The organism is Acidobacteriota bacterium, assembly GCA_016184105.1.
Taxonomy (GTDB): domain Bacteria; phylum Acidobacteriota; class Vicinamibacteria; order Vicinamibacterales; family 2-12-FULL-66-21; genus JACPDI01.
Genome location: JACPDI010000037.1, coordinates 1 through 57,671 on the forward strand (window position 1 = coordinate 1; position 57,671 = coordinate 57,671).

Annotated in this window: 45 protein-coding genes, 1 tRNA gene and 1 pseudogene (1 of these 47 running past the window's edge); 29 read left to right on the top strand and 18 right to left on the bottom strand. The window is 66.9% G+C overall.

Annotated features, from left to right (window positions below; all coding sequences use genetic code 11):
* Nucleotides 1-551 (top strand): sigma-54-dependent Fis family transcriptional regulator (locus HYU53_13385; protein MBI2222186.1); only part of this gene is annotated, 551 nt, incomplete at its 5' end.
* Nucleotides 552-654: 103 nt separating this feature from the next.
* Here the strand turns inward: HYU53_13385 and HYU53_13390 are convergent.
* The 3 genes from HYU53_13390 to HYU53_13400 all read right to left on the bottom strand — a co-directional run bounded on the left by HYU53_13390 (nucleotide 655) and on the right by HYU53_13400 (nucleotide 3,602).
* Nucleotides 655-1,317: a hypothetical protein gene (locus HYU53_13390; GenBank protein MBI2222187.1), complete on the bottom strand. Its 663-nt coding sequence runs from the start codon at nucleotides 1,315-1,317 to the stop codon at nucleotides 655-657.
* A gap of 115 nt (nucleotides 1,318-1,432) precedes the next feature.
* Nucleotides 1,433-2,374, bottom strand: coding sequence for a hypothetical protein (locus tag HYU53_13395; protein ID MBI2222188.1), 942 nt, complete (start codon nucleotides 2,372-2,374; stop codon nucleotides 1,433-1,435).
* A 22-nt stretch (nucleotides 2,375-2,396) separates the two neighbouring features.
* On the bottom strand, nucleotides 2,397-3,602 hold the full coding sequence (locus HYU53_13400; protein ID MBI2222189.1) for a hypothetical protein: 1,206 nt from the start codon (nucleotides 3,600-3,602) through the stop codon (nucleotides 2,397-2,399).
* Nucleotides 3,603-4,423: 821 nt separating this feature from the next.
* Here HYU53_13400 and HYU53_13405 point away from each other — a divergent pair.
* The 4 genes from HYU53_13405 (at nucleotide 4,424) to HYU53_13420 (ending at nucleotide 8,079) form a co-directional block, all read left to right on the top strand.
* Nucleotides 4,424-4,503, top strand: a tRNA-Asp gene (locus HYU53_13405).
* A 510-nt stretch (nucleotides 4,504-5,013) separates the two neighbouring features.
* Nucleotides 5,014-6,246: a hypothetical protein gene (locus tag HYU53_13410; protein MBI2222190.1), complete on the top strand. Its 1,233-nt coding sequence runs from the start codon at nucleotides 5,014-5,016 to the stop codon at nucleotides 6,244-6,246.
* 43 nt (nucleotides 6,247-6,289) lie between these two features.
* Nucleotides 6,290-7,111, top strand: coding sequence for a hypothetical protein (locus HYU53_13415; GenBank protein ID MBI2222191.1), 822 nt, complete (start codon nucleotides 6,290-6,292; stop codon nucleotides 7,109-7,111).
* 407 nt (nucleotides 7,112-7,518) lie between these two features.
* Nucleotides 7,519-8,079, top strand: coding sequence for an OmpA family protein (locus tag HYU53_13420; protein ID MBI2222192.1), 561 nt, complete (start codon nucleotides 7,519-7,521; stop codon nucleotides 8,077-8,079).
* A gap of 286 nt (nucleotides 8,080-8,365) precedes the next feature.
* Here HYU53_13420 and HYU53_13425 read toward each other — a convergent pair whose 3' ends face one another.
* Entirely contained in the window at nucleotides 8,366-8,848 is a 483-nt protein-coding gene (locus HYU53_13425; GenBank protein MBI2222193.1) for a hypothetical protein, read from the bottom strand.
* 83 nt (nucleotides 8,849-8,931) lie between these two features.
* Between HYU53_13425 and HYU53_13430 the strand changes: the two genes are divergently transcribed.
* The 15 genes and pseudogenes from HYU53_13430 to HYU53_13500 all read left to right on the top strand — a co-directional run bounded on the left by HYU53_13430 (nucleotide 8,932) and on the right by HYU53_13500 (nucleotide 23,647).
* A complete protein-coding gene (locus tag HYU53_13430; GenBank protein ID MBI2222194.1) occupies nucleotides 8,932-10,113 on the top strand; it encodes a patatin-like phospholipase family protein in 1,182 nt (393 codons plus the stop codon).
* A gap of 326 nt (nucleotides 10,114-10,439) precedes the next feature.
* Complete coding sequence (locus tag HYU53_13435; GenBank protein ID MBI2222195.1) at nucleotides 10,440-13,130, top strand: glucosidase; 2,691 nt, start codon at nucleotides 10,440-10,442, stop codon at nucleotides 13,128-13,130.
* Complete coding sequence (locus HYU53_13440; GenBank protein MBI2222196.1) at nucleotides 13,127-13,306, top strand: hypothetical protein; 180 nt, start codon at nucleotides 13,127-13,129, stop codon at nucleotides 13,304-13,306. The genes HYU53_13435 and HYU53_13440 overlap by 4 nt, the downstream gene beginning before the upstream one ends.
* A 74-nt stretch (nucleotides 13,307-13,380) precedes the next feature.
* Complete coding sequence (gene gnd, locus HYU53_13445; protein MBI2222197.1) at nucleotides 13,381-14,364, top strand: decarboxylating 6-phosphogluconate dehydrogenase; 984 nt, start codon at nucleotides 13,381-13,383, stop codon at nucleotides 14,362-14,364.
* A complete protein-coding gene (locus HYU53_13450) occupies nucleotides 14,361-15,950 on the top strand; it encodes a glucose-6-phosphate dehydrogenase (protein MBI2222198.1) in 1,590 nt (529 codons plus the stop codon). The genes gnd and HYU53_13450 overlap by 4 nt, the downstream gene beginning before the upstream one ends.
* Before the next feature lie 335 nt (nucleotides 15,951-16,285).
* Entirely contained in the window at nucleotides 16,286-16,816 is a 531-nt protein-coding gene (locus HYU53_13455) for a DUF4142 domain-containing protein (protein MBI2222199.1), read from the top strand.
* 8 nt (nucleotides 16,817-16,824) lie between these two features.
* On the top strand, nucleotides 16,825-17,148 hold the full coding sequence (locus tag HYU53_13460; GenBank protein ID MBI2222200.1) for a cupredoxin family copper-binding protein: 324 nt from the start codon (nucleotides 16,825-16,827) through the stop codon (nucleotides 17,146-17,148).
* Between the two features lie 79 nt (nucleotides 17,149-17,227).
* A pseudogene (locus HYU53_13465) lies at nucleotides 17,228-17,721 on the top strand (c-type cytochrome).
* A gap of 109 nt (nucleotides 17,722-17,830) precedes the next feature.
* The gene (locus tag HYU53_13470; protein ID MBI2222201.1) at nucleotides 17,831-18,250 is read left to right on the top strand and encodes a nucleotidyl transferase AbiEii/AbiGii toxin family protein; all 420 of its coding nucleotides are present in this window, start codon (nucleotides 17,831-17,833) and stop codon (nucleotides 18,248-18,250) included.
* Nucleotides 18,247-18,642, top strand: a complete 396-nt coding sequence (locus tag HYU53_13475; GenBank protein ID MBI2222202.1) for a type IV toxin-antitoxin system AbiEi family antitoxin domain-containing protein — start codon at nucleotides 18,247-18,249, stop codon at nucleotides 18,640-18,642. Before HYU53_13470 ends, HYU53_13475 begins: the two co-directional genes overlap by 4 nt.
* Before the next feature lie 413 nt (nucleotides 18,643-19,055).
* A complete protein-coding gene (locus HYU53_13480; GenBank protein MBI2222203.1) occupies nucleotides 19,056-19,583 on the top strand; it encodes a metal-dependent transcriptional regulator in 528 nt (175 codons plus the stop codon).
* 16 nt (nucleotides 19,584-19,599) lie between these two features.
* Entirely contained in the window at nucleotides 19,600-20,055 is a 456-nt protein-coding gene (locus tag HYU53_13485) for a ferritin-like domain-containing protein (protein ID MBI2222204.1), read from the top strand.
* 160 nt (nucleotides 20,056-20,215) lie between these two features.
* Entirely contained in the window at nucleotides 20,216-22,957 is a 2,742-nt protein-coding gene (locus HYU53_13490) for a TonB-dependent receptor (protein ID MBI2222205.1), read from the top strand.
* A gap of 95 nt (nucleotides 22,958-23,052) precedes the next feature.
* Entirely contained in the window at nucleotides 23,053-23,289 is a 237-nt protein-coding gene (locus HYU53_13495) for a type II toxin-antitoxin system VapB family antitoxin (protein MBI2222206.1), read from the top strand.
* Entirely contained in the window at nucleotides 23,270-23,647 is a 378-nt protein-coding gene (locus HYU53_13500; GenBank protein ID MBI2222207.1) for a PIN domain-containing protein, read from the top strand. The genes HYU53_13495 and HYU53_13500 overlap by 20 nt, the downstream gene beginning before the upstream one ends.
* Nucleotides 23,648-23,679: 32 nt before the next feature.
* Here HYU53_13500 and HYU53_13505 read toward each other — a convergent pair whose 3' ends face one another.
* The 3 genes from HYU53_13505 to HYU53_13515 are packed head-to-tail and all read right to left on the bottom strand — an operon-like array spanning nucleotide 23,680 to nucleotide 26,851.
* The gene (locus tag HYU53_13505) at nucleotides 23,680-24,720 is read right to left on the bottom strand and encodes a Gfo/Idh/MocA family oxidoreductase (protein ID MBI2222208.1); all 1,041 of its coding nucleotides are present in this window, start codon (nucleotides 24,718-24,720) and stop codon (nucleotides 23,680-23,682) included.
* A 2-nt stretch (nucleotides 24,721-24,722) separates the two neighbouring features.
* The gene (locus HYU53_13510; GenBank protein ID MBI2222209.1) at nucleotides 24,723-25,604 is read right to left on the bottom strand and encodes a fumarylacetoacetate hydrolase family protein; all 882 of its coding nucleotides are present in this window, start codon (nucleotides 25,602-25,604) and stop codon (nucleotides 24,723-24,725) included.
* Nucleotides 25,601-26,851 (bottom strand): DegT/DnrJ/EryC1/StrS family aminotransferase, encoded by a 1,251-nt coding sequence (locus HYU53_13515; protein MBI2222210.1) that lies wholly within the window; start codon nucleotides 26,849-26,851, stop codon nucleotides 25,601-25,603. Before HYU53_13515 ends, HYU53_13510 begins: the two co-directional genes overlap by 4 nt.
* Nucleotides 26,852-27,093: 242 nt before the next feature.
* On the opposite strand from HYU53_13515, the gene HYU53_13520 reads away from it, so the two are divergent.
* The 8 genes from HYU53_13520 to HYU53_13555 all read left to right on the top strand — a co-directional run bounded on the left by HYU53_13520 (nucleotide 27,094) and on the right by HYU53_13555 (nucleotide 41,666).
* Nucleotides 27,094-30,498 (top strand): TonB-dependent receptor, encoded by a 3,405-nt coding sequence (locus HYU53_13520; GenBank protein MBI2222211.1) that lies wholly within the window; start codon nucleotides 27,094-27,096, stop codon nucleotides 30,496-30,498.
* 36 nt (nucleotides 30,499-30,534) lie between these two features.
* Entirely contained in the window at nucleotides 30,535-30,681 is a 147-nt protein-coding gene (locus tag HYU53_13525) for a hypothetical protein (GenBank protein MBI2222212.1), read from the top strand.
* 3 nt (nucleotides 30,682-30,684) lie between these two features.
* Nucleotides 30,685-33,477, top strand: coding sequence for a heparinase II/III family protein (locus HYU53_13530; GenBank protein MBI2222213.1), 2,793 nt, complete (start codon nucleotides 30,685-30,687; stop codon nucleotides 33,475-33,477).
* Nucleotides 33,474-35,720: a HEAT repeat domain-containing protein gene (locus HYU53_13535; GenBank protein MBI2222214.1), complete on the top strand. Its 2,247-nt coding sequence runs from the start codon at nucleotides 33,474-33,476 to the stop codon at nucleotides 35,718-35,720. Before HYU53_13530 ends, HYU53_13535 begins: the two co-directional genes overlap by 4 nt.
* The gene (locus HYU53_13540; GenBank protein ID MBI2222215.1) at nucleotides 35,717-37,000 is read left to right on the top strand and encodes an amidohydrolase family protein; all 1,284 of its coding nucleotides are present in this window, start codon (nucleotides 35,717-35,719) and stop codon (nucleotides 36,998-37,000) included. Before HYU53_13535 ends, HYU53_13540 begins: the two co-directional genes overlap by 4 nt.
* A 13-nt stretch (nucleotides 37,001-37,013) precedes the next feature.
* On the top strand, nucleotides 37,014-38,219 hold the full coding sequence (locus HYU53_13545; GenBank protein ID MBI2222216.1) for an amidohydrolase family protein: 1,206 nt from the start codon (nucleotides 37,014-37,016) through the stop codon (nucleotides 38,217-38,219).
* A gap of 116 nt (nucleotides 38,220-38,335) precedes the next feature.
* Nucleotides 38,336-39,661: a M20/M25/M40 family metallo-hydrolase gene (locus HYU53_13550; protein MBI2222217.1), complete on the top strand. Its 1,326-nt coding sequence runs from the start codon at nucleotides 38,336-38,338 to the stop codon at nucleotides 39,659-39,661.
* A gap of 22 nt (nucleotides 39,662-39,683) precedes the next feature.
* Nucleotides 39,684-41,666: a CocE/NonD family hydrolase gene (locus HYU53_13555; protein MBI2222218.1), complete on the top strand. Its 1,983-nt coding sequence runs from the start codon at nucleotides 39,684-39,686 to the stop codon at nucleotides 41,664-41,666.
* A gap of 28 nt (nucleotides 41,667-41,694) precedes the next feature.
* On the opposite strand, the gene HYU53_13560 is transcribed toward HYU53_13555, so the two are convergent.
* The 7 genes from HYU53_13560 to HYU53_13590 are packed head-to-tail and all read right to left on the bottom strand — an operon-like array spanning nucleotide 41,695 to nucleotide 48,862.
* Nucleotides 41,695-43,155, bottom strand: a complete 1,461-nt coding sequence (locus tag HYU53_13560; protein ID MBI2222219.1) for an aldehyde dehydrogenase family protein — start codon at nucleotides 43,153-43,155, stop codon at nucleotides 41,695-41,697.
* 9 nt (nucleotides 43,156-43,164) lie between these two features.
* Nucleotides 43,165-44,289 carry a M20 family metallopeptidase gene (locus HYU53_13565; protein MBI2222220.1) on the bottom strand — a complete coding sequence of 375 codons (1,125 nt, stop codon included), beginning with the start codon at nucleotides 44,287-44,289 and terminating at the stop codon, nucleotides 43,165-43,167.
* 21 nt (nucleotides 44,290-44,310) lie between these two features.
* A complete protein-coding gene (locus HYU53_13570; GenBank protein ID MBI2222221.1) occupies nucleotides 44,311-46,086 on the bottom strand; it encodes a hypothetical protein in 1,776 nt (591 codons plus the stop codon).
* Between the two features lie 25 nt (nucleotides 46,087-46,111).
* Nucleotides 46,112-46,276, bottom strand: coding sequence for a hypothetical protein (locus tag HYU53_13575; GenBank protein ID MBI2222222.1), 165 nt, complete (start codon nucleotides 46,274-46,276; stop codon nucleotides 46,112-46,114).
* On the bottom strand, nucleotides 46,273-46,713 hold the full coding sequence (locus HYU53_13580; GenBank protein MBI2222223.1) for a hypothetical protein: 441 nt from the start codon (nucleotides 46,711-46,713) through the stop codon (nucleotides 46,273-46,275). The genes HYU53_13575 and HYU53_13580 overlap by 4 nt, the downstream gene beginning before the upstream one ends.
* A 45-nt stretch (nucleotides 46,714-46,758) precedes the next feature.
* Entirely contained in the window at nucleotides 46,759-48,084 is a 1,326-nt protein-coding gene (locus HYU53_13585) for a hypothetical protein (GenBank protein ID MBI2222224.1), read from the bottom strand.
* Nucleotides 48,077-48,862, bottom strand: coding sequence for an IclR family transcriptional regulator (locus HYU53_13590; protein MBI2222225.1), 786 nt, complete (start codon nucleotides 48,860-48,862; stop codon nucleotides 48,077-48,079). Before HYU53_13590 ends, HYU53_13585 begins: the two co-directional genes overlap by 8 nt.
* Before the next feature lie 199 nt (nucleotides 48,863-49,061).
* Between HYU53_13590 and HYU53_13595 the strand changes: the two genes are divergently transcribed.
* Nucleotides 49,062-52,031, top strand: a complete 2,970-nt coding sequence (locus tag HYU53_13595) for a heparinase II/III family protein (GenBank protein MBI2222226.1) — start codon at nucleotides 49,062-49,064, stop codon at nucleotides 52,029-52,031.
* Here HYU53_13595 and HYU53_13600 read toward each other — a convergent pair.
* The 4 genes from HYU53_13600 to HYU53_13615 form a co-directional block, all read right to left on the bottom strand.
* Nucleotides 51,992-53,326 (bottom strand): amino acid permease, encoded by a 1,335-nt coding sequence (locus HYU53_13600; protein MBI2222227.1) that lies wholly within the window; start codon nucleotides 53,324-53,326, stop codon nucleotides 51,992-51,994. The genes HYU53_13595 and HYU53_13600 overlap by 40 nt on opposite strands.
* A 91-nt stretch (nucleotides 53,327-53,417) precedes the next feature.
* Entirely contained in the window at nucleotides 53,418-54,602 is a 1,185-nt protein-coding gene (locus HYU53_13605; GenBank protein MBI2222228.1) for a sulfatase-like hydrolase/transferase, read from the bottom strand.
* 5 nt (nucleotides 54,603-54,607) lie between these two features.
* Nucleotides 54,608-55,765 carry a DSD1 family PLP-dependent enzyme gene (locus tag HYU53_13610; GenBank protein MBI2222229.1) on the bottom strand — a complete coding sequence of 386 codons (1,158 nt, stop codon included), beginning with the start codon at nucleotides 55,763-55,765 and terminating at the stop codon, nucleotides 54,608-54,610.
* A protein-coding gene (locus HYU53_13615) for a heparinase II/III family protein (protein ID MBI2222230.1) crosses the window boundary here: on the bottom strand, nucleotides 55,762-57,671 show its 3' portion. 814 nt of this gene lie beyond the right edge of the window; 1,910 of the gene's 2,724 nt are visible here — the last part of the coding sequence; the start codon falls outside the window, past its right edge; the stop codon is at nucleotides 55,762-55,764. Before HYU53_13615 ends, HYU53_13610 begins: the two co-directional genes overlap by 4 nt.

Here is a 57,671-nt window from a genome sequence, read left to right on the forward strand (position 1 = left end):
ATGGCGAACTCCGTCGGGTTGGGGATACGCGGAGCAAACGGATCGACGTCCGGGTAGTCGCGGCGACCAACCGTTCCCTCGTCGACGAATGCGGCCGAGGTCGTTTCCGCCGCGATCTGTACTTCAGGCTTGCGGTCGCCAGAACGCCTATCCTCCCGCTGCGTGAACGTCCAGATGACATTGAAGCCCTCATAGAATACTTCTTGCTTCTGGGCCAATCCGAAAGGTCGACGGGCAAGCGAGTCCTTGGGATAAACCGCGCGGCACTCGCCTTACTGAAAAGCCATTCTTGGCCGGGGAACGTTCGTGAGCTCAGAAATGTCATTGCATATGCAGCGTCGATGAGTGATGGAGACGAGATTACCGAAGATGCGGTGGTCTCGGCATTGGCGTGCAAGCCGGGTGTCGAAAAAACACGAGGTGACACCATGGCGAAGCGAACCCTGAGCGCGCTCGCGGAGAATCAATGGAATCGCACCCGTACCGCGAGGCTCCTCGGGATAAATCGGTCGACCCTTTGGCGGCGGCTTCGCAAGTATGGTGTCGAATGAACGCGAACGGCCCTGCGCCTACGTTGCGTCCTGAACCGAACCGCCTGCACCCAGGCAGTGCGCTTGCTGGATTGGCGCAACCGCACCCCGGCAGCGGGCAGCGCTAGCGCGTGCAGCTACCCTTTAATGGACGCAGACTCCCGGCCCAGCCGACCCTCGGGCCATCCAGACTCTCCAGACTCAGTTCTATCCAGCGACCCTCCGATTCTTCGGCGCCGTACGTGATTGACCAGAACAACTGGCCCTTCGTCGCGGCTACGTTGAACACCTCTAATAACGTTCCGTTAGTTACCTCCAGCGAGAACAGCTTCGGCGCCGGGCCCGGAGGTTCACGAGATGGACGCTCAGGAACAGTCGGATCGATCAGGTGCAACAACGCGCGGCTCACAGACGCGGTGGTCAAAGCCTGTCGCTCGAATGCGACCTGACGATTCAGGAAATGGTTACAGTCATCCCAGGCTGCTCTCGACCGCATCGTCACGACGCCGAAGACCTCGCGCCACTCGTACCGCGGATCCAGAGCAATCAGCGTGTCGAGCGCCTGCCTGACGGTCATGCCTCGCAGGTCCACGCTATCGCGCAGCCGCGAGTCCACCGGAGGATCGAGCGCTTCCTCGAATCCCGTCGAGACGCGCGCGACTCTGGAGAGGATCGACATTCGTGACTTGATGACCTCCTCCGGCTTCGACGCATCTTTCGTAACCTCGATGCGCATGGGTGCGGTGATGCGCCGGTCGAGCCCTGCGCCTTGGCCCTTCAGCCCCATCGGCGCCACACTCAGAAGACAGAGGAGTCCAACTGACATTCGAACGACAAAACCCCCTGGCACCTCGCCACCTCCCGACAGTCTCACGGCTGCCACGCCTACTCCCAAGGACCCGTCAACTGCAGTTATTGTAGTGGGCACCAGCAACGGTGGCATCGAGAAGCGTGTACCCCTCACCCGTTGCGTAGAACTGGTATCCGTGAATGACCGTCGAACCGTTGAACTCCGTCAACGCGTTGTTTATCACCGACGTCCGCCGCGTCGGGTCCCCGAAATCGTCGTTATGAAAAGCCGCCTGCGTCATTCCAGACGCGTACAGCTCGTCTTTGAAGAGCGGGCCGAGAATGCACGAGTCCACGTACCAATGCGTATTAAACGGCGGTGGCAGTGGCGCCGGATAGGCGGCCCAGCAGTTCTTCGATTGCCGGGCGTTCCATTTGCACCCGGTGGGCGAGTCATCACGGCTCCAGTCTAATGTATTGTCCGTCCGCGTGAGTTCGACCGGAGCCGGGTCCCACGTGATCGCCCTCGAGAAGCCGTTGCCACTGCAAAGCCGGTCTGGCGGGCAGTAAGTGCACACCGGCGGCGGTTCTTCGGCGGGCAACACCATGCGTTGCAGTCCGACGAGGGTGGTCTCGTCTTCGGCGACAGGTGCCTGCGACAACAGCTGTTCGTAGCGCTGCCACCCGCCTTCGTGCTGGAGCCGCCCCTTGAGCCGCTCCAGATATGCGCGAACGGCCGGGTCGCGAAAGGGATGGCCGTTCAGTGGGAAGGCGCGATATGTGCCAGCCCGCGTGTCCGCCATCACGTAATAGATGAACGCCCCCCTGCGGCCCTCCGCACGGACCCGAATATGTAATCGCTGGCTGTTGTCGGGAAATGTCTCAAGAGCGACCCCAGCCAAGTGAACAGCGCTCCCCGGATCGGGCGCCAGTGACCGGATGACGGCCTGCGATGTCGGCTGCTCCTGAACGGGGGGTGTGGAGTCGGCGGCGCGTGTCGGGCCTACGACAACAGGGGCGCCGACGAGCACGGCTAACAACATGACGCGTAGCATGGTAATCTCCTCCTTCCGCGACTCAAATGCAGGCACAGCGCGCCCGACTGTGCTCGCGCGTTCCTGCGATCAATCGGTGCCGGACATTCTCGAGCGCCCAGTACATGTGAACGGTGAGCACGAAGGATCCGCTCCTCGTGCTGCCATCCGTCGCTCTGGCGGCGAGCCTCCGCACCAGCTCCGCCGAGTCGGTCGGCGTGGGGTGAGCAGGCGAGTATCCCCAGTCGCGAGAATATGGAGAGCCACAGAACCCGATTTGGACCAGATGCGCGAGCAGCGACAGAGAAGACCGGGTTTCCGGCTCGTTCGCGAGTGCGATGTCGACCAGCTCTCCGTGCAGCCGTTGGGCTTCTTGTCCATACCGGACCATGTAAGAGGCGGCCGTCGGATCCTGACTGAATACATCCTGGACCACCACGAGCATGGCCAGAGTGTGGACCCCGTACTCGGTAAGGTAGTTGACGGACGGATCCGTGCGAGCGTGGGAGGCATACGCCAACTGGTTTGCTATGAGTTCTGGAAGCGACTGCAGTCGATCCGACTCGTCACGCCACGTTGTTGTGAAGGGCTTTGGAGCCCGTTGTGGAGCGATTGCCAGGGCCTGTATGTACCAAGACAGGTCGAGGGCGGTCAGGCGTCGAGTCAACTGACGGCGCACGTCCGAGTCGCACCACTCTTCGTCTGTCGCGTGGCCACCTCGAGCGGCGCGCGTTCGATCCGCAAGGGCCGATCGCATGAGCATCGCCGCCAAGCCGTACCCGCTCTTGCGTTGCTCGAATTCGACGACTTCGGTGGGGCCGTCTGTGCACGGCGGGTTGGACCAAGCGCCGGAAACAGTGAGCAGCGCCAAGAGTACCTGCGCCGCATGCCCCTCGTTCGGCCGGACAGGCGGTGCGTCCGAGGCAGGCGGCGCATCGGCGCATACACGACGAGCGAGCTCCCGCCGAGCGAGATTGCCACTGTCGGAGCCGGCGATATCCGCGGCGAGCGCCAGTGCGTGGACGTCGGCGCGCTCCGGCTCCACTCGCATCACCGGCTCGAGCTCCTCGCGCAGACTCCAGATGGCGCTCTCGACACGGTGGAGCAAATCTGATTGTTCAAAGGCGCTCACATCGGCCTGACCGCAATATGGCAGGCACGCGACCGTGAGGGCTGTACTCGCGTTCACGAGCACGGGAAGAAGGCCCACCGAGTGCCCGTGAAGACGCTTAAATCCTGTGATGCGCATGCCGTCGTCGGCTCCTGGGTGCCGGCGACCCAAGAGACAAGTTCGTTTTCTCACGGTAATCCACAAGACGATGCCCCATGGGGCATCCCGCAGCTACGCGGCCAAGTCGGTAAACGCGAGTTGTATCGTTAGCCGTCAATGTGGCGGCTTCGCCCGCACAGAAGGGCAACTCTCGTACCCGTCCTTCACGAACGAACCCGCGCGACGGAAAGCCGAATTCACGTTCGATTCTGACGCTCGACGCGAATCGCGGATTGCGGATTGGTGCGCGACGCATCATAGCGTTGCGCAACAGCTTGTTGCGTCGCGCAACTTGGGCGTCGCCGGATTCCCGAAGGAGGGCCATGCATTCTCGACCATTTCCTCTGACTTGTCCGGTCGCCTGAGCGCGTGGCGTGCACCGTCAGGCGCGCTAGCTGCCACCGGTGATCTGTCTGTGCTTTCGTCTCCCGGTGTAGTCGACGGAGCGTCGAAAGGCGCTCGGCAGCCGTCACTGAGTGCGCCGCGAAGGCGGTTTGCCCGGCCGGGCGCCCCGCTCGAGAAAGCTGGGTCCGCCATCACCGTCATCGGGACGCTCCTTCGCATCGTTGCCGAGCCGCAGCTGGAGGGGAGGCCATTACAGTTCCCGCCCTCCGACCACTCGTAGGTGTTACCGGTGAAGGGACCGATGACGTTCCGGGCGCGCACGAGATTGGCAACGCAGGAGCCATCGTCCGGCCCGCGCCCTCATCTCCTTGCAAGAACTTGCAAGTCTTTCCGGAACACGCGGCTACGAGCGGCCTCGAACTGCCGAGCGGCGTGAGGGCCGACCCCGATTTTCCGGGGTCGGCTGCGTTGGGCTGTCATCGGTGCCGGCCTGTCACGCCGGAGGTCGCGAGTTCGAGTCTCGTCGGCCCCGCCAATTACATCTGGGTCTCAATCGCCCGCAAGTAGCTGAAGGCGGGTGCGGTTACGGCGAGAGATGGCGCCACCGACATTAGGACGTGAGCAACCCCCCGGGGCCGGGGTCCGGTCGCTGCCCGGTCAAAACCGGGGGTTGCTCACGCCCGCATTGGCAGCGCGGACTGCGAGCGCCCGATTGCGGCCGACAAAGAGCGCTGTCCGCTGTGGGCTCGTTGCACCACGAGTAAATCGTTGACAGTGTGGTCGATGCGGCTGCGCGAGCCTTCTTCCGTTCAGGTGGCGGTACACCGAACGGCAAGCAGACGACCGTTCACGACAACGACAACCACCGCCTTTTGTCGCGCCTCGCGGCGTCAGCCGTTTCATGGCCCGAGTCCGCAATCCTGCATGAAGACCGGCTCCGAAACCGACTCGAACGTGCCTCTACCGGACTACCATGGTCGAGTGATGATGGCCCGTGCCGGAGGCCTTCTTGTGGCGGCGAACGGGTCTCACGAGGTGTCGATTCGTGGCGATTGTGGAGGTCCATCCGGAGCGTATTGACGGCCCTTGGGCTGAGGGGTTCGTGCTGGATCGGCACGTCGTTTCAAGCCGTCCGATCGGGTATCTCGGTGAGCACATGCAGTTCGAAACAACGCGCTCGCCGCTTGGCGAACTCGTGTATCAGTTGAAGTATCGAAACGGCAGGCTGAATGACATTATCGAGACTGCCGTCGCTTTCATCACAAAACGGTGGAGCGGCCTTGTCGACTGTGTGGTCCCGCCGCCGCCCTCCTTGCACCGGACGAAGCAGCCGGCTGTGCTCATCGCTGAGGGAGTCGCCACGAGTCTCGGAGTCCCGTCCCTGGCATCCGCGGCGATCAAGACCACGGCGACGCCGCAGATGAAGAACGTCCCGTTGCACGAGCGGGCCCCGCTGCTCTCGGCGGCCATCCAGGCGGGCACCGACGTTTTCGTCGCTGGTTCACGGCAGATCTCGCGGCTTCCCGCCGAGGTAAAGACCCGTCTCGACACGATGGTCGAGAAGGGCTTTCAGATCCTCGTCGGTGACGCGAACGGTGCCGACAAGGCGGTTCAGCGGTATCTTGCCGACAAGTCGTATCCGAACGTCCTCGTGCACTGCATGAAGGACCACTGCCGGAACAATGTCGGGGGCTGGCCCACCCGCCAGCTGGTGGCCCCGCATGGCGCCAGGGGTTTCGAGTACTACTCCATCAAGGACCGTGCGATGGCGGAGGCGGCTGAGTACGGACTCATGCTCTGGGACGGCAAGAGCAAGGGCACAGTCAACAACGTCGTCAACCTGTCCCGCGATCACAAACCGGTGGTTGTGTACGTCGCGCCTACAAAGCAGTTCCGCACCGTCAAGACCTTCGACGATCTTAGAGATCTTCTCGCGCAAGGCGATTCGGACAGCGTGGTACGCAACGCGCCGCCGGGTAACTGTGCTGGCTGGCAGGACCAGCTCGTATATTGCTGCCCCCTGCTCGAAACAACCCGATCCCGCCCTCATGATCAGTCGCCAGGACCTCACGTCGCCGAGTCGGCAAGACAAGAACGCCGGCAACTCTGGCGACCTCGTGAAACACACCGTATACCTCGCGATGCTCGATCACTTGGCGCGAAACCGACAGAAGGCGCACCTCGTCGAAGCCCACGGCGGCAAGGGCGTCTACGTTTCAACCTCCGCATGATTCAACGCCGCGCCGCCTGGCGGCGACCTCATGCGCGGGCGGAATGAGGTAACCTAGCGCATCCCGCCGCATACATTTGGAGGTGTTCGCATGAGACGCCGATTGGCCCGGCCGCTCGCGGCCCTGGGTGCGTGCCTTGGCCTGTTCGCCGTTCCCGCCGTGGGCGTGCTGTCGCAGGCCGGCGACGTGCTTCAGCAGCTCTCGGTCCGCGAGTCCGAGGCCCAGAACAGCTTCTTCGACGCGATCTGGGACGGGTCCCCCTACGTGCCCGGAGGGCAGAACGTGTTCAAGGCGGCGGCCCCCGCCGCCAGGACGGCCATCGTGCGCGCCCTCGGCGCGACGCTGAAGACCTACACGCAGTCGGCGAGGTTCAAGACGCGATACGCCGAATATCTCGAGGCGAATCGCCCGCGGCCAGGCGGCGACCGCGTCAAGACGATGGCCGAGCAGGACGCCGAGGCCGCCAAGGGCATCAAGGAGATGGAAGACAACATCAAGAAGATGCCCCCGGAGATGCAGCAGCAGATGGCGGAGGTCGTCAAGCAGATGAAGGCGCAGCAGGACGAGCTCAAGAAGAACTCCGAGTACCAGGCGATGATGGAGTCGGCGATCACGCAGCAGCAGGCCGAACAGGAGCGCCAGTACCAGGAACGGCTCGCGACGTACAGCGCCGACCATCCGGCCAATCCCGATGTGCTCATCGCGGCGCGCCTGCGGCAGTTTCTCGCGCTGAGCGCCGACGTGAAATTCGACGCGACGCTCGTGAAGCAGGGATCGGTGATGCGGTTCGAGGACCCCGCGCTCGAGCAGAAGCCGGCCGAGTGGAAGCTGTGCTTCCGCGCCGGACGCGAAGCCACGGAGGCGGCCCGAGCGTTCGCCACCGAGTGGCTGAAGGAGCTGCCCGCCCGGTAACGCGCCGCACCCGAGCGGCCGGGTATAATGACGCCGGCCGCTCGGAACTATCCTTCCGTTCTCCCCTCAACGAAGCCGGACTTATGTAGGCGCAAGGGTCCGGTCAGCCCAAGGAGGCTCTCGTGAATTGGCGTGGCTTCGCGCTGTTCGTCTGCTGCCTGTGCGCGTCGGCGCTCACGGCCTTCGCGCAGACCAAGGACGTCAAGAACTTCACAGACCCCGAACTGCTCTCGCGGATACCAAACTACTATCTCTCGACTCCGCGCGCCGTTGACGAGCGGCAGTTCGACGTCCACGCGTTCAGGGTGCAACCGCGTCCGCCGCTCGAACGCGTGGAAGGGCGCGTCCGCCACTATACGTACACGTTCGACCGGGCCGTGACCACCCGCGTCAGCCCTCTCCAGATCATGCGGAACTACCAGGCCGCCGTGGCGAAACTCGGGGGCAAGACCGTCTACGAGGACACCGCTCGCACGACGATGCGGATCGCCAAGGACGGCAAGGACATCTGGATTGAAGTCGCCCCGGTCAACGCCGGCATGAACTACCACCTGTACATCGTCGAGCGGGAAGCGATGAAGCAGGACGTCGTCGGGAATGCCGAGGCGCTCGGAAGCGGTCTGGCGGCGACCGGGCACGTCGAGGTGCCCGGGATCTTCTTCGACACGGGCAAGGCCGAGCTGAAGCCCGAGTCCGAAGCGGCGCTCGCCGAGGTGGTGAAGCTGCTGCAGGCCAGCGCGGCGCTTCGCGTGTGGGTCGTCGGGCACACCGACAACGTCGGCACGGTCGACGCGAACGTCGCGCTCTCGAGCGCCCGCGCGGCGTCGGTCGTCAAGGCGCTCCAGCGGAAGGGCGTCGATCCGAAGCGGCTCGCGCCGCACGGTGCCGGCCCGTACGCGCCGGTGGCGAGCAACGCCACGGAGGACGGCCGCGCGAAGAACCGGCGCGTGGAGCTGGTCGCGCAGTAAGAGCACGCCGAACTCGGGTCCTGGGGTCGCGGATCACCTGCGAGCCCAGGACCTCGCCCAGTGTTTCCCTGCGTGCGCACCGGTGCGACCGTTGAGGCGTCAGTGGTTCGCCCCGCACGGTGCGGCGTGTGCGGAGCGCCAGCGGCGCGTGTCTCTCCGCCGAGAGGCGCGCTGGTGGCCCGGAGAGTTTGCGCGTGATGTCCCGCAGCATCGTGATAGATGCGCTGGTGATGCCCTGCCGCTCGAGTTCCGCCTGGATCAGGCCGACCGCCTGATGGCAGAACGGTCAAACGGGGACGAGAAGCGCGATATCGACACCATCGGCGACGAGGATTCGCGCCGCGTCTGGCGCGGTGTGCTCGACGAGCCGGCCGGGCGCCGTAATCGACCCCATGAACGAGAGATGCCTTGTGGCCACCTCGCCAATCTCACCCGCTCGGGCGAGCTCACGAAGTCGATCGAGCGGAAACGCGACGTTGCGGTCCTGAACGATGCCGGCGTGGTCGAACGACTGGCTGCGATGAAATTCGCCGAGGCTGCGGACGTCCGTATCGGCAGAGATGATGCGGTAGGAGCAGTCGCCGCCCTTGATACGCTCATCAAAAGGAGTCTGCCCGGCGGGCACGAGGCCGGCAGTCGTGACGAGCGCAACGCGGCACCTGGCAAGAGGCTTCCGCAAGGGCGAGCACGGCACCGGGTGCACGCGTCGCCAGGGATAGACCTTGAGCGTTGTTCGCAGCCAGACAGGGAGCTCGTCGAACGTGCCCATTGGTACTTGGTCTCCGCGATGCGAAGAACGTTACGGCGTCACGTTCGGTGAAACGAACCGCCTTTCCGAAAGACTGAAATGATATGGACGACCTTCGCGAGGGCGACGAATTGGACTGCCGTCACCTGTTGTGGCCGAATCCGGCGCGGCTGGCGCTCGCCCTGAGCGGCGGCGGCGCCAGGGCCGCCTACCAGGTCGGATTCCTCCGCTTCCTGGCCAGCCGGTTTCCCGACTTCTCTCCTGACATTCTCACGGGTGTGAGCGCGGGAGCGATCAACGCCGCCTATCTCGCGGCCCATCCGGGCACCTTCCGTGACCGGCTCGATGCGCTCGCGAACCTGTGGGCCAGCCTCAGTGTCGAGGATGTCTTTCGCGTGGACCTCGTGTGCCTCGCCCTCAATATCGCCCGTTGGGGCACACGCCTGCTGTCAGGCGGCAGTCGGCACGCGCCGCGTGCGCGAAGCCTGGTCGACACGGACCCTCTGCGACAGCTTCTGGCGGGCGCGCTTGGTGCCGAGAACGGCATACTGACAGGTGTCGACCACAACATCGCCGACGGCTCCTTGAAAGCCGTCGCGCTGACGGCGTCCAGCTATGCCACCGGCCAGTCGGTCACGTGGGTGCGAGGCTGCGGGATCGAGTTGTGGGAGCGTTCGGATCGCAAGAGCATCAACGGTCCGGTCACCGTTGAGCACGTCATGGCGTCCGCTGCGCTGCCGCTGGTGTTTCCGGCAGTCCAGATCGCTGGCGCGTGGTACGGGGACGGTGGCGTCGGTCTGACGGCGCCGCTGTCGCCGGCGGTCCACCTCGGCGCGGATCGGATTCTCGCGATTTCGACCCGCGCGTCGCGTGAGGGGCCGAATCCGACAGACATCGAGGAATATCCGCCACCAGCCCAGGTGGCTGGTGTGCTTCTGGATGCCATCTTTCTCGACCTGCTCGACGCTGACGCGCAACGCCTGCAGCGCATCAATCTTCTCGTCGACGCGCTGCCCGAGGGCGGGCGCGCGTCGCTGCGGCACGTGGACCTGCAGGTCCTGCGTCCGTCTCAGGACCTTGGACGTCTCGCCCGCGAGTACGAACCGCGGCTTCCTCCGGCCTTTCGGTTTCTCACACGCGGCCTCGGGACCCGCGAGCTGCGCTCGAGCAGCATGTTGAGCCTGATCATGTTTCAGCCCGACTACCTCAAGCGGCTGCTCGACCTTGGCGAAGCCGACGCACGGGCACGCGCGGGCGAGCTCGGGGCGCTGCTCAAGGCAGCCTGACGTAAACGGGTTCGTTCGGTCGCGAGCGTATCGGGCGCGCGCACCATTGCCGGAGCCTGTGACGGGCGCCTGCAATGCTGCGGGCACCGGCCGTGTCACGGAATGAGGTTCGATCCCCCTGCGCGGCGGCGCATGGAACGCAGAGCGCATATGCTTGCATTGAGAGTCGGCCTGCTCGCACTTCGGCTGGCAGTTGGCCGCCACGGTGCTGACCGCCCACGCCGCGTTCGGCGCCGCGCTGGCGCTCCTTCTGCCGCCGAGGCTCGACGCCGTATCGCCGTGGCCTGTCCGCGCGGTCCATGCCGCCTGAATCCTGGAGCGAACGCATGCGTTTCACGCCGGAGCACGAACGCCTGGCGAACGAGCGAACGGGGGAACAGCCTTGGCGCCGCTTCGGTCCGTACCTGAGCGAACGCCAGTGGGGAACCGTCCGCGAGGACTACAGCCTGTCCGGCACGGCCTGGGAGAGTTTTCCCCATGGCATGGCGCGCAGCCGCGCCTATCGCTGGGGCGAAGACGGGCTCGCGGGATTCAGCGACGATTGCCAGCGGCTGTGTCTCGGCGTGGCGCTCTGGAATACGCGCGATCCGATCCTGAAGGAGCGCCTCTTCGGCCTCACGGGCCCGGAGGGCAACCACGGAGAGGACGTCAAGGAGATCTACTACTACCTCGACGCCGTGCCGTCGCATGCGTACCTGCGGATGCTCTACAAGTACCCGCAGTCCGCTTATCCGTACGAGTCGTTGGTGACGGTCAACCGCCAGCGGGGTCGTGCGACCACGGAATTCGAGTTGATCGACACGGGCGCCTTCGACGAGGATCGGTATTTCGACGTCTTCGTCGAGTATGCGAAGCACGAGCCGGAGGACATTCTGTTGAAGGTCCGCGTGTGTAATCGCGGTCCGGTCGAAGCCCCCCTCGTGGTCATGCCGCAGGCGTGGTTCCGCAACACGTGGTCGTGGGGCCGGTGGCCCGATCGGCCGACTCTCCAGACTCGCGGACGCGACCGGGTCGATCTGTCACACCCGACGCTGGGCTCATTCGTGCTGCACTGCGATGGGCCGGACGTGCTGGCGGTCTGCGACAACGACACGAACCACACGCGGCTCTTTGGCGCCCGGGGCGACGGTGGGTACTACAAGGATGGCCTGAACCAGTATGTCGTGCACGGCGATGAGGGCGCGATCAACCCCGCCGGACAGGGTTCCAAGGTGGGCGTGATCTGGCGCCGTACGATCGCCCCGCACGGCGAGGCCGTGTTCCGAGTGCGCCTCGCGCGGCAGGAGCTGCCGGACCCGTTCTCCGCCTTCGACGAGGTGATCGCCCGCCGCCTCCACGAGGCCGACGCGTTCTACGACACCATTCACCCGCGGCACCTGTCTGAGGCGGAGCGCCAGGTGCAGCGGCAGGCGCTGGCCGGAATGCTCTGGAGCCAGCAGTTTTACTATTTCGACGTGCCGCAGTGGCTGGAGGGCGATCCGGCGCAGCCGCAGCCGCCCGCGTCGCGACGCGAGGGGCGAAACCGGGAATGGCTGCACCTCAACAACGCCGACGTCATTTCGATGCCGGACAAGTGGGAGTATCCCTGGTACGCCGCGTGGGCCGCGTGGGATCTCGCCTTCCAAAGCCTGCCGCTGGCCCTGGTCGATACGGAGTTTGCCAAACAGCAGCTCCTGCTCCTGACCCGCGACTGGTACATGCACCCGAACGGGCAGCTTCCCGCGTATGAGTGGGGCTTCGGCGATGTCAACCCGCCCGTGCACGCCTGGGCCGCGTGGCGCGTCTTCGAGATCGATCGCGCGCGGCGCGGCGATCAGGGCGACCTCGACTTCCTCGAGCGGATACTCCACAAGCTGCTCTTGAACTTCACGTGGTGGGTGAATCGCAAGGACGCGCACGGCCTCAATCTGTTTCAAGGCGGCTTCCTCGGGCTCGACAACATCGGCGTGTTCGACCGCAGCAGCCCGCTGCCCATCGACGGACACATCGAGCAGGCGGATGGAACCGCCTGGATGGCGATGTACGCGCTGAATCTGTTGCGACTGTCGATCGAGCTGGCCAGGCACCGGGCCGCGTACGAGGACATCGCGAGCAAGTTCTTCGAGCATTTCCTGTATATCGCCGGCGCCATGCGCAACGTCGGCGGGCAGGGGATCGACCTCTGGGACGAGACCGACGGCTTCTTCTACGACGTGCTGCACTGCGACAGCCCCGACCGCAGCCGGTGTGAGTCGATCCCCCTGCGCATCAGGTCGCTCGTGGGCCTGGTGCCGCTCTTCGCGGTGGAAACGCTGAGGTCGGACGCCCTCGAACAGCTGCCGGCGTTCTCGGCACGCATGGACTGGTTTCTGCGGCACCGCCCCGATTTGGCGGCCCTGGTCTCGCGATGGCAAACGCCTGGCGCGGGCAGCCAGCACCTGCTGTCGCTCCTGCGAGGCGGCCGGATGAAGCGATTGCTCCGGCGCGTGTTGGATGAGACCGAGTTCCTCTCCAGCTTCGGGGTCCGGGCGCTCTCGAAGTACCACCATGAGCATCCCTATCGACTCGAGATCGGCGGGGCCACTCATCAGCTTCGCTATCAGCCTGGCGAATCGGACAGCGGTCTGTTCGGCGGCAATTCGAACTGGCGCGGCCCAATTTGGATGCCCGTCAACTACCTGCTCATCGACTCGCTGCGCCGGTTCCATGCCTACTACGGCGACGACTTTCTGGTCGAATGCCCGACGGGGTCAGGGACCTTCCTGAATTTGCGCCAGATCGCCGACGAGTTGTCGGCACGGTTGGCCCGTCTGTTCGTGCCGGGCGCCGACGGCAGGCGCCCCTGCCTCGGCGCGCACGAGAAGTTCCAGCACGATCCCCACTTCCGCGATCACCTGCTGTTTCACGAGTACTTCCACGGAGATGATGGCCGCGGCTTCGGGGCCTCGCATCAGACGGGCTGGACGGGACTCATCGCCTCCGTCCTCGCCGAGTCGCCGCCCGCCTCGAACCCGGCGACGGGCGGAGGTTCGGCGTGAAGGCTATCGCCGTGCATCCAGGACGCGCCGGCAGCATCCACCCGGCCGATCTCGATCCGCCGTCGCTCGACGGGAGTCCCGGCGGCCAGGGCGTGCTGGCACGCGTGCTCATGATGCGGCTGCTGAACGAAGACACGGGCCCCATCAAGATCGACGTCCAGGTCGCCGGCGCGTAATTGCGAGGTCGTCGAGGCCCCGCGCGTCATCATGGCCCTGCACCATCAGCGGGGTCGACGGAAAGGGACAGTTGATGCAGATTGGGATGATCGGCCTGGGACGGATGGGCGCCAATATGGTTCGCCGGCTGGTCCGCGGTGGCCATCACGTGGCGGTCCACGATCGCAATCCGGCGTCGATGGCAGCGCTGGTCACGGAGGGGGTGACAGGCGCGGCGACCTTGGACGATCTCGTCGCGCACCTCGAAGCGCCGCGCGCCGTCTGGGTCATGGTGCCCGCCGGGGCGCCAACGGAAGAGACCGTGGCGGCGCTCGGCGATCGGCTCGATCCCGGCGACGTCGTCATCGACGGCGGCAACTCCTATTTCAAGGACGACGTGCGCCGCGCCCGAGAGCTTCGAGCGCGAGGGCTGCACTACGTGGATGCCGGCACGAGCGGCGGCGTCTGGGGATTCGAGCGCGGCTACTGCCTGATGATCGGCGGAGAAGCCGAGGTCGTCCGGCGTCTCGATCCGATCTTCAAAGCGCTCGCGCCAGGGAAGGGATCGGTCCCGGAGAGCCCGGGTCGCGAGCAGCACCACAGCACCGCGAGCGAGGGGTACCTCCACTGCGGCCCGGTCGGCGCGGGGCACTTTGTCAAGATGGTGCACAACGGCATCGAGTACGGGCTGATGCAGGCGTATGCCGAGGGATTCGACATCTTCCGCAACGCCAGCAGCGCGACGCTGCCCCAGGAGCACCGCTACGACCTCAACCTCGCCGACATCGCGGAGCTGTGGCGCCGCGGCAGCGTCGTCGGCTCCTGGCTGCTCGATCTCACCGCCATCGCGCTCGCACAGGATCCCCACCTCGACGCGTACAGCGGCTACGTGCAGGATTCCGGCGAAGGGCGGTGGGCGATCATGGCGGCGCTCGAAGAGGCGGTTCCGGCAGATGTCCTCTCCGCGTCCGTGTACACGCGCTTCCGTTCGCGCCGGGAACATTCCTTCGCCGAGAAGGTCCTGTCGGCGATGCGTCGCCAGTTCGGCGGCCACATCGAGCCGCCGTCCCAGGGATGAGATCAAGGGAATTTGTGGTGCAGCAGAACGCGGTGGTGGCGGGAGTCGTGAAGGCGCCGTGCGGCGAGGTGGTCGTCGAACGGCCGGCGCGCGTGGCCGATCCATCGACGATGGTGATCTTCGGCGGGACCGGCGATCTTGTGAGGCGAAAGCTGCTGCCGGCGCTGCACAACCTGAACGCCGAGGGGCTGCTCCCCGATCGCTTCGCCGTGGTCGCTGTCGGCCGCGAGGAGATGACCACCGAGGTCTATCGGGCACAGGTGCGCCGCGATCTGTCTGAGTTGAGTCCCGTGGCGACCGGCAGCGCGGCGTGCGAATGGCTGGAGTCGCGCCTCGCGTACGTCCGCGGGGACTTCAACGACGCGGCGCTGTATCGGCGCGTCGGCGAGGTGCTGTCGGCCATGAATCGCAGCGGCAGCGCCACCTGTGACTGTCTGTTCTACCTGGCCACTCCGCCATCGTTCTTCGGACCGATCACCGAGCAACTGGGGGCGGCCGGCCTGTTGCACGAGAGCGCCGGGTGGCGCCGCGTCATCATCGAAAAGCCGTTCGGGCGCGATCTCGAAACGGCGCGTGCGCTCAACCGGCTGCTCGCCACCGTGCTCCAGGAGCATCAGATCTATCGGATCGATCACTATCTGGGCAAGGAGACCGTTCAGAACATCATGGCGTTCCGGTTTGCCAACGGGATCTTCGAGCCGATCTGGAACCGCCGCTACGTGGACCATGTGCAGATCACGGTGGCCGAAACCGTCGGCGTGGAGCAGCGCGGCGGCTACTACGACAAAATCGGCGCGCTGCGGGACATGGTGCAGAACCATCTGTTCCAGCTCCTCGCGCTCACGGCCATGGAGCCGCCGATTTCGTTCCAGGCCGATGCCGTGCGCGACGAGCGCGTCAAGGTGCTCCACGCCGTCCGCCTCATTTCGCCCAACGATGTGGCCGGGCACGTCGTGCGCGCCCAATACGCCCGGGGCGCGATCGACGGCGAACCGCTTCCTGCGTACCGGCAGGAGCCCAAAGTCGCCTCAGATTCGCCGACCGAGACGTACGTGGCGCTCAAGCTGATGGTGGACAACTGGCGGTGGGCCGACGTGCCGTTCTACCTGCGCACCGGCAAGCGCCTGCCGCAGCGGCTGACGGAAGTGGCCATACAGTTCAAGCGCGCGCCGTTTCACCTGTTTCGCGACACTCCCGTCGAATGCCTGCCGCCGAACCAGCTCGTGCTCTACATTCAGCCGAACGAGGGCATCGCGCTCAACTTCGAGGCGAAGGTGCCGGGCCCCCGCGTGCGGCTCGGTCCGGTGCGGATGAATTTCAGCTATGCGGACTACTTCGGCCTGCGGCCAAGCACGGGCTACGAAACGCTCTTGTACGACGCGATGACCGGCGACTCGACGCTGTTTCACCGGGCCGACATCGTTGAGGCGGGATGGGCTGCCGTCGAGCCGTTGCTCGCCGCGTGGGAGGACGGCCGGGCAGACCTCCACACGTACCCCGCAGGAAGCTGGGGACCGAAAGCAGCTGACGCGCTCATGGAGAGGGACGGCCGCGAGTGGCGCCGGTACGAGGATCGCTCCCGGTGACCGAGCTCCTGGTCTTCCGCGACCTCGACCGGCTCGGCGCGGCGTGGATGCGCGCGTTCGCCGCGCCGCGGCGGCCTTGTCCGGCGATCCGCTGGCCACGAGGGAAACCGGCCCCAACCTTTTTCAAATGATGGAAAACGCCGGGCGCACGCGGACATCGGCATCCCTCAGACGACGTATCAGCGAATGGGGCTCGAGTACGTGAGCCCGTTCAATGGGCACTTTCGCGTGCGGCTCGCCCGTGCCGCTCGGTGACGCACCGGGGGCATGTCACCTTTTCCGCCCCGGCCGCTCCAATCGATGTGTGCCGTAATTCACCTATCAAGGAGTTGCCCATGAGAATGTCAGCCATCGTCATCGCAGCCGCGGGCGCGCTCGTGCTTCCCGTGGCCGGCGCGTCGGCGCAGGGCGTCAACGACGCCCAAATCGCCTCGATCGTCGTCACCGCCAACACGGTCGACACCGACGCCGGCAGGCTCGCGATGTCACGGTCGGCGAGCGGGAAGGTCAAGGCGTTTGCGCGGCTGATGGTCACCGATCACACCGGCGTGAACAAGTCGGCGGCCGCCCTCGCGGCAAAGCTCGAGCTCACTCCGCAGGACAATCCGACGAGCCAGAGCCTGGCGGCGGGCGGCAGGAAGAACCTCGCGCACCTGAAGACGCTCGAGGGCCCGGCATTCGACCAGGCGTACATCGATCACGAAGTCGCGTACCACCAGCAGGTCATCGACGCCCTCGACAATACGTTGATTCCGGGCGCCGCACATGAAGAACTGAAGGCCCTGCTGGTGAAAGTCCGCCCGGCGTTTGTCGCACACCTCGAGCACGCCAAGCACCTGCAGGCGTCCGCGTCGCAGAAGGACTGACCGTGCGGATGGCCACGTGTGTCGTCGCGGTGGGCCTGGTCGCGTGCACCATCGGCGTCGCCGCCGGCGGGCGCCTCAAGGTCAAGACGCACACAGTCACCATCGAAGGGATGCGTTTTCAGCCGGAGCGGCTGACGGTTGCACGCGGCGACACGGTCGTGTGGGTCAACAAGGACCTGGTCCCTCACACAGCCACGTCGGAGGCCGGCCGCTTTGATTCACAGACCATCCGGACGGAGAAGTCCTGGACGTTCACCGCCCGGCGGAGGGGCAAGTTCGCCTACATCTGCACGTTCCATCCCACGATGAAGGCGATGCTGCGGGTGAAGTAGCAAAGCGGAGTTCAGGGCGTGGGGGCCCGGAAAATACGACCCGCGGCACCACGCGTTCGACGGGACGAACCTCCTTTCGCTGAACAGCCCGTCGCTGCCGATCGTCATCCCCCCGACTTACGGACTGAAGGGCGTCGGGTTCGAGACGTTCACGGCCGATGGGCCCATTTCATACTGGAACAGCTACGTCGGTGTGGGGCAGATGGGGGGGGCACGGAAGCTTCAGCGATCCCCGCACCGAGTCGAGGAAAGCGCCTGTTCCGCGGCGAAGCCGGATGCGCCACATGCCATCAGTCGCCCAACTACACGGACGTCCTCAGCGGTCCTGATCCGACCGTGCCGCTCCCGCACGATCCCGCCGAAGTCGGCATGGACCCGGCCTATGCGGAGCGGAGCGCGACCGGAAAGTACCGGACCACGCCGTTACGCGGACTCCTGCAGCATGCTCCGTACTTCCATGACGGGAGCGCGCCGGACCTGCTCGCCGTGGTCAATCATTATGACCAGCACTTCAGGCTGAATCTCACAGCGGCGCAGAAGGCCGATCTGGTCGAGTTCCTGAAGTCGCTCTGAGCGGCGAGAGCGCCACCGGCGCCAGGTCGGCCCCCTTGGGCGTCCGGCGATGGATCACCCGGCGCCCATCGTCCTAAGATATTCGTTTAAAGTGACTTATGCGTCAATATTGAGTAATATAGGCAGGCGCGGAGCGCGCGATGAGGAGTACGTACTCGAACCGGCGCGATCCGACATCGTCCGGCCGTACGGCATTCCGGCGCCGACGGTGAACCACCATACCGCGCGATCGGCCGTCCGGCAGAAAATCCACGCGCTTGCGAGTCGCTCCGAGACTCAAGCCCGGGACATCTGGGACCTCGATCACCTGCTGCGCTCGACAACCGCCGATCCGCGACCCCTCTCGCGTGACGTGCGGGCGGCCCTGCCGGAGGCCCTGGAACGCGCGATGTCGCTCAGCTACGACGTGTTCAAGGCCCAAGTGGTGCCATGTCTGTCGTACGAGGACCAGACCACGTATGGCACGCAGGACGCGTGGGATCGGATGCGCGAGCTGGTTGTCCAGCGGCTCGAGGAGTTTCGCTCATGAATGCACCGGCCGCCCTTGCGCACCTGCGAGCGCTGCGCAAACCGGTCTTGACGACCGATGAAGCCGTGCTGGTCCTCCGCGCGGAGCGCTCTGCGGCGACACACACCTTGAGGAGACTGGCCACCGCGGGGCTGTTGAAACGAGTTCGACACGGGTTGTGGGCGACGGACCTGGATCTGGATCCGCTTGTCTTGCCGGAGTACCTTACCACTCCTTTTCCGTCCTGCGTCTCCTTCCAATCCGCGCTCTTCTTTCACGGAATGGTGAGCCAGATTCCCAGCGTGATCTATGTCGCATCCCTCGCGCAGACACGCACGGTGAGGACCAGCCTCGGCACGTACTCGATCCACCGTCTGGCCCCGACCGTCAGGCGTCCGTCTCGCGACTCCTGAGAAGGCGCTGCTCGATACGCTGTACCTGGCTCCGGCGCGCAGCCGGCTATTTGCCCACCTTCCGGAGGTCGAACTTCCGGAGCGCTTCGATCGCGACCGGCTGCGGTATTGGCTCCGGCGCATTCCTCCCGGGCCGCGCCGGACATCGGTCGAGCGGAGATTGGACGCTGTGCTCCTGCCCCGGCGGCGGCCAGCCCGCGCCGGAACCCCCTGAGCCGCCAGCCCGTATTCCCGGATCGACATCTTCGCGGCCGGCGGCGGAAGCGCCCGCGTGCTGATCGCAGATTACCTTGGAGTCGCACGGCTGTGGCCCGCGGCGGCGGTCTCGCTCAGGGCAGGCGATGCGGGCTCCAGCCCGCCGGGGAAATTACGCTTGAAGGGTCAACCGAGTGTATGGTATATCAAACATACACATGGACACGTGGAAGGAATTCGAGGCCAATGAGCTGACCCACAGCGCCGCCCATCATCTCCTCGCCATTCACGAAGTCGGCGCGGCGTATGGCGGGTGGGCGCGCGTGTCGGATATCGCCAGGCGTCTCAACATCACGCGCGGCAGCGTCTCGATCAACCTCCGAACGCTGAAGAAGCGCGGGTGGGTCGAAACCGACCAGCATCGCCTCGTCCGGCTCTCGCCGAAGGGGCTCCACGTGGTGCACTCGGTGGCGGCCAAGCGGTCGATCGTCCGGACCTTCCTCTGCGACGTCCTCGGCATCCCGGAGGCGCAGGCCGACATCGACAGCTGCAAGATCGAACATCTGATCAGCCACGCGACCGGGCAGCGGCTCGCGCGGTTCATGCAGTTCCTGTCCTCGCCGCTCAATCAGCAGCTGATCGCGCGTTTCCACGCGTCTCACGCGAGTTGCCCTCGAAGCCGCACCTGCGAGGTGTGCAAGAGCGAAGGGCGGTGCCTCGTTGACGAACTCAAACGTGCGATCTAGAAGGCGGGCCGGCGGCGTGGCTGCGGATCGGCGGGATGTTGTCGACGACCTGAACCGCCTGATGGCGGAGGAGGCGGAGGCCTGCCTGCGTTACTTCCAGATGCGCTTCCGCCTGCGCGGGAAGGATTACGCGGACGCCGAACAGTTTTTCGGCGACGCGATCAGGGAGACATTGGAGCACGCCAGCGCGATCGCCCAGCAGATTCGTGCGCTCGGCCGCACGCCGCGGCTCCGCGTCAACCTGCTGCTCGGCGGCGGGCCGATGCGCCTGGAGACGGCGATGGCCGAGGCGCTCGAGGTCGAACAGCAGGCGCTCGATGCCTACCGCGACCTGCTCCCGCGTGTCGCCGGCGATCCCGTGCTGGAGGAATTCATCCGCAGCCAGGTGGACGTGGAGGCCGAGCACGTGCAGTCGATTCGCGAATTCGTGCAGGCCCACGCCGCCGTGAAACTCGTGGTGGATCAGAAATGAAGCAGTGAAGGAAGAGCCCGCCCGGTGCGGTCACACCTGGGCGGGCCACGTCGAACACCCGGTCCTTGGAGAGAACCGATTCACGCGCTGCGCGCATGAGAGCGCCCGACCCCGGTAGTGTACGGGCTCGTTTGATGGCGCGCAAGCTGGAGAACGCGCCATGAAGCTCACGTTACGTCCCGCCTGGATTCTTCTGACGTTCATCGCGATCGGACTAAAGCCCGCGGCCTCCGCCGCCGGGCCGTCCACCGGCTCGCGCACGCTGGACGGCCTCGGCATCCTCGTCATCGCGCACGGCGGAACCCCCGCCTGGAACGCGCCCGTCAAAGCCGTCGCCGAACAGCTTCGATCGCGCGTGCCCGCCGAGGCCGCGTTCCTGATGGGCACGAAGGACCGCACGCCTCAAGAGGCGTACGAGCGGCTGGTGGCGGCCGGCGCCCGGCGGATCGTCGTCGTCCCGCTGCTGGTCTCGTCGCACAGCGCTCACGCCGAGCAGGTGAAGTTCATCGCCGGCGCCCGCCCCGACTACCCGCACGCCGAACACATGCAGCTCGCGCAGCTCCGAGGGCCGGTGCCGGTCGTCGGCGCCGCGGGGGCGATGGACGATCACCCGCTGATTGCCGCCATCCTGGCGGACCGCGCCCGCGCGCTCAGCCGCAACCCCGGCGACGAATCGCTCGTCATCGTCGCCCACGGCCCGAACGAGGATGCGGAAGCCGCACGCTGGATCGACGCGATTCGATCGCTCGGCTCGCACGTCAGGTCGGCGGTTCCGTTCCGCGACATCGACGTGCGGCTGCTGCGCGACGATGCGCCGAAGCCGGTGAAGGAGAAGGCGCTCGCCGACTTGAGAGCGGCGGTCGCAGACCGCGCCAAGATCGGGCGCGTGATCGTGGTCCCCTTGCTGGTCTCGACCGGACGCGTGGGCGATCAGATCCCGGGCGTTCTCGAAGGTCTCGCGTTCGCCTGGGACGGCCGCCCGCTGCTCCCTGACAGCCGCGTCGGCGAGTGGATCCTGGCGCAGGCTCAGCGCGTGGGGCAGCCGCCCGACGCGCCCCCGGCCGACCCGCTCCGCTACGAGGAGCAGCTCGTCGTCACCGCGACGCGGACCGAACAGCGCCTGGCGGACGTGCCGGTCCGGACCGAGGTGATCGATCGGGCGACGATTGACGAGACAGGCTCGCGGTCGGTTGCCGACGTGCTGTCACGCCAGCTCGGCGCGGAGATCGTGCCCACGCTGGCCGGCGACGGGATCCAACTCCAGGGGATCGACGCTCGCGGAATCCTGGTGCTCGTGGATGGACAGGAAGTCATCGGCAAGATTGGCGGCTCGGTCGATCTCGCCAACCTGCTTGTCGATGACGTGGAGCGGATCGAGATCGTCAAAGGCGCGGGGTCGGCGGTGTACGGGTCCGACGCGCTGGGCGGCGTAATCAACGTGCTGACGCGCACGGCCACGCAGCCGATCGCGCTCTCGGCCGAGCAGCGATTCGAGTCGCTGGACGGGCGGACCTCGCTGGTGTCGGCCGGCGGCCGGAACGGGCGCTGGAGCGGACTCCTGTCGGCCAGCCGCGTCTCGCGCGATGCCTACGACCTGGTGCCGGCCGAGCCGACCACCACCGGCAGCGCGTACCGCAAGATCGGGGTGAACGCGAAGACCTCGCGTCGCTTCGGCACGGCCACCGATCTGTCGGTGGTCAGCCGCTACTACGACGAAGAGGCCGCCGATGTCACGATGAGCCGCGGTGTGATCTACGACGATCGCGTCCTCGACGACCGGTGGCAGGGGATCGCCGAGCTGCGCACGAAACCGGCCGGCGCCGGGTCGCTGACGGTGCGCGGCCATCTCACGCGTTACACCCACGATTTCGAGCGCGTCACGCGTGCCACGCGCGCGGCCGCGCCCGACCGCACCGCGGAGCGGATCGGCGAATTCGAGGCGCAGTACGATCACGCGGTTGGTACGCGTCACCTCCTCACCGTCGGCACGGAGTACGAGCGTTCGGGGATGACCTCGGATCGCATCTCACCGCGGCGCCGCGACCTCGATACCGCAGTGGGCTTCATCCAGGACGAATGGTCCGCGCACGATCGCGTGCGGCTCCTCGCCGGCGTGCGCTTCGACAACCACTCGGCGTTCGGCTCCGCCTGGAGCCCGAAGCTCGCGGTGCTCGTCCGCGGCGCCGACGCCGTGCGCATCCGCGCCTCCTACGGAGAGGGCTTCAAGGCGCCGGAGTTCAAGGATCTCTACTACGTCTATGCGAATCGCGCCGCCGGCTACCAGGTGATTGGCAACGCCGATCTCCGGGCCGAGACGTCGCGCAGCCTCAACGGCAGCGTGGATGTCGATCTCTGGAACCGCACGGCGCGGCTGACGGTGACCGGCTTCCGTCACGCCATCGCGGATCTGATCGACTCGCGGTTCGTGGGTGTCGACCCCGCGAGCAGGCTGCTCACGTACCAGACAGCCAACGTCGGCCGGGCGCGCACCTACGGTGTTGAGACGGACGCGAGCGTCACGCCGGCGCCGTGGGTCACGTTCGGGATCGGCTACGGGTGGCTCGACGCCACGGATCGGGCGACCGGCGAGCCGCTGACCCTGCGCGCGCGGCGCAGCGTGAAGGGGCGCGCCATCGTCCGCGCCGGGCGCCTCGGGCTCACGGGTGCGATCTTCGGGCGGTATCTGGGGCGCCGCGCGTTCGCCGACACCAACCGGGACGGCCGCATCGACGATTTCTCGCCCGCGCTGAATCTCTGGGACGCGCGCGTCGCCAAGGACCTGGGGCGCCAGGTCCAGGTGTTCCTCGGCGCGGACAATCTGTTCGCCGAGCAGGACGTGCGGTACTTCCCGTCGCCCGGCCGGCGGGTGTACGCCGGCGCGTCCGTGCGGTATTCCCGGTAGACGGGGGCGACGCTCCCCAGGCGGCGAGGCGAGACGCGCGCAGGAGGATTCCCACAGACGTTGATCTGGATTCCGCTGGCGTGGATAATGGAATCATGAAGACGACGGTGGATATTCCAGAGAACGAACTGAAGGACGCCATGCGTTTTACGCAGGCGAAGACCAAACGCGAGGCGGTCGTCAAGGTTCTCGAGGAGTTCAATCGCCGGCGGCGCATGGCGGAGCTGGTCAAGTACGCCGGCACCTTCAGCGACAGGTTCCCGACCAACGAGGAGATCGAGGCGATCGACGCGCGGCGCGACCGGGACCTCCATGGCCGTCCTCGTCGATAGCTCGCTGTGGGTCCACCAGCTGCGAAGGAGTGGCGACCCGGCGAAGCGGGACCGCGTGAACGCGCTGCTGGAGCACGGCGAGGCCGCGTGGTGTCCGGCCGTGCGACTCGAGCTGTGGCGCGGCGTCACCAACGATGGCGAGCGGAAGACGCTCCGCCGCTACGAGGTCCTGCTTCCCGACTACGCGATCTCTGCGGAAGTCTGGGGCCACGCCATTCGACTCGCCGATCGCGGGCGCGTCTCCGGTGTGACCGTCCCTCTCGCCGACGTGCTCATCTTCGCGTGCGCGAGGATACACGGGCTCGACATCGCGCACGACGACGCGCATTTTGACGAGTTGGCGAAGCTCGAGGCGTGACCGCGCAGCCGAACTCCTGCTCGAGTTCCAAGTCAGGCCGTGCTCGAGGGTGGAGGCGAGACCGGCTCGGTCCGGCCCGAGTCCAGCGACCGGTGAATGGCCTCCAGGGCGGCGGTGACCTGGCGCCCGTCGAAACCGGTGACGCGCGGGGGCGTGTCTTCGCGGACCGCGACGAGAAAGTCCTCCAGGCAGGATGGGAACGCCCCTCTCACACGGCCGAAGATCTCGTGCGTCAGGAAACATTTCGGATAGGAAAACCGTTCGCCGGTGCTGATCTCGATCGATTCCCGCTTGCGATCGAGGTGCACGTGACCGCCGGTGGCAATCACCTCGACGAACGAGTCGACGATCGTCGGAAACGTGTTGGGATACACCCAGCCGGATTCGAACGTGGCGATCGCGCCCGAGGAGAAGCGGACCTGTGCCTGGATGACGTCGTAGGTCGGGACGCCCCGCGACGCGAGCAGTTCCCTGCGCCCCCACGCACGCGCCTCGAGCGGTTCGGCGTCGAAGAACCATCGCATCAAATCGATGTCGTGGGAGGAGAGGAACCACGCCGGGGTCGTTTCTCCGGCCCACGAGATGAGCTCGGTCGGCACGAAGATCGTGTCGTTCTTCCGTGCGAACCCGGCGAGCGGGGTGCCCAGCTGGCCGGCCTGGATCGCGGCCCGGGCCTGGTGATACGGCGCCAGCCACCGGTGGTTGTACGCGACTTGAATGTGGCGGCGCGTCCGCCGCGCGAGATCGATCAGTTCGTCCGCCTCGGACACGCTCGTCGTGAACGGCTTCTCGACGAGCACGTGCCGGCCGGCCTCGAGCGCGGCGCGCGCCGGCGCCGCGTGATGGTGATCCGGCGTGGCGACGACGACCGCGTCCAGCCCGGCGCGGTCCAGCATGTCCCGGTAGTCGGTGTAACCCTCCGGGACATCGTGGCGCGACCGGATCTCGTCGACGCGTGCCTGCCGCCGCGACGACACCGCCACGAGGCGGGCCCACGGGTGGCAGGCGTAGATCTTCGAGTACAGCTCGCCCATGATGCCGAGCCCGATGACCCCCACGCGAACCGCGTCCATCTCTATGTCTCCTCGCATACGACAGGGTTGCGCAGCACACCCACGCCACTGACCTCGACCTCGACGACGTCGCCGGGCTGAAGGAACACTGGCGGCTTGCCGTGGAAACCGACGCCGGCCGGCGTGCCGGTGGTGATGATATCCCCCGGCTCCAGGGTCAGCGTCCGCGAGAGGAACGCGATCAGCGCCGGCGGCTTGAAAATCAGGTTCCGGCTGTTCGAGCGCTGCCGCTCGCGTCCGTTCAGCCGGAGCGTGATGTCCAGGTCGTCGGGATCCCGCACCTCGTCGGCGGTGACCAGCCAGGGGCCGAGCGGCGCGAAGCCGTCGCAGTTCTTCCCGCGGAACCACTGCGAGTGCTGGATCTGCAGGTCGCGGGCCGTGACGTCGTTCAGGATCGTATAGCCCGCGATGCACTCCCTGGCCGCCGCTTCACTCGCGTGCCGGACGCGCCGTCCGATCATCACGGCCAGCTCCGCCTCGTAGTCCACCTGCTGCGAGCAGGCGGGCAGTGGGATCGCCCGCCCGGCTGGCACGACGCCCGAGGCCAGCTTCGTGAAGAAGACCGGCGCATCCGGAATCGGCAGATTGTTCTCGGCCGCGTGATCCGCGTAGTTGAGCCCCACCGCAAAGACGCGCTGTGCCGAGCCGATGAGCGGCGCGTGCTCGCAGCCGTCGAGCGCGGCCCACCGCGCGGCGTCCGAGCGGTGCCGATCGGCGAGCGCGCGCGCGCGTTCGAGCGCCGGCGGACCATCAGCGATCAGGCTCACAACGGACCGGAATCGCTCGTCCGCGCCCGCGAGCGCCGTGAGATCGAGCACGACACCGTTCTCGACCAGGCCGAGCCGCGCGCGTCCGGGAGCCGTGTGAAAGTTGAGGAGCCTCATGCGATCGGCGCGGAGCCCGATGCGCGAGCCAGCACGCCGCTGGACCGCTGGATCTTCTGGAAGGCCGCGACGATATCGTCCATGTCACGGTGATCGCCGAGGAACACCTGGTGCTCGAGCCAGATCCCGTCGCGGCACGCGCGCTCGCTTTCCGGCAGGCAGAGCGACGCGTAATTCTGCGCCTGCGGGCACGGGCACGACGGCACGCGGCCGAATTGGACGAGGCGAGGCTGGAAGACCGGGTTGCGGTACAGCGGATACGGATAGGTGCGCTGCGCCGGGATGCCCTCGGCCTGCAGCGCCGAGACCAGCAGGTCGCGCTCGACATCCGCAAACTGCGACTTGTCGTAGCGCAGCGTCACGATGTAGTGCGGGTGCGCCTCGACGCGCGCATCGTCCTCGGGGAGTGAGACGCCGGGAACGGATTGCAGCTGCCGCCGGAGGTAGCAGACGTTGTCGTGGCGGCGCCGGCTCTGTTCCGGCAGCCGCCGCAATTGCTCCAGGAGCACGGCGGCCTGGAATCCCGTCATCCGGCCGTTGGTGCCGAGGGTGAAGTGTTCGTACCAGCCGCCGTTCTTGCGGCGCCCCTGATTGCAGTACGCCCAGAGCGCGTCCGCCATCGCCGTCGAGCGCGTGACGATCATGCCCCCTTCGCCGGCGGTCAGCAGCTTGAACGACTGGAAGCTGAAGGTCCCGGCCACGCCGAACGTGCCGACCGGGGTCCCTCGCCAGCGGGCGCCGTGCGCGTGTGCGGCGTCCTCGATGAGCGCGAGCCCGCGCCGCTCGGCAAGCGCCGTGAAGGCATCCATGTCCGCAGGATGCCCCCCGAAGTGGACGACGATGATCGCGCGCGTGCGCGGCGTGATGGCGGCCTCGACCGCCTGCGGCGCGAGGTTCAGCGTGCGCGGATCGATGTCGGCGAACACCGGGTACCCCTGGCACAGCCCGACGGCCGTGGCGGTGGCGGCGAACGTGAACGGCGGGACGATCACCTCGTCGCCGCACGTCAATCCGACCGCGCGGAGCACGGCCTCGAGGGCCACGGTTCCATTCGCGCACGAGATCGCGTGCGCCGCGCCCTGCGATCGGGCGAACGCCTCCTCGCACTCGCGCACCTTGGGGCTGTAACCGCCCCACTGGGTGCTGTGCAACACGTCCAGCAGCGCGCGCGCCTCTTCGTCTCCGTGCACGGGCCATGCAGGAAAACAACGTGCGCGAACCGGGGTTCCGCCGTGCAGTCCCAGCATCACGTTCCGCTCCGTTCCCGCATCGTCGCTCAACGGTCGGTGCGATGTAAAGCGGAATGTGCACGCGCCCCGCCGTGCGTTCTGCTGTAAAGAATACACCGGATTGGCTGCTGTGTCCCAGTTTTCGCTTGACAACAGCTGGCGCTCGTCCGAGCATGATGCGGTCATTCGAGTCGGTTCTACTGAATAGAACAGTCCTGTTTGGGGGATCTCATACGACACGGATGCAAGAGGAGGTAGCCGTGAACAAGCTTGGTCGACGACGTTTCGCGCTCGCGCATCTACTGGGCGGCATCCTGCTGTGCCCGGTGCTTGCGCCCGAGGCGCTGGCCCAGCGATCTGCGGGGACGATCGGCGGGACGGTGCAGGACTCGAGCGGCGCCTTCGTGCCGGGCGCCACGGTCACGCTCACCAACGAAGCGACGAACGCCCGGCGCGTCTTCGTCACCGACGGCGCCGGAAACTTTTCCTTCCCGTCCATCGACCCCGGCACCTACCAGTGCAAGGTGGAACTCACAGGATTCCGAACAGCAACCGTCACCGGGATCGTGCTGGGAGTCGAGCAGACCCGCCGCATTGACGTGAAGCTCGCGGTGGGCAGCCTGGAGGACGCCGTCGAGGTCCGGGGGGAGGCGCTCCAGGTGGATACGCAGACGCCGGACGTGAGCACGGTGCTCTCGGGACGCCAGGCGGCCGAGTTGCCGACGATCAACCGCAATTTCACCGAGCTGATCGCGCTCGTCCCCGGTGCGCTTCCCAGCTTCGGCTCCACCCAGGACTTCGTGCAGGGCTGGACCCAGGGTATCGCCGTGACGGTCGGCGGCGGGCGCGTGAGCAGCAACGCCTTCACCGTCGACGGCGTCACCACGAACAACACGGCGTACGGGACGACCGGCGTCACGCCGTCGGTCGACGCCGTGCAGGAGATCAAGGTTCAGACGAGCTTCTACTCGGCCGAGTCGCGCGGCAGCTCGCTCATCAACCTGGCCGTCAAGTCGGGCACCAACGCGCTGCACGGCTCGGCCTACGAGTTCTTCCGCGGCAACGCGCTGCAGCCGACCAACCCCAACTTCCTGAACCCCGCGACCCGCCAGCCGGAGGAGCGCCCGTATCGCTACGATCAGTTCGGCGGCACGCTCGGCGGGCCGGTCTACATCCCACACCTGTACGACGGCCGCGATCGCACGTTCTTCTTCGCCAGCCACGAAAGCCTGCGCTACCGCTTCACCAGCCCGATGCAGCTGGTGTTCATCGACGATGCCTGGCGCACGGGCGACTTTTCGAACTACCGCGACAGCGCCGGCAATCTGATCCCCATTTACGATCCGCTGACGACGCGCCCCAATCCGGCCTTCGACCCGGCCAAGCCGCTCAGCACCGGCAACTCCCGCTACCTGCGCACGCCTTTCGCGGGCAACGTCATCCCGTCAGATCGGATTGCAGCGCTGGCCGCCAAGTACCTCGAGATGTTCGTGCCGCGGCTCAATCCCAACGAGCTGGTGGGACTGACCACCCACAACGACACCACGAACCTGACCGTGCGGGTCGACCACACGCTGTCGAACAAGGACCGGCTCACGGGACGCTACACCCAGCAGGCCCAGGAAAACGTCAGTCCCGGCTGGATGCCGCTGACGGGGCGCGCGATGAACAGCCCCGGCAAGAACGTGGCGCTGGTGCACACACGGGTGTTCAGCCCGCGCGTGGTGAACGAGGTGCGCGCCGCGTTCAACCGCACGATCATGGAGTACATGCTCGAGACGTCGGGCGGGGACCGTGACTACGCCCGGGAAATGGGCTTCCAGAACACCTCGACGGACCCTCTGGACTTCGGCCTGCCCCGGATGCTCTTTGCCGGCGGCCTGCGCAACTTCGGTCCCGGCGGCAGCTCGGCGGAAATCAACACGACGAACACCTACCAGCTCTACGATGTGATGACGGTCGTGCGCGGCAGGCACAACCTGAAGATCGGCGCCGACATTCGGCGCGATCTCAACACGGTGCACGCCAATGGCGTCGCCGCCCAGCCGCTGCTGCGTTTCCTGAACGGCTACACGTCGCTGCCGTTTCTGCCGGTCGCGGCGGGCCAGTCGTTCGCGGATTTCCTGCTCGGCTACCCGTCGCAGGCGGCGATCTCGCCGATTCCCGCGCGGAGCCACCCCCGAAACTGGCAGATGGCCTTCTTCACCCAGAACGACTGGGCGGTGAGCGACAAGGCCACCCTCAACCTCGGCCTCCGTTACGAGTACACGAGCTCGACGCGTGACCGCCAGCCAGGCGGCTACGAGCTGGACCTGTCGTATCCAGGCGGCCGCGTCCTGTCGCCGAACGAGGAGTTCGCCAACCGCACGACGACGCCGGTGATTGCGTTTGGATCGAGGCCGGGCATCATCAAGCCGGATCGCAACGACTTTGCGCCCCGGGTTGGGATCGCGTTCCGTCCTTTCAACAGCGACGACACGGTGGTTCGCGCGGGCTACGGTCTGTTCTATACGAGCGGCGCCGACTGGTATTTCTGGCAGCGCATCAAGGCGCCCGACCTGCTCGTCGCCCCCTTCATCCCGCTGGGCAATCGCGTGACTCCGACGATCGACATGCGAGACCTCTTCCCGCCGCCCGTCGACCTGTCTGTTGGCGGTTCCGGCGTGTTAGCGGTCAGCGCTCTGCCGGCCGACTCCCGTCACGCCTATTCGCACCAGGCGAGCGTGGGGATCCAGCACATGCTGATGAGGAACCTGCTGCTGGAGGTGGTGGTGCAGGCCAAGGAGGGGCGCCAGTTGCCGGTGTTCCTCTACTTCAACCAGGCATTCCCCGCCGAAGATCCTCTGAGTCCGACGCCGGTGCAGAGTCGTGTGCCGTACGCGAACTTCACGTCGAACTCGGCGATCATCTGCAACTGCGTTTCCTCCAACTACCGCAGCGCGCAGGTCAAGCTCGAGCGTCAGATGCAGGGCGGCCTTGGCGCGACGCTCGCCTACACGTGGTCGAGGAGCCGCGATCAGGGATCCGACATCAACTGGGTCGGGGCGAGCAGCAACACACCCGACAACAGCCGCGACCTTGAGGCGGAGTGGGGCTATTCCTCGTTCGACGTGCGCCACCGGCTCGTGGGCACGTATCTTTTCGAGCTGCCGTTCGGGTCCGGACGGCGCTGGCTGAACCGGACCGGGTTCCTCAACGCGCTCGCCGGCGGCTGGCAGGCGAACGGCGTCGTCACGCTCATGTCGGGCCGCCCCTGGACGCCGAGTCTCTACGAGGATGTCAGCAACACCGGCGCGAACGCGGTTGCCGCGCGCCCCAATCTGGTCGGGGATCCGACGCCGGATGGGTTCAAGCAGACGCCGCTGCTGTGGGTGGACCCCGCGGCGTTTGCCAAGCCGGCGCCCGGGACGTTCGGAGACCTGGAGCGAAACGCGCTGCGCGGTCCGCGCTTCTTCCGGTGGGACATGTCAATCTTCAAGGACTTCCAGGTCGGGAAGGGGGCGCGGCTGCAGTTGCGGGGCGAGTTCTACAACCTGACGCGGTACTTCTACGGGGGCACACCCTATGACCAGGTGGGCAGCCCCTACTTCGGCAAGATCGTGTTCGACAAGAAGCAGATGTGGACCGCGATCGACAAACAGATCGCATTGAAGCTGATCTTCTGAGGGCCGAGCCGCGAGGAGGCGACCGAGACGTTCGGCGTGAGACCGGGCCTGCCGATCACGTACCAGACCGAGTTCCAGGTGCTGAACGGGTCGACCCGGTATCTCGCGAGGCTGATCGTCAAGATGGTCCAGAACCTGTCGGCCGCCGAGGTCAAAGCGATCAGCGATGTCGCCGGGAGCTGACACGTGAACTGGAGAGAAGTCTCGCTCGTGGGAGCCGTCGTGCTCTGGACGGCGTTCCCCGCCCGGAACGCCGGCACGCAACACGCGCCTCAGGGCGCCTTCCCGCATCCCTTCCAGGCGACCGCGAAGGTCGACGTCGAGGCCCTGAAGGCGTCGGTGACCGAGGTGATGGCCACCGACGATCGACGTCTCGCGGGCCTCATCTCGACGACCGCGCCCATTCACCTGGTCGGCTGCCCGGACTTCGCCGGAGGTGTACAGGACACGGGCGCCGACCGATGGTCGATCGACGACCCCGACCACGTGAGATGCCGGCACACGGGCGAACGCTACCCGAGCGAGCGGTACCCGCTGAACGGGGAGCTGAAGATCCCCAACGCACGTGGCGAGGTGCAGGTTTATCGGTACTACGACGGCGGCGGCGAAAAACACCGGTACTTCTTCGAGGGGGCCGCCCACGCGCAGGCCGCGCGGTATCTCGCCGCGCGTGCGTACGACATGGCGCGCGTGTACGGAGTCACGAAAGACGAGCGCTACGCGCACAAGGCGGCCGTCATCCTGGACCGGTTCGCCCAGGTGTATCCAGGCTGGCCGGTCAACGGCCTCATCGGGAACTACGCCAACTGGAAGGTCTTCTATCCGTCGCCTCCGTACCCCGTTCAGAGCGGCAGGTGGGGTCGCTGGATCCACGACGAGCTGCCGACGGAGCTGGCGCTGACATACGACCTGATCCACGACAGCCCCGCGTTCGATCGACTCAGCGTCCGAGACGGAGCCGACGTCCGCCAGCGAATCGAGCGCGACCTGTTCCGCGCGTCAGTGGAGCTCGTCCGCCTCTACCCCCGGTACGTCGGGCCGTCCGGCATGAACGGCACGGCAGCCGGCCTCATCGCCATCGGTCGCGCCATCGGCGAGCCCGACTACGTCCACGACGGCGTCAACCGGTTCAGGGATGCCTTTCGAGCGTGGTTCTTCCGCGACGGAATGCTGAACTCCGGATCGACGGCCTACTTGTTCCAGATGCTCGACGCGCTGTCCTACCCGATCGATCTCGCGCGCGGCTACTCCGATCCCCCGGGCTACAACCATCCGGCGGACGGCGAACGCTACCGGGACTTGAACCTCGACGACGCGCATCCGTTGTTGCAGAAATCCCGGGCAACGCTTCGCAGCCTCCGTCTTCCCGACGGCCGTTACACCCCGGTCCACGATGCGCAGGGGCGTTCGCGCTTCATGCAGGATGAACCCCTCGAGCGTTCGATACCGGTGTTGCTGCCGGCGTACGGTCATGCCCTGCTCGGACGGGGTGCTGGCGAACACCAAATCCAGGCGCAGTTGCACTTCGGCTATCACGCCGGCCATGCGCACGCCGACCAGTTGAATCTCCTGCTCTTCGCTCGCGGCAAGGAAATGCTCTCGGACATCGGATACACGCACACCAAGCTGCGTCCGTGGGCGGCGAGCACGCTGGCCCACAACACGGTGGTGGTGGACACGTCGAACCAGAGGATGACTGAGGGCTGGGTCCCGGCATCCTGGACGCGCCTCGATCGATTCGAGGTCGAGAAGGCCCACAGCGCCGAGCCGGTGTTCGGCAACCTGCTGCTCTACGACGCCCGGGACGAGCACGTCCAGGTGGTGGAAGCCGAGGGATCGCGGGGCTATCTCGGGCTGGTCCCCGGCCTGAAGGAGTATCGCCGGCTCGTCGCCCTGGTCGGCGTGTCTCCGTCCGACGCCTACGTCGTTGACGTCTTCCGCGTGCGTGGAGGCCGCCGCCACCTGTGGGCCGTACACGGCAGCGCCGACGATGAACAGGGCATCGAGACGAGCTTCCCGCTCGGTCCCCGCGAGGGAACGCTTTTGGGTCCCGGCACGCGATACAGCGCCGACACCGATCCGGAGCTTGACGGCGAGAGCTTCAAGGGAGCGATCTTCGGCTTGATCGACGGACTTTCGAGCGCGACGACAGACAAGCCCTGGAGCGCCACCTGGCGCTTCCACGAGCGCCCGGACCTGGGGCTGAAGCTGACCATGCTGGGGGGGCCGGCACGGACGGTCACCCGGGCGCAGGCCCCGTCGATACGCCGGGCAGGTGAAGACAACCTGAAGGTCGACCGCTTCAAGATGCCGCTCCTGCTGGTTGAAGCGGCGGGTGAGGATCTGGACAGCACGTTCGTGGCGGTGTGGGAGCCGTTTTCCGGACGTCCGTTCATCTCGCAGGTCAGGAGGCTCGAACTCGAAGGTGACTTCGGTGCGGCTCTTGCCCTGGCGATCAGCGTGGGAGACCGTACGGACTACGTCCTCGTGGATCCGGATGGCGTCAGGCTTCAGAAAGTCAGGGAGACAGACTTGTCGTTCCGCGGTCGTTTTGCGCTGGTGTCCGAAGCGAACAGTGCTCTCGGGTTCATGCATCTCTCTGACGGCGCCCTCGTCAAACGGAACGCGCACCGCCTCGACGGCAAAATGAGGCTTCACGGAAGGATCGCGGGCGTGTATCGCGAAGGCGACCAGCACGGCTTCGACGTCGAAGGCGATCTGCCGCTCGGAGATGCCCTGAAAGGCCGGCTGCTGCTGGCTCGCCACTCCGACGATTGGGTCCAGGGGTACACGATCGCCAGCGTCAGAGCGCGGGGATCGCGCAAGGTGATCCTCATCGACGGCGAATCGGGCCTTGCGGCTGCCGGCGCCGGTGACGCCTACCGCTACGCGTACTTCCCACACGGAAATCTGAAGTCGGAACTGGGGACTTTCATCGTGCAGGACGCGTCCTGCACCGCCGCGGGACACACGAAATGAGCGCCTGGGCGCTCGGGTTGGTGGCGATCCTGCTGAGACCCGGTACCGTCCCGCCGGACATCAGCCACCTGCGGCTGGCGGTGGCTGTCGACGATCGCGCCCGGTCGGTCGAGGGCGTGGCTGAATTCCACTATGTGGCTACCGGCGCGGAAACCGATGCCTTGACCCTGGGCCAGCGTGGTCTGCGCATTCTGAAGGTGGAGGCCCAACCCCAGGCGCTGCGTGGATATCAGGTCGAGGAGAATCGCCTCGAAGTCCGCATCGCCGGGGCCCCCGCCGGCCAGAAGGGCCTGTTGCGCGTGCACTACCGGGCGGAGCCGCGGCAAGGTCTCTTCTTCCACGCGACGACGACGGAGACCGGGACGGCCGTCCAGCAGGCGTGGCAGTTTCAGTCCTGGGAAGACTGGATGCCGCGGCCCTTCGATCCGAACCAGCGGATGACGTGGGATCTGGAGGCCACGGTGCGCTCCGACTGGCAGGTTGTCAGCAATGGTGAGCTGGTGGGCGTCCGCCCCGCCGGATCCCATCGCGTCTTCCACTGGCAGCAACCCCTTGCCGTCCGATTCGAGGGCTTCACCTTCGTTGCGGGGGCCTTCGATGTCTTCGAGCAGCGCGCCGGCCGACACGTGCTGGTCCACTACGTGCCGGCCGAGGTGGCCGACGCCGCGACGGTCGAGCGTTCTTTCGGCCGCCTCCCGCAGATGCTCGAGCTGTTTTCCAACCAGTTCGGCGCCTATCCGTTCGGCCGCTTCTACCGGCAAGCGGTTGTCTGGGACTACCATCCGGGCGGAACGGAGCAGGTCGGTATGGCGTGCCTTGGCGAGAACAAGCTTATCGATGAGCGCTCGCGCCTGCACGCCGACGACTATATCGTTGCCCACGAACTGAGCCACATCTGGTGGGCGATGCTGGTGGCGGCGAGAGGCCGGGCGCACGTGTGGCTGACCGAAGGTTTCGCGGTCTACTTCGGCAACCAGTTCTTCGAGGTCGCAGAAGGGCGCGATGTCTTCGAGTATCGTCTGCGCCAGCGCCTTCACCTGTACCTCGAAGAGGACCGGAAGTATCAGCGCGCGCTGGTCAGCGACGAGCCCGTGCCGGGAGGGCTGGACGAGCACATCTACTCCAAGGGGGCGTACGTCCTCCACATGCTGCGCCGCTGGCTGGGTGACGCGGTCTTCTTCGCTGGACTGCGCCGATATGCGGAACGCCACGCCTACGGCGAGGCCGACTCGGTCGATCTGCAACGAGCGATGGAGGAGGTGTCAGGTCAGCAGCTTGACTGGTACTTTGGCCAGTGGCTCCATCGGAAGGGCTACCCCGCATTTCGAGTCGCGCGCCGCTGGGATGAACGGACCGCGACGCTCGCCCTCTCCATCGAGCAGACGCAGCCGGACCAGGCAGGGCTGTACCGCGTCCCCGTTCGCATCCAGATCGTGACCGATCAGGGTGCGGAGGTGCACTCGGAATTGTTGAGCGAGCGGCGTGAGGAACGCGCGTACCGGGTAGCGGGGAAGCTTCTCTACGTCCGCTTCGATGCCGACAACAGCCTGCTTGGAACCGTGGAGTTCCCGCGCCCGGTGGAAGAGCTGCGGCGACAGTGGGAGAGCGCACGCGACGCCGTCGGGCGGATCGAAGCCGTCGAAGCGCTGGCTCCGTCGCCGGGGGAGGAAGCGGGAGAGACGCTTCGCCGGGCCCTGTCCTTCGATCTGTTTCACGGAGTACGGTCAGCTGCCGCGGCGGCGCTGGCCAGGCGGGGCACCGAGTCCGTGCCGATTCTGCTCGGCGCCCTGCGCCGCGAGACTGACTCGCGAGTGCAGCAGAGCCTCGTCGGCGCGCTCGAACGGTTTGCCGAGCGGGAGGACGTTCAAGAGGCGTTGAGGAGCGCGGCCGGTCCCCAAGCCACGCCGCCTCTGCGGGCGCGCGCGTTGCTGGCCCTGGCGCGCGCGCGAGCCAGCGGAAGCTTCGAGCTTCTGCTGCAGGCAAGCGGGGAGTCCGCCCACCGTGACGTGCTGCGTGCCGCGGTGTTCGAGGGGCTCGCGGCACTGGGAGATTCCCGGGGTGTGCCGGAACTCGTTCGCTACCTCGAATCGGATCGCACGACTCGCTGGGCCCGCGAGCCCGCCGTCGAAGCCCTGGGCCGGCTGGCGGGTCATGACCCGGCGGTGCGACGTCTCCTCGAGCGCATCCGGACGACCGATTTCTGGCCCGGCGTTCGAGAGGCTGCTCGACAGGCTCTCCAGTGAGGATCATGGGGTTTTACGAGTCCCTCCGGCATGCCGTTTCGTTGGTCGCGGGCGGTGCGATTGTCGCCGCGTGCGGGGTGGCGTACGCCGGGGAATCCATCGCCGTCACAAACGCGAGGATCTACACGGTCACCGGCGCTGTCATCGACCCGGGTGTGTTGGTCTGCGAGAACGGCAAGATCAGCGCCCTTGGGCCCGTGGGGCGCGTGCGCATTCCCCCCGGCGCCCGCCTCATCGACGGGTCTGGGAAGGCGGTCATGCCGGGACTGATCGAGACGCACTCGCACATGGGTATGAAGCGCCTCTGGGTCCCCGCCGATTTGGATAACAACGAGACTTCCGGACCGATCAACGCGCGACTCCGCGCCTTGGAATCGATCGACACGCGCGATCGCGCCTTCCGGCTGGCGCTTGCGGCGGGCGTGACGACGATGGTCGTGTCGCCGGGAGCCCAGACCCCGATCGGCGGCCAGGCGGTGGTTCTGAAGCTGCGGGGAGGAACGGCCGACGACATGTATCTGGCGCCCGGCGGCATGAAGTTCGCGATGAGTTCAACATTCTTCCCCGACGGTGGGGGCGGCGCTCATCCCAGCTCGCTCATGGGCGTCGCCTCGATCCTGAGGGAGAATCTGCTCGCGGCACGTGCGTATCGGGAGCGCTGGGAGGCCCACGTGGCCGCTGGACGGCAGGAACCGGCGCCGTCGCGCGACCCACAGCTCGAAGCGCTGGGCAAGGTCCTGACGCGGGAATGGGTGGTGGGGGTCCACGCGCAGTGGCCGGCCCAGATCGTGAACGTGCTGCGGCTCGCCAGGGAGTTCGATCTCGACCTCTATATCGTCCATGGAACAACCCTCGTCGATCTGGTCGACGAGGTCGCCCGCGCGGGTGTGGCGGTCAGCTTCGGGCCCGTGTTGCCGTTCCAGAGCCGTGAGGCGCGGATGCTCGACGGACCTGCGCAGCTCGTACGGCGTGGAGGACGCGTCGCGTTCCAGCAGGATCACCCGGATGGCCCGCAGCTCTACCTTCGTCACGTTGCGGCGCTCTGCGTGCGCCACGGCCTGCCGGAGGCGGAGGCGCTCAAAGCGCTGACGATTAACGGCGCCGCGCTGTTCCGGCTGGAGAAGCGCCTCGGCAGCCTGGAGGCGGGCAAGGATGCAGACTTCCTGATCTTGAGCGGCGCGCCGCTCGAGATCGACAGCCACGTGGAACAGGTGTTCGTGGAAGGCCACGAGGTGTACAACCGGGCGGCGAACCGTTCAGTGTTCGATGTCCGGCGGTGACGATCGGAGACGCATGCACAGGGCAGGCTGGTGGCGGCTGTTCGTGACGCTCATGGCGGCCGGTGAGCTTGTGATGGGCGCCGGCGGGGACGACGTGTACGCCCTTCGCGGAGGCCGGATCTACACGATCTCGCACGGCGTGATCGAGGATGGCGTGGTCTTGATAGGCGGCGGGAAGATCCTGGACGCCGGCCTCTCCGTGAAGGTTCCGGAGGGTGCGAGAGTGATCGACGCGCGTGGCGCCGTCGTGACGCCGGGCCTCATCGACGCGCGCACGTCGTTCGGAATCGGTCCGGACGATTCGTGGGAGCGCATGGACCCGGTTGTGCCGCAGGTCCGGATTGTCGACTCGTTCAGCCTGCCCGGGGACCACGACTGGATCAAGGAAGGCGTGACGGCGGTCTACGTCTCGCCCGGTCCCCAGAACGTCATCGGCGGCATGGGCGCGGTCGTCAAGCTCGCCGGCCGGCCCGACGCCATCGTCGTCAGCAACACCGCGGGCATGAGCCTGTCACTGGGCGAGGTGCCCAAGGCCTCGTTCCGTGAACGTGCGCCGCGCACGCGTATGGGAGCGGCGGCCCTGATCCGGGAGGCGTTCAGCCGGGCGCGACAGCGGCTGGAGGATGCGGGAGCCCCGCCGGGTGCAGATCCCGGCTTCGCGGCGCTGGGCCGCGTTCTTCGCCGCGAAGTGTCCGCCCGCGTCCAGGCGAATACGCCCGACGATATCGCTACGGCTCTGCGGCTGGGAGAGGAGTTCGGCTTCCGCGTCGTGATCGACATTGGCGTGGGCGCCCATCTTGTCGCGGACAGGCTTGCCAGGGCCGGCGTTTCGGTTGTCGTCGGGCCCAACATGATTGCGGCTGGCAGGGGCGGGCGCTACGAATTCAGCGCGCACACCGAGGAGAACGCCGCCCGACTGCATGAGGCTGGCGTCAAGATCGCGATCTGTACGGATCGCGCCGAGGGAGCGCCGGTGGCCATGGAGGCGGCGATCTCCCGGGCGCATGGACTGCCGGAAGCCGAAGCGCTCAGGGCGATCACGATGAGCGCCGCCGAGATCCTCGGCGTCGCGGATCGGATGGGGAGCATCGACAAGGGGAAGGACGCGGACCTCGTCGTGTGGACCGACCATCCTCTGCGAACGTGGAGCCGGGTCGAGAAGGTCTTCATCGACGGGCGGCTGGCGTTCGACCGGTCGGCGGCAAAGCGAAAAGCATGAATCGAAGGCAGTTCAACGGCGTTCTGTTCGGCGCCGCGTTCGCCGCCACGCAGACAGACCCGGCGGAAGCCGGCCGTCGTCGGCCGCAGGCGGCAGCGGCAGGCGCCCAGCCGCCCGTGCACGACGTCGTCGAGCTCCTGCGCTGGATGGTGCGCATCGACACGCAGAATCCCCCGCCGGATGGCCAATGGCGGGAAACCGCGATGAACGCGGCGCTGGGGAACGCGCTGGCGCACGAGGGCATTCAAGCGCGCGTGATCGAGTCCGCGCCCGGACGGGGCCAATTGGTGGCCCGCCTGAAGGGCAACGGTTCGCGCCCGCCGCTGCTGCTCTCCACCCATATCGACGTCGTCGGCGCTGACGCCCGGCAGTGGCGTCATCCCCCCTTTTCCGGGCACAGCGACGGCGAATTCATCCACGGCCGAGGGACCCTGGACAACAAGGCCATGGCGGCCGCACTCGTTCACGTGTTCCATCGCCTGGCGCGTGAGAAGGCGACCCGCTCGCGCGACCTGATCCTCTGCCTGGTGGGAGACGAGGAGTCCGGTGGCGCGCAGGGCATGAGATTCCTGCTCGAGAAGCACTGGGGCGAAATCGACAGCCAGGTGGCTCTGGCTGAGGGGGACCCGCCGCTGCTCAACGGCGGTGGTCAGGTCGACTACATTCCGATCCAGTGCGCGGAGAAGAAGAGCTACACGGTGCGGCTGCGCTGTCGAGGCACGGCCGGGCACGCCTCGACTCCCCTGGCGGACAATCCCGTCGTGGCGCTCGCCCGCGCGGTGGCGCCGTTGCATCCCTTTTCGACGCGGGTGCACACCACGGATCTTGCGCGTGAATACCTTCGTCGCATGGCGCGCTTCGAGCCCCAGGACCTCGCGCGCCATCTCACCGACGTCGCCAATCTTGGCGAGGCGGCCCACCCGGACGCTCTCGACGCGGTGACTCGAGCCAACCCCGTTTACAATGCGCTGCTACGGGCCACGGTGTGCCCGACCATTCTCAAAGCAGGCACGAGGAGCAACGTCATTCCAGTGGAAGCCGAATGCGTCATCAACTGCCGCCTGCTCCCGGACCAGCAGATCGAGTCGCTGATCGCCGAACTGGGCGAGCTCACGGGATGCGATCCCGGCAGCTTCAGCGCCGATCCGCCGTCGCCGTATGACGGGCCGGCGACCCCCCACGACACCCCCGAATTCAGGGCCCTCGAGGAGATCTCCACAAGACTCTGGCCCGCGTGCGCGACCGTGCCTTACATGGCGCCGGCCGCGTCTGATGCGCGGTATCTCCGCTCGCGGGGCGTTTCTGTGTACGGCGTCTTTCCTTTCCCGGCAACCCGGAAGGAGTTCGAGGCGATTCACGCGCCCGATGAGCGCATCCGGATTGCGAGCCTGCGCCAGGGAACCCAATGGTTGTACGAGGTCACAACCGCGCTGTCAGTCTAATCAGTCGAGGAGATCGGCCGCTATGAGGAATTCCTTTCGCCGTGCAATCGTCGTCGCCGTCGCGCTGTTCTCTGGTGCTGCCGCGATCGTGCAGGCGCAGCAGGGAACGCTGACGGGCGAAGAGAAAGAGCGCCGTTGGCAGACCGAGAAGGAGCTTCAGTCGATCGCCATCATCGACCGCAAAGTGATGATGCCGATGCGCGACGGCATCCGCCTGGCGACCGACATCTATCGACCCAGGAACGCGGACGGGAAAGTCCCGGCAATCTGGGTGCGCACCCCCTACAACTTCAACTTCTGGGATGTGCGCAACAGCGTGCCGGCCGACATGACGGAGGCCCTGACCGCTGTCAAGCGCGGCTACGCGTTCATCGTCCAGAACGAGCGGGGCCATTTCTTCTCTGAAGGCAACTACGACCTTCTGGGCGCGCCGCGCACGGACGGCCACGATGCGCTCTCCTGGATCGCCTCGCAGCCCTGGTCCAACGGCAAAGTGGGAACGACGGGGTGTTCGTCCACGGCGGAATACCAGATGGCAATCGCCGCGATGGGGCACCCGGCGTTCGCGGCGATGAACGTGCAGGGGTTCGGCGCGGGCGTCGGACGCGTCGGCCCGTACTACGAGCAGGGCAACTGGTATCGCGGCGGCGCGTTCCAGATGCTCTTCGCGGCCTGGATCTCCCGGCAGCAGAACCAGGTGCGTCCGATGTTCCCGTCCGGCACCCCGCAGGAGGATCTGATCCGGGCCTCGAGGTCCTTCGACCTCGCGCAGCAGCTCCCGCCGGTCGATTGGTCGAAGGCCTTCTGGCACCTTCCGCTGCAGGACATGCTGAAGGCGGTCGATGCGCCGCGCGGCATCTTTGCCGATGCGATGCCGGTCGAGACCGGCGGGCGCATGATTCAGCGCGCCCCGAACGATCCCGCCTGGTACAAGGGAGGGCTGTATCACGACGATATGCCGCTCGACGTACCAGGCCTGTGGTTCATGTCCTGGTACGACGTCTCGGTTGGCCCCAACCTGGCGCTCTACAACCACGCTCGCAAGGTCGCCTCGCGCGGGGTTGCGGACCAGCAGTGGGCGATCATCGCGCCGGTCGCGCACTGCTCCTATACGCGCGCCACGGCAGACACCATCGTCGGGGAACGCAGCATGGGCGATGCGCGGCTGGACTACGACGAGATTGTGTACAGCTTCTTCGACCGGTTCCTGAAAGGTGAAACGAGCGCCCGGCTCGACGCCCTCCCGAAGGTCACGTACTACACCATGGGGATCAACAAGTGGCAGACATCGGACACGTGGCCCCCTGCCGGCGCACGGCCGATGACCTGGTACCTGTCGAGCGCGGGCAGGGCCAACTCGCTCGCCGGCGACGGCGTCCTTGCAACGTCGCCACCCGACACAGATATACCCGACGCGTTTACGTACGATCCGATGAACCCCGTACCCTCGTACGGCGGGAACGTGTGCTGCACCGGCAACGCGATCCAGGGCGGCTCGTTCGACCAGCGCAAGATGGAAGCCCGCGCCGACGTCCTCGTCTACACGACGGAGCCGCTGAAGAAGGGGATTGAGGTCTCCGGCCCCATCGAGGTGGCGCTCCATGTATCGTCGGACGCCAGGGATACCGATTTCACCGTCAAGGTGCTCGACGTCTACCCGGACGGGCGCGCCTACAACCTCGACGAATCGATCCAGCGCATGCGCTATCGAAACGGGTACGACAAGCCGCTCACCTGGATGGAGCCCGGGAACGTGTACAAGGTCGCGTTTCAGCCGCTCACGACCAGCAATTACTTCGACGCCGGTCACCGTCTCCGAATCGAGGTTTCCAGCAGCAACTTCCCGCGCTTCGACCGCAACCTCAATACGGGCGGCAACAACTATGACGAGGCGACGGGCGTGGTGGCGCACAATGCCGTCCACCACTCGAAGCAGTATCCCTCACAGGTGACGGTGATGGTCGTCGAGCGCGCGACGGCATCCTCGGCACGGGACCGGCGATAGCCGCCTGGTCCCGCGCCAGCCGCAATCGTCAGGCGTATTTGACGCAGACGTTCTTGACCTGCGTGTAGCTGGCCAGCGCCTCGAGGCCTTTCTCACGGCCGTAGCCGCTCTTCCTGTACCCGCCGAATGGCAGCTCGACACCGCCCCCTGCGCCGTACGTGTTGACGTAGACCTGACCCCTCCTGATCCGGCCGGCGAGCGAGAGTGCCTTGTTGATGTCACGGGTCCAGATACCCGCGACGAGGCCGTATTGACTTCGGTTGGCGATCGCCGCCGCCTCCTCGATGTCGTCGAAGGAGATGATCGCCAGCACGGGCCCAAAGATCTCCTCCTGTGCGACGCGCATGTCGGACTGGACGCGGTCGAGCAGCGTCGGCTCGTAGAAGTTGCCGCCGTGGAGGCGGGCATCGTCCGGCCGGCGGCCGCCGGCCACGACCGAGGCGCCTTCCTGCCGGCCGATCGTGACGTAGCTCTCGATCGTCTCGAGCTGGCGGCGGGAAATGATCGGGCCCATGTCCGGATCCTCGATGCCCGGCCCGAGTGTCATGGCCCCGGCGCGCGTGACCAGCCGGTCCACCACTTCGTCGTGAGCTTTTCGTTCAACCAGGAGGCGCGACCCCGCCGAACAGGTCTGCCCGGCGTTCTGGAAGATCGCGTTCGCCACGCCTGGAAGCGCGAGATCCATGTCGGCATCGGCGAATACGATGTTGGGTGACTTGCCGCCCAGCTCCATCACGACCGGAACGACGTTCCCGGCCGCCAGCTTCGCCACCTGCACGCCGACATCGACCGATCCGGTGAACGTGAGCTGGTTGATGTCGGGGTGCGACGCGAGCGCGGCGCCGGCCTCCGATCCCGTGCCCGGGACGACGTTCAGCACGCCGGCTGGCAGGCCGCACTCGAGTCCGATCTCGCCCAACTTCAGTGCCGTCATCGGCGCTTCGCTCGAGGGCTTGAGCACAACCGTGCATCCGGCGGCGACCGCGGGGGCGATGCCGCGGCTTCCGATTTGGATCGGATAGTTCCACGGCACGATGTGCGCGGATACGCCAATCGGCTCCCGGACCGTGAAGTCGAGGATGCCCGGGCCGACGGGAATCGTGTTTCCCATGATCTTGTCGGCGATGCCGGCGTAGAACTCGAAGTAGCGCGCCGCCACCTGGACGTCGGTGCGCGCCTGCCGCAGCGGCTTGCCGTTGTCCCGGCTCTCGAGCGCGGCCAGCTCCTCGGCGCGGTCGCGGATGCGATGCGCCATTCGCATCAGGATGCGGCCGCGCTCGGCCGGCGCCAGTCCGCCCCAGGCGCCGGATTCGAGCGCGCGGCGCGCCGCCTGGACCGCGGCATCCACGTCGGCCGTCGTCGCTTTCGCCAGCACGGCGAGCAGTTCGCCGCTTGACGGGTCGTGCACGTCAAGCGTGCCGCGGTCGGCGGCTTCCGCCCGCTGCCCATCGATGATCAAGCCCTGGACTGTTCGTTCTGAAGTCGCCATGACGGTCTCTCATGAGCTGATGAGTTCGGTGATTGCGAGGCTGGCTGCCTCGATGTCTGCAACGGGCACGCACTCGCGGGCGCCGTGCGCAACCTCAACAGAGCCGGGTCCAAAAACGAGCGTGGCCATGCCGGCAGTCGAGAGGATCGATGCGTCGGTCGCGTAGTGCGCGGTCGCGAACGTTGGCTCAAAGCCGGCGCCGCGGCATGCCGCCAGGAGCTGCCGACAGGGCGTTGCCGTCGGGTCCGTGTACACCGCGGGGACATCGAGGTAGGCGTCCTCTATCGTGACGTCGGTGCGCGAAGCGAGAAGTTCCGCGAGGCCCTGCCTGACATCGCTGAAGCTCTCGCCCGGGAGGAGCCGGCGATCGACTTCGATCCGGCACCAGGAGGGCACCGTATTGACCGTGTCCCCGCCAAGAATCCTGCCGACATTCAGCGTCGCGGGCCCGAGGTGGGGATGCGGGCGCAGGGCCAATGCATCGGCACACGCCGCGAGCGATGACAGGACCTCACTCATCCGATGGATCGCGTTCGACCCGAGCCATGGTACGGCCGCGTGCGCCGCTGCGCCCCTGGTGGTGACAAAGAAACGGCAGACACCTTTGTGGGCGTACACGATGTCGAGGCCGGTTGGCTCGCCGGCAACAGCGAAGTCGGCGGCCACGCCTCGCCGGAGCAGTTCGCGCGCGCCTCCGAAGGTGTACTCCTCGTCGTGAACCGCCGCCAGGATGACGTTGAGGCTCGGCCTTCTGGAGCCGGTGCAAACCTGGTGAAGCGCGTACAGATAGGCCGCGAGAGAAGCCTTCGTGTCGCAAGAACCGCGTCCATAGAGCCGCCCATCGAGAATCACAGGATCGAACGGATCGATCGACATGTTCTCGTGGGACACGGTGTCCATGTGGGCCTCCAGCAACACCGTTGCGGGCGACCCGCACTGCAACTCCGCGGTCAGATTCGGGTGCGTCTCGTCTTCACCCCAAATCTCGCTGTCCATGCCCAGCGTGCGGAGAAAGGCCTGGACGTACTCGGCGACCGCGCGTTCCGAGTACAACGGGCCTGACGCGCCGGTGCCCATCGGATTTACCGAGGGAATCGCCACCAGGTCGCGGGTTAGCCGGGTTGCCAGGTGCATGAGAATCCGGCGGCGGCGCCCCTACGGGCGGGCGCTCTCGACGGGATCGCCGACAGCGACGTCAGGCCTCGCGGCCGGAAGCGTGAGCCGGCGGGACAGCCACACCATCCCCAGCCCGAGCAGACACAGGACGGCGCCTACGCCCACGTTGATGACCCTCCCCCAGCCAGCCGCCTGCACCGCGGCGGCAGCGAAGAGCAGGAGGCCGGTTCCGGCGCTCGCCCAGCCAACCACCGCCAGCGGCGAGAAGACGGTCGCGCCGTTCGCAGCGGGAGCCACGCCTGGCTCGATCGGGAGCGCCAGCCTCGCGAAAAACGCGTCGACGCGTGCCTGTTCTTCAGCGGATCGACGGTCGAAGATGGAGGTCACGATCATCGTCGTGGTGGTCAGCGCGAAATTGACCAGGATCGTCAGGGCCTCGAAGTCGTAGTGGAGCCAGGTTGGGTCCGCGTCGGGACGGGCGGCGATCACGAGCGTCTTGTAGAGGTACATCGCCAGGCCGGACGCGAAGCCCGCCGCGATGCCGGCGGCGGCGCCGCGCGCGGTGATTCGAGGTGTCAGGAGCCCGCCCAGAAGAGGGATGATCATCGGACCGACGAAGAGAGCGAACAGCGCGACCATCACCTCGAAGAGTCCCTGCCGGGCGGCCGCGACGAGGCCGACGCCGATCACGATCGTGACCGCGCCTATCGCCAGCGTGGCCAGCCGGCCGACGATCATCAGGCGGCGCTCGCTGGCATGACGGTCGATGAGGCGGTGGTAGATGTCCTCGGTCACCACGCTCGCCATCACGTTGTAATCGCTGCTGAGCGTCGACATCGTCGCGGCGAACATCGCGGCGATCATCAGGCCGACGAGACCCGCCGGGAGAAACCGGATCGCCAGCATGGCGTAGGCGTACTGCGGCGAGTTGGGCGGGTCCATCAGCTCGGGCAGCAGACTCCGCGCGGCAACGGCGGGCAGGATGAAGAGCGGCGGCCCCACCGTCATGAGCGCCACGGCCAGGAAGCCCGCCTTACGCGCGGCGCGTTCATCGGGCACACTGTAGAAGCGCTGCGCGAGGGCCCAGTTGCCGTTGTAGCCCAGCAGGACGAGCAGGTAAAAGGCGGCGACATACAGCGGGGAAAACGGGGCGTTGATCGGCGAAAGGAAGCCGGGCTGCCCCGCGGCCGCCAGCGTGCCCAGGTCCACACGCGCGATCGCGAGGGGAAAGAGCACGACGACCGCGAGCGTGAGGACGAGAAACTGGACGTAGTCGGTCACCAGGACGGCCCAGAGGCCCCCGAGGAACGTGTATCCCAGCATGATGACTCCGCTCGCCACGATGCTCGTCTCGAGGTCGTAGCCGAGCCCAACGGAGACGAACACGCCGGTGGCGTATATCTTCAGTCCGTCGTCGACGACCTTGAGCGGAAGGCCCGACCAGGCGAGCGCCTGCCGGATGTGGGTGCTGTACCGCATCTCGAGGAACTGAACGTGGCTGATGATGCGCGCGCGCCTCCACCGGGGCGCCAGCGCCAGGGTGCCGACGAGCACCGCGACCGGAGCCGAGAAGGCGAGCGTCACCGCGATCAGGCCGTAGCGGTACGCCATCTCGGAGTACGCCACGAACATGAACGCGCTGTAGCTGGTCATGTAAAAGGAAATCCCGGCCAGCCACCACGGCACGCGGTTGTTGCCGACGAACAAGTCCCGGACGTGGCGTACCCGCTTCCAGAAGTACAAACCAACGATGGTCAGCAGCGCGAAGTAGCCGACGATGACCGTGTGGTCTGCCAGCTCGAGTTGTCCGGGCATGAAATGACCTCGTTCTCAGCGGGGCTTACTCTAGAATTCCTTCGATCGGTTTGCCTTCCGCATTCGCAAGACCCACATTCAAATAGCGCGCAATCGTCGGGGCAATCCGCACCATTTCGATTTCGGACAGCGCCTCGCCGGATCTGATGCCATAGCCCGAGGCTATGAAGGTGGCCTTAAGCGAGCTCATTCTCGGGTCATGGCCGTGCACCCCGCTGCCGAAAGCATGACTGCGGCCCGCGTGTCGCCTCCTCGTTGCCCGATCTCCGCCTCATCGAACACGAGCGCAATTCCATTGGCTGGGTCCGCTGCGAGTCGGGCGAACAACAGCTTGACCTTCGCCGCAGAGCCCTCATCGCCCTTCGAGCGCAGGACAATCGAAGCGGCTCCCCCAAACGCCTGCGCGCAGGCGTTCCAACGCACAATCTTGCCTTTTGCGTCTGCTTCAATGGCAAGGTGGGGAATCTCCAGGCCGTACTCGTCACGGTTGAGGATGTAATCCATCGGCAATCCATCGATGGAGATCACCACCACGTGCTTTGCAGGGGCTTGGGCGAACACGAGCGCTGACACCAGCAGCGCAAGTGCGGCGGTCAGCCAGAGAAAGGGCCGGCGTGGCTGCTTCATTCCATTCAGGGTCCGTTGCGGTCGGCGGTCTGAGGTCACGTTTCGTTACCGGCAGCCGAACAGACGCCTCTCGAGATCGAGCGCGGCCTCCACCAGCACGTCTCCCGCGCCCTCTCCGCACTTGGACGCCACCACTTCGTAGCCCCCGGCCGCGTGGGCCTCGCGCGTGGGCAGATATCCGATATAGCCGTTGGCAATGCCGGCCACCAACGTCGGGCGACCGGCCCGGCGCTTGATCGTCAGGCCCAGCTCGACGAACGCTTCGGCGGGGACTGCGACAATCATCGCGTCGCCGATGCGCAGCGCCTGCAGGGTGATCGGCAGCCGCTTCCCGCCGAGCGCCTCGGCTTCGCGTGCGTAGAAGTCGTGAATCGCGGCGTACATCCGCGCCGTGCGTGCGCCGGAGGTGTCCTCGAGCGCCACGCCCGCCGTTTCGAGCGCGGCGAGCCTCGCCTCGGCCGCGCGCCACGCGGCCGCCGTGGCATCGCTGGAGGGGTACCGTTTCAGCGGCAGGTCCACGCGCGCGGTCGCAAAACCGAGCTCGAGGTCGCCGCGGGCCGGGATGCCGGCGAGCGCGCCGAGGCTCGCCTCGGCGAGCCGCTCCCCCAGTTCCCGCGCACGTTCAAACGTGCGGCCCCCCTCGATGATGCCGATGGCGCTCTTCTCGGACGAGTGGCCGGGCCCCACGTTGCCCTGCGCGCCGTTGACGAACATGGCGAACCCATCTGGAGCGAGCGCGCGCTCCAGCCGCTCGATCGTGAAGGCGGGAAAATCGGCGGTCGCCAGCAGGTTGTCCGGTCCCAGCACGGTTGGGTGGCAGGCGTAGTTCACCAGGACCGCCCGCGCCCGGCCGCTCGCGCCGGCCACCGTGATGAGACCGATCTCTTCGTCGACCGGCGTGCCATCGGAGGTACGGCGGTTGACGCCGAATCCGCTGATGCGGCCCGACCCGACGCCGGCCGCTGCCGGACCGCGGTTCTCCCAGGCAAGGGCTACGCAGTCTTCGACCGCCTGGGCCAGCGACTGCATGTAGGCCGGATCGGGACGCTCGGACGCGTCGACAAACGTCGTGAACGTGAGGGGGGCCGCGTGGGTGTGGGTCGCGGCGATGAGGATCGCGTCGCCCGCCAGACCGATCCGCCGCTCGATGGCGGCGCGCACCCGATCGACAAATGCCGCCTGCAGTGCCAGCAGGTCCGCGGCGGCCAGAGCCAGCGCCACACCGTCGCGCTCGAGCACGAGCGCGCGGACGTAGAGTTCATCGTGAGCGCCACGCGACACCCCCTGGCGCGCCCCGAACCCGGCGAGCGGCGTGCCGGGACGCGGCGAGATGCAGATCCGGGCGCAGCCGGCGGTCAACCCCTCACTCATTCGCGGCGCGCGCCGCATCGGGCTTGTAGCCGAGCACGGCGGAAATGCGACGGCAGGACTCCATGACCGCCGCGGCAAACTCACGATCGCGGTCCGGGCGAATCCGCGTGGCCGGACCGGAGATGCTGACGGCCGCGACGACGCGGCCGGCCGCGTTGAGGATGGGGGCTGCAATGCAGCGAGCGCCGCGGGAATCCTCTTCGTTGTCGACGGCATAGCCGCGCGCTCGCACCCGCTCCAGCTCCGCGTACAGAGCGGTCCGGCTTCGAATGGTGCGCTCGGTTCGTGCAAACAGGGGCCGGCCCTTGAAAATCCTGTCGAGTTCCGTGCGGGAGAGACGGGACAGCAGGCACTTGCCCAGCGACGTCGAGTGCACGGGGCTCCGCATGCCCGCGTGCGCGGCGAGGCGCAGGGCATGAGGGCTTTCGATCACCCGGATGTAGGACACCTCACCGTCATCCAGCACGCCGACGTTGACGGTTTCCTGGAATTGCCGCGCCAGCGGCGTGACGAGCGGCATCGCCAGCTCGCCCAGGTCGAGGGCAGCGCCGACGTCGCCGCCCGTCCGCTGCAACCGCCGCGTGAGCGAGTAGCGGCCGTCAGGGGTGCGTTCCACGTACCCCAGCCGCTGAAGGGTGAAGAGAATCCTGAAGACGGAACTCTTGACCAGCTTCGTGCGCGCCACCAGCTCCCGCAGCGGCAGCTCGCGCTGCCCCTGGAACGCCTCGAGGACCTGCATCGCGCGCTCGATCGCTTCGATGTAGTTGTTTGTGGGCATGATCGGTTCACGGGCAGTGTACCCGTTCCAGCGCGGTTCACAAGAGAAATCTCAGTGTTGGGCGCGAAGTCGTTCTATAACGTAGAACGAGGCAGGCGAGGCGGCCGCTCCGCCCCGCCTCCTTGACAACGGACCCCGGCGCGCGCAGAATCGCGGGACGTTCCCACCCGGCAATGACATCGTCGTTCTGATTGGCAGAATGGGGGCGCGCCGGGGTTTCGCGTCGGACGTGGGGCTGGACATGAATCGATTGCCCGGTGCGGGCGGGCTCGCAGTCGCGTGGCTGGCGTCGATGCTGGTGTCCGGTGCCGGGCTGGCCACCGAGCCGTTTGCGTATCGCGAGGACTTCGAATCGGGCGAGCTGAAACGCTGGGCCAGCTATCCGCCCGCGCAGGACGTCGCGTGGGATCCCAGCCTGCTGCCTTCGCCCGTCCCGGCCCTGGGCCGCTTCGCGCTGATGCGCCGCATTCGGCCCGTGCAGCCCGGGCCGGTGAGCTTCGGCGCGATTAAGCGGATTGAGCTCGTCGTGTCCTCCGGGTCCCGCGTCCGGTTCTCGTACTTCATTCGATCGTACGTGCCGCCAGGCGAGCTCCGCATCGTGCTGTGCGGCAGCGACGGCGTGCGGTACGCGCACGCGATCCCGCGCCCCGCGCGGGACGAGTGGCAGCACGCCAGCGTTCCGCTTCAACGGTTCCTCGACGGCGATCGCGCGCCTGCTGACGGCCTGTCGATTCAGGCGATGTACTGGGAAATCGATGTGCCCGAGGCGAATCCCGCAAATCAGTACTCGCTGCACCTCGACGAGATTGAAGTCGAAGGCGCCCGTCGTGCGCCGCCCGACGTTGTCGAGCCACAGAGCACTGAGCGCCCGGTCAGCGGGCCGTGGCCGTCGCAAACCCACCCGCGCCTGTACTTCGGCGAGGCAGACCGGCGCAGCTTGCTCGAGCGCACTCGGCTACCCGGTACGGACGCGTGGTGGAAAGCGATCGAGGCGCACGCGCGCCAACTCCGCGAGACGGCAGGGCTGGAGGCCGGGCGGGACATTGGGGCCCTGGAGAGCAATCCGAGCTTCGCCGGCATGTATCCATATCTCGCGATCCTGAGACATGCGGGCGGGCTGATTCAAACCAACGCGTTCGTGTACTGGCTGACCGGCGACGCGGAGGCCGGCCGGGCGGCGCGCGCGGCGCTCGTCGAGACCACCCGGTGGAAGACGTGGACGCATCCGTGGTTCACGCAGCACGGCCAGCACACGTACTATCCCGTCGGCATCTTCGCGGCGGGCGTGGCGTTCGGCTACGACCTCCTGTACGACAGCCTGACCGCGGAGGAGCGCGCGCAGGTGCGCCGGGCGCTGTTCGAGAAGGCGATCGTGCCGGCGTTCCGCGAGTACTACGCGAACGACCGCATCCCATTCCACACGAGCAACTGGATCGCGCACGCGGCGGGCGGCTCGCTGGTCGCGCTGCTGGCGGCGGCGGAGAGCCGGGACGAGGCCGAGCCGTACTTGTCGGGGCTCCTGCAGAAGTTGCGCAGCCACTGGAGGGCGACCTACCTCGCCGACGGCAGCTACGGTGAGGGCATCGACTATCACGAATTCGACCTGGAGGGATCCGCGCGTGCGCTCGCGGCGCTCAACAATGTCCTCGGCGTCGATCTCTCCCGCGAGTACGACGTGGCCGGCTCACACCTCTACCCCCTCTACGCCCTGCAGTTGCCCTACCGGCAGCTCGATTTCGGTGACACCGCGCCGCGGCCTGGAGTCTTGACCCCGTGGGCCTGGCTCGCGTCACACACAGGCGACGGGAGAGCGCAGTGGTACTACGAACAATATCTGAAGCAGCGTGCCGCCCTTGCCGCCGAGCGACGGCCGGCGTCCGACGTCTTCGACTTCGTCTGGTACGACCCGCGGGTCGCTCCAACGCCGCCCGACGACCTGCCTCTTTCCCGCTACTTCGACAAGAAGGGGGGCGTGGTCTTTCGGACCGGCTGGGACGAGGACGCGCTCATCCTGAACTTCACGGCCGGCCCCTTCTTCAACCACAATCACCTGGACCAGGGCTCGTTTCAGCTCGCGGGGTTCGGCGAGACGCTGCTCGCCGAGGCGGGGCCGACGGAGTTCTACGCGGACGAGCTCTACCAGCCGTACTTCATCCAGAGCGCGGGACACAACGTCGTGCTCGTCGACGGCAACCCGGCGAGCCAGCGCATCGCCGACCATCGCAGTGACGTGGCGGCGCTCGACCAGTACCCGCGCATCGCGACCGTGCTGCTCAGCGACGTGCACGACCAGGTGCGGGCAGACCTGCGCCCTGTGTATCGTCCGGCGTTGACGAGGTTCGATCGAACCATCATGTTCGTGAAACCGGGATATTTCGTGCTGTTCGACCGGCTCGAATCACCCGGCCGCCACCGCTACAGCCAGGTGTTCCACCCGGAGTTCGCGCGCGACCTCGAGGTGGCCGGCCGGCAGGCATGGATCCGGAAGCCGAACGCGAGCCTGTGGATGAACGTGCTCGCGCCGCAGGACGCGCGGCTCGAGAAACGCGCGGGGCACATCCCGATGTCGGACATTGCCCGGATGAACGCGCAGCGGCTCGAGGAGCGCGCGTACCTGGAAGTGAGCGCAACAGGCACCGGCAGGGACGCCTTCCTCGTGCTGCTGTTTCCGCAGCCGGCGGCCGCCCACGACCGGCCCGCCGTCGACACGATCGAGGAGACGGATCTGCTCGGGCTGCGTGTCAGGCTCGGCGCACGCGAGGATCGGGTGGGCTTCGCGCTGCGCGACGGCGCGCGCCTTCGCGTCGCGGACATCGACACCGACGCCCGAAGCTTTCGCGTCACCCGTGTCGAGGGCAGAACCACGACCGTGAGCGTCGAGGAGGGGACGTGGCTCGAGGCGGGCAGGCAGATGTGGCTGCGATCGGACCGCGCGGTGTCCGGCGCCGGCAGCGTCGAGAGCGGCCGGGCGCGCTGGACGGTGATGGTCGGCCCGGAGGGAGCCACGGTCGATTGCTACTCCGGCGAACGGCCGAACGCGGTTCGCGTCGACGGCCGCCAGGTCACCGCGCGCGAGCTGACCTACGACGGGCCGCGCCGTTCCGTGCGGTTGGTATTGCCGCCCGGCACTCACGCGATCGATTTCGAACGCCGCCGCCAGAGGAAATAGGCCGGCACGCCGAGCAGCACGATTCCAGCGCCCCACGCGGACTCGCGCGGACGGCTCACCAGCGTGTTGAGCACGAACGCGCCGGCCGCGATCACGAACAGCGCCGGCAGCACCGGATACCCCCACACGAGGTACGGCCGCCGCCACTCCGGGTGCCTGCGGCGCAGCACGATCACGGCGGCAACGGTCATCGCATAGAAGATCCACGCGGCGAAGATCACGTAGGTGAAGAGCTGATCGTATCGCCCGCTCGCGGCCAGCACGGACGCCCATACACCCTGCGCGACGATGGCGGGCACCGGCGTGCCGAAGCGGCGGTCAACGCGCTGGAGACCCGGAAAGAACAGCCCGTCCCGCGCCATGGCGTAGTAGGCGCGCGGCCCGGCCAGGGTCATGCCGTTCACGGCGCCCGTGACCGACAGAAGAATCAGCAGCGAGATGAGAGTGCCTCCCGCGGGTCCCACCGCGACCCGCATCGCGTCGGCGGCGACATGCGTCGACCGCGAAAGAGCGTCGAACGGAAGCACGTACAAATACGCCAGCGTGGCCGCCAGGTAGAGCGCCATCACCACGGCCACCCCGCAGACGAGCGCCAGCGGAACGTTGCGCTCCGGGTTCACCGTCTCGCCGGCCACGAACGCGAAGTTGTGCCACCCCTCGTAAGCCCACAGCGCCCCCACCATCGCCGCGCCCACACCGGCGGCCCATCCGCCGGGTGGAGTTCCGTCCCCCCACAACGGTACGAAGTGCGTAACAGATCCCTCCGTCGCGGCAAAGCAGACGAACACGATGGCCGCAACACCCACGACCTTCACCGCCGTGAGCACGTTCTGCACGCGCGCCCCCAGCCGCACGCCGAGACAGTTCACCACCACGAGAACGACGATCAGTCCAACCGAGGCGAGTCTCGCCTCGACCACGGTCAGCGGGACAAAGTAACCGAGGTAGATCGCGAACGCGGCCCCCAGCGCCGCCATGCCGCCCGCATGGATGACCAGGAACAGCGTCCAGCCGTAGAGGAACGCGGGCATGCGGCCGTACGCCTCGCGGAGATACACGTACTGACCGCCCGCCGCCGGCAGACTCGCCCCCAGCTCGGCGTAGGCGAGCGCGCCGCAGAGGCTGAGCGCGCCTGCGACGATCCACACCAGGAGGACGAGCCCCGTTGACCCGACCTGCGAGGCGGTCAGCGCCGGCACGATGAAGATCCCCGATCCGATGACGCAGCCGATGACGATGCTGGCGCTGTCGAAGGCGTCGAGCTGGCGTTTGAGTTCGAGGGTGGCCGGCTGCATCGGGCTCGCTCCTTGAAACGTGGGAAAACTGGCCGCCGGTCGTTTCGCCCTCGGCTCGGCTCGATGGCCGCCGCGAATCAACCCCGGCCGGTCAGGGACGCGGCTCGGCGCTCCCGGCGAGCTTCGCCAGCTCGCCTGCCACGCGGCGGTTGTGCTCCACCAGCTCCGCGACGCTCGCGAACCGGCGCCACTCCAGGATTCGCTCGATCCCGTAAAAGTCCCGCTCCAGCACCGCAAAGCGGTCACCTTTGCCGGCCAGGCGCGCCGCGTCCGTCCGGAATCGCTTGATCAGCGCGTCCCCCTCGCGGAGCACGCCGTTCAGATCTTTCAGGTCCTGACGCCGGGGTGGCACGTCACGCGGGGGATCGATCAGCGCCTCGGCCAGGATCCGGCCATCGGCGTTCGCGGGTGGCGGCACCTTCATCAAATGACAGAGGGTCGGGACGATGTCCGTCTGTTCGGAGTACTCGAGTCGCTGGCCCGTCTTCACGCCAGGGCCGGCGATGACGAGCGGCATCGTCCATCCATCCTCGTCATCGTACGGATGCCAGCCCGCGTCCGACTGCCCGTGGTCGGCTGTGACGAACAGCACGGTGCTGTCGCTCAATCCGAGCGACTGGAGTTCCGCCATGAACGCCCCAAGGTGCTCGTCCGCTCTCGCCGCTGCACGGCGATACGGCGAGCCTTCGGCCCAGATGTCGCGAAACCACGGGACGGATCGGTTCGTCTCGTCGTAGCTGCGCGCGCCCGCGTTGCCGGTGTCCTGCAGGTGCACGCGCATGAAGGCCGGGCGCGCGCGTCGCAGGAACTCGATCGCCCAGTGCATCGTCTCGTCGTCGTGCACGGGACTGTCGTCGCTGCCGGCCATGAACGTCAGATTGAAGCCGACGTTGAGCGCCGAGTAATCGACGTCGTTGGCGGCGTGGGCGGTGAGGCGGGCGGGGAAGAACGACTGCTGGACGTACCGCTGATCGCGTCGGAGGAGGACCGTGCCGGCGAGGATGACCGGATTGGGAATCGACGACCGGTGGAGCGTGCTCCAGTCGCCCGTCTTCGGGTGCGCCGGCATCACGTTGTAGGAGCGCGCGCAGTATGTGCCGCGCGCGACGAGCGATTGCAGGTGGGGGAGTGCGATCCGATCCAGCGCCTTGAAGCTCAGGCCGTCGATGATGAAGAGGACCGCGTGGAGAGGCTGCTTCGCGGGGGCGGCGATCGCGACGACCGCGAGCACGGGCGCGAGCCACACGAGCGCGCTTGCCGCGAGACGTATCTTCATCACGGTCACCCGCGTCCCCGGGCCTCGACCGTCCACACTGCCTCGACGCGCTCGCCGCGCGTGCAGAACATCTGCTCGAAGAGGTTCACGTTCGGATCGCAGTGGGTCACCATCAGCTCGAGCCGATCGCCGAGTTCGACCTCGCGGCTCGGGTGCTCCAGAAAGAGCCGCCCGTGCTCGTCTCCGCCGAACCCGTAGCGCACACCCGAGAGCCCCTTCACCTCGGGCACGTACGGCCGATCGGTGGCAAACGCCTTCAGGCCCGCGTCGACCGTCGCCTGCTCCGAATAAGTCCGGCTGACCACCGTCGTCAGCACCCAGAGCGCCGGCTGGAAGTCGTCGAACACCGGACGGTCGCGACCGCCGATGGCCCGGTAGTCCACGTCCATGAAGACGTAGGAGCCGACCTGTTGTTCGGTCACGCCGGCAAGCTCGGAGTCGATGTTGTACGTGCCGGTGCTGCCGCCGCTCAGCATGGGTACTTCGATGCCGCGGCTTTCCAGCAGCTCGCGCGTCCTCACGGCCTTGCCCATCATGTCCAGCGAGACGCCGCGCCGTTTCTCAAATCCCTGCACGTGAGTGCAGCCGGCGAATGCCTGCAGGCCGGAGAACCGAAGGCTCTTCCGCTTGAGGAGTGATTCGGTGAGTTCCGCCGCCCCCTCGCCCGGCAGAGCACCCGTGCGTTTCAGCCCCACGTCGAGATCGACAACGACGTTGAGCACCACACCGGCCACCTCCGCCGCGTCAGCCAGATCGGCCGCTCCCCGGGGATGATCGATGACGACCATCAAGTCGGGCCGGGTCTTCACCAGACGAATCAGCCGTCCGACGGCATTCCTGCCGATCACGGGGCTGCTGATCAGGATCCCCGGAATGCCCGCGCGCACCATCGCTTCCGCTTCCACGATTCTCGCGACACAGATGCCGGACGCCCCTGCCGCGATCTGCCGCTTCGCGACTTCCGGGCACTTGTGTGTCTTGGCGTGGGGGCGAATCCCCTGGCCCGCGGCCGTCAGAAACCCGTGCATCCTGCGCACGTTCGACTCGAACGCGTCCAGATCGAGAAGGAGGCACGGCGTCGGCAGGTCCTCCTTGTAAAGCTCGCGGGTTGGCACGCCGCCTTCGACGCTGCCGAGGATTTCCGCTGTCGAGTAACCGGTCATACGTGTCCTCGTGTTTCAGTGCTGGCCAGAGCCTCCACAGCGCAGGTCACCGGGCCGCGTATCTCCCTGCGCGGGAAGAAGAGAAACCGTGCGGCGGCGCCTGCCGCATCGAGCTCGAATCCGGGCTCGCCGTCAAGCAGCAGCAACGTGCGGCCGTTGTGCCGCCGCAGCCCGGCCACGGTGTGGCCGTACGTGCTGCCGTCGCCGTAGCGCACGATCGCCGTGCGGCCTGCCACGTCCACCTGCGCCGGGAACGACCCCAGCACTTCAAGCGCGTCGACTTCATCGCCGGCCGATTTGCGCAATACGCGCGACACCCGGCCGGAGACGCGGCCGAAGGATCGCAACGTGTCCCGGCCGGTGCTGAGCTCGGTGCCGCCGATCAGACACATCTCGGCCGCGTGTCCTTCACGCTGCCGCACCCACGCGATCCGGCCATCGGTGCGCAGGGCGTGCGACGGCACCCGGGCGGGCGTGCGAGCCTCCGCGATATTTCGAAAGAGGATGAGATCGGTCCAATCGCGACCTTCGACGTGCAGCGCAATGCCTTCGCCTTCGACCGGCAGGGGACGGACCTGACGGATGAGCGCCTCGCCTGAGAACGGCTCCAGGATCGACAGAAACGTACTCGACACTCGCGCCCCCTCGCGCCTGAACAGCAGCCACGGCATCGACACGCGATCCACACGCGCATCGTCCTCGTCGGCGAGGCGGATTGAAGGAGCACGGCCGGTGAAGACCTGCGTGTCGTTCGGCGCCAGCGCATGCACGCCGAGCGACGCGCCGCTCCCATCGCCTGACCGAAAGGTGGCAGCGAGGACCGGAGGTGCCGGCCCCGAGCGCACGTCCCGCAGGAAGCCGTACGCCGGATTGTGTCCTTCTGCGGCCCCGCTCTCCTCTTCGCTCGTGGGTGGCGTCAGGCGGACGCCGGCGGGAAGCAGGGTCTCGCCACGGCGGGTGAGTGGACTGTCCACGGCGAGCGACTGATCGCGGTCGGCGCTCCCGTGCAGGACCCATTCATGCCGGCGCCCCCCGACGACGCGGAACACATCCACGACGTAGGCATGGTCGTCGTCGATTCCCACGAGCACGAGCGCGCGCCGGTATGTCTCGACACGGCCTGGATACGCCCGTTCACCCGACGCTTCGACGAGCTGGAAACGGTCACCGGCCGCGTGAAACGCCAGCAGGTTGCCGTCCGATGGCTGCGCCTCGGATCCCGTGTGCTGTTCCTCGCCGTCGACGGCGACCGTGTTGTGCGCAAGGGTGCTGCGCGTCCAGGAGCGATAGCGCGTGTGGGTGTAGCCGAGATCGGGAAGCAGCTCCTCTCCGTGAGCGAACAGGGCCAGGTTCAGGCTGTCGTTGTGCGCGTGGCCGTAGCCGCCGCCGAAGTGCAGGTGCACCTGCACCTGTGCGTCGCCGCGACCACGACCGAGATAGGCATGCCCCATGGCAGGCCAGAGCGCGGGGGCGGAGGACTCGAGGGGGTCCGCCTTCAGATACGCGCCTCGGAGCCGGCCCCAGGAATCGTGGACGGGGAGATACCGGCCGTCGGGATATCGCAGTTTGCCGGTCGCGCGCGCGGCCCGTGCGAACATCGGGATTTCGCGTTCGGGCTGCAGCCGGTCGTACCGGCGGCCATCGGTGGGGTCGCGATAGCCTGGGGGATCCGAGTACCCGGCGAGCGCTGCAACCGCGCGCTGCGCGCCTCGCATCGTCATGTCGTGGTACCCGAACGTGCCCTCCCTCCACATCCCGTCAAAGAAGAAGGCTGTCGCGAACAGCCCCTGCAGGCGCCGCATTGCTTCATGAACAGCGCGGGGATCGCCAAGCACGCGGCCGAGCACGGCCAGGCCTTCGTAGATCCTCGGGCTCGGATTCGCGTACGGCTCAGGGTAGGCGCGAA

Coding starts and splice junctions, on each gene's coding strand:
- HYU53_13430 (MBI2222194.1), top strand. CDS start 8,932: ATGGACGACCTTCGCGAGGGCGACGAATTGGACTGCCGTCACCTGTTG.
- HYU53_13505 (MBI2222208.1), bottom strand. CDS start 24,720: ATGGACGCGGTTCGCGTGGGGGTCATCGGGCTCGGCATCATGGGCGAG.
- gnd (MBI2222197.1), top strand. CDS start 13,381: ATGCAGATTGGGATGATCGGCCTGGGACGGATGGGCGCCAATATGGTT.
- HYU53_13460 (MBI2222200.1), top strand. CDS start 16,825: ATGGCCACGTGTGTCGTCGCGGTGGGCCTGGTCGCGTGCACCATCGGC.
- HYU53_13415 (MBI2222191.1), top strand. CDS start 6,290: ATGAGACGCCGATTGGCCCGGCCGCTCGCGGCCCTGGGTGCGTGCCTT.
- HYU53_13495 (MBI2222206.1), top strand. CDS start 23,053: ATGAAGACGACGGTGGATATTCCAGAGAACGAACTGAAGGACGCCATG.
- HYU53_13555 (MBI2222218.1), top strand. CDS start 39,684: ATGAGGAATTCCTTTCGCCGTGCAATCGTCGTCGCCGTCGCGCTGTTC.
- HYU53_13600 (MBI2222227.1), bottom strand. CDS start 53,326: ATGCAGCCGGCCACCCTCGAACTCAAACGCCAGCTCGACGCCTTCGAC.
- HYU53_13390 (MBI2222187.1), bottom strand. CDS start 1,317: ATGGGGCTGAAGGGCCAAGGCGCAGGGCTCGACCGGCGCATCACCGCA.
- HYU53_13475 (MBI2222202.1), top strand. CDS start 18,247: ATGAATGCACCGGCCGCCCTTGCGCACCTGCGAGCGCTGCGCAAACCG.
- HYU53_13425 (MBI2222193.1), bottom strand. CDS start 8,848: ATGGGCACGTTCGACGAGCTCCCTGTCTGGCTGCGAACAACGCTCAAG.
- HYU53_13570 (MBI2222221.1), bottom strand. CDS start 46,086: ATGCCCGGACAACTCGAGCTGGCAGACCACACGGTCATCGTCGGCTAC.
- HYU53_13580 (MBI2222223.1), bottom strand. CDS start 46,713: ATGAAGCAGCCACGCCGGCCCTTTCTCTGGCTGACCGCCGCACTTGCG.
- HYU53_13480 (MBI2222203.1), top strand. CDS start 19,056: ATGGACACGTGGAAGGAATTCGAGGCCAATGAGCTGACCCACAGCGCC.
- HYU53_13490 (MBI2222205.1), top strand. CDS start 20,216: ATGAAGCTCACGTTACGTCCCGCCTGGATTCTTCTGACGTTCATCGCG.
- HYU53_13455 (MBI2222199.1), top strand. CDS start 16,286: ATGAGAATGTCAGCCATCGTCATCGCAGCCGCGGGCGCGCTCGTGCTT.
- HYU53_13420 (MBI2222192.1), top strand. CDS start 7,519: ATGCGGAACTACCAGGCCGCCGTGGCGAAACTCGGGGGCAAGACCGTC.
- HYU53_13590 (MBI2222225.1), bottom strand. CDS start 48,862: ATGCCCACAAACAACTACATCGAAGCGATCGAGCGCGCGATGCAGGTC.
- HYU53_13560 (MBI2222219.1), bottom strand. CDS start 43,155: ATGGCGACTTCAGAACGAACAGTCCAGGGCTTGATCATCGATGGGCAG.
- HYU53_13585 (MBI2222224.1), bottom strand. CDS start 48,084: ATGAGTGAGGGGTTGACCGCCGGCTGCGCCCGGATCTGCATCTCGCCG.
- HYU53_13400 (MBI2222189.1), bottom strand. CDS start 3,602: ATGCGCATCACAGGATTTAAGCGTCTTCACGGGCACTCGGTGGGCCTT.
- HYU53_13395 (MBI2222188.1), bottom strand. CDS start 2,374: ATGCTACGCGTCATGTTGTTAGCCGTGCTCGTCGGCGCCCCTGTTGTC.
- HYU53_13575 (MBI2222222.1), bottom strand. CDS start 46,276: ATGAGCTCGCTTAAGGCCACCTTCATAGCCTCGGGCTATGGCATCAGA.
- HYU53_13515 (MBI2222210.1), bottom strand. CDS start 26,851: ATGCTGGGACTGCACGGCGGAACCCCGGTTCGCGCACGTTGTTTTCCT.
- HYU53_13510 (MBI2222209.1), bottom strand. CDS start 25,604: ATGAGGCTCCTCAACTTTCACACGGCTCCCGGACGCGCGCGGCTCGGC.
- HYU53_13535 (MBI2222214.1), top strand. CDS start 33,474: ATGAGCGCCTGGGCGCTCGGGTTGGTGGCGATCCTGCTGAGACCCGGT.
- HYU53_13605 (MBI2222228.1), bottom strand. CDS start 54,602: ATGAAGATACGTCTCGCGGCAAGCGCGCTCGTGTGGCTCGCGCCCGTG.
- HYU53_13565 (MBI2222220.1), bottom strand. CDS start 44,289: ATGCACCTGGCAACCCGGCTAACCCGCGACCTGGTGGCGATTCCCTCG.
- HYU53_13610 (MBI2222229.1), bottom strand. CDS start 55,765: ATGACCGGTTACTCGACAGCGGAAATCCTCGGCAGCGTCGAAGGCGGC.
- HYU53_13450 (MBI2222198.1), top strand. CDS start 14,361: ATGAGATCAAGGGAATTTGTGGTGCAGCAGAACGCGGTGGTGGCGGGA.
- HYU53_13595 (MBI2222226.1), top strand. CDS start 49,062: ATGGGGGCGCGCCGGGGTTTCGCGTCGGACGTGGGGCTGGACATGAAT.
- HYU53_13435 (MBI2222195.1), top strand. CDS start 10,440: ATGCGTTTCACGCCGGAGCACGAACGCCTGGCGAACGAGCGAACGGGG.
- HYU53_13500 (MBI2222207.1), top strand. CDS start 23,270: ATGGCCGTCCTCGTCGATAGCTCGCTGTGGGTCCACCAGCTGCGAAGG.
- HYU53_13545 (MBI2222216.1), top strand. CDS start 37,014: ATGCACAGGGCAGGCTGGTGGCGGCTGTTCGTGACGCTCATGGCGGCC.